The sequence below is a fragment of the Pseudoalteromonas sp. APAL1 genome, from assembly GCF_021532475.1.
Lineage (GTDB): Bacteria > Pseudomonadota > Gammaproteobacteria > Enterobacterales > Alteromonadaceae > Pseudoalteromonas > Pseudoalteromonas lipolytica_C.
Genome location: NZ_JAKGAW010000010.1, coordinates 57672 through 115342 on the forward strand (window position 1 = coordinate 57672; position 57671 = coordinate 115342).

Annotated in this window: 58 protein-coding genes (2 of these 58 cut by a window edge); 23 read left to right on the forward strand and 35 right to left on the reverse strand. The window is 40.6% G+C overall.

The annotated features are described in order from the left end of the window. Window positions 1-168, reverse strand: partial view of a signal peptidase I gene (lepB, locus tag L1264_RS07020; RefSeq protein ID WP_199526720.1) — the start only. 492 nt of this gene lie to the left of the window's left edge; the window shows 168 of its 660 coding nt (coding positions 1-168); it begins with the start codon at window positions 166-168; its stop codon lies off the left edge, out of view. 185 nt (window positions 169-353) lie between these two features. Between lepB and L1264_RS07025 the strand changes: the two genes are divergently transcribed. Beyond that, entirely contained in the window at window positions 354-812 is a 459-nt protein-coding gene (locus L1264_RS07025; RefSeq protein WP_199526721.1) for a hypothetical protein, read from the forward strand. Further along, on the forward strand, window positions 813-1019 hold the full coding sequence (locus L1264_RS07030) for a helix-turn-helix transcriptional regulator (protein ID WP_054552938.1): 207 nt from the start codon (window positions 813-815) through the stop codon (window positions 1017-1019). It begins immediately after the preceding gene. Between the two features lie 58 nt (window positions 1020-1077). Here L1264_RS07030 and L1264_RS07035 read toward each other — a convergent pair whose 3' ends face one another. From L1264_RS07035 to aceK, 4 genes are read right to left on the reverse strand one after another with little or no spacing between them, the layout of a single operon-like run. Beyond that, window positions 1078-1338 carry a DUF2999 family protein gene (locus tag L1264_RS07035; protein WP_199526722.1) on the reverse strand — a complete coding sequence of 87 codons (261 nt, stop codon included), beginning with the start codon at window positions 1336-1338 and terminating at the stop codon, window positions 1078-1080. A 53-nt stretch (window positions 1339-1391) separates the two neighbouring features. Continuing rightward, window positions 1392-2354 carry a zinc-binding dehydrogenase gene (locus L1264_RS07040; protein ID WP_135925181.1) on the reverse strand — a complete coding sequence of 321 codons (963 nt, stop codon included), beginning with the start codon at window positions 2352-2354 and terminating at the stop codon, window positions 1392-1394. 8 nt (window positions 2355-2362) lie between these two features. Then, the gene (locus tag L1264_RS07045; RefSeq protein WP_199526723.1) at window positions 2363-2755 is read right to left on the reverse strand and encodes a hypothetical protein; all 393 of its coding nucleotides are present in this window, start codon (window positions 2753-2755) and stop codon (window positions 2363-2365) included. Between the two features lie 49 nt (window positions 2756-2804). Next, on the reverse strand, window positions 2805-4634 hold the full coding sequence (aceK, locus tag L1264_RS07050) for a bifunctional isocitrate dehydrogenase kinase/phosphatase (protein WP_135925186.1): 1830 nt from the start codon (window positions 4632-4634) through the stop codon (window positions 2805-2807). 105 nt (window positions 4635-4739) lie between these two features. Between aceK and L1264_RS07055 the strand changes: the two genes are divergently transcribed. Both L1264_RS07055 and L1264_RS07060 read left to right on the forward strand, forming a co-directional pair. Next, window positions 4740-5687 carry a LysR family transcriptional regulator gene (locus L1264_RS07055; protein WP_135925188.1) on the forward strand — a complete coding sequence of 316 codons (948 nt, stop codon included), beginning with the start codon at window positions 4740-4742 and terminating at the stop codon, window positions 5685-5687. A 111-nt stretch (window positions 5688-5798) separates the two neighbouring features. After that, window positions 5799-6242 carry a hypothetical protein gene (locus L1264_RS07060; protein ID WP_135925191.1) on the forward strand — a complete coding sequence of 148 codons (444 nt, stop codon included), beginning with the start codon at window positions 5799-5801 and terminating at the stop codon, window positions 6240-6242. Here the strand turns inward: L1264_RS07060 and icd are convergent. The 6 genes from icd to L1264_RS07090 all read right to left on the reverse strand — a co-directional run bounded on the left by icd (window position 6239) and on the right by L1264_RS07090 (window position 16547). Further along, a complete protein-coding gene (icd, locus tag L1264_RS07065; RefSeq protein WP_135925193.1) occupies window positions 6239-7513 on the reverse strand; it encodes an NADP-dependent isocitrate dehydrogenase in 1275 nt (424 codons plus the stop codon). The two genes, L1264_RS07060 and icd, sit on opposite strands and share 4 nt — an antisense overlap. Before the next feature lie 107 nt (window positions 7514-7620). Beyond that, complete coding sequence (locus tag L1264_RS07070; protein WP_199526724.1) at window positions 7621-10299, reverse strand: 7TM diverse intracellular signaling domain-containing protein; 2679 nt, start codon at window positions 10297-10299, stop codon at window positions 7621-7623. 37 nt (window positions 10300-10336) lie between these two features. Beyond that, window positions 10337-12601, reverse strand: coding sequence for a TonB-dependent receptor (locus L1264_RS07075; protein WP_235403837.1), 2265 nt, complete (start codon window positions 12599-12601; stop codon window positions 10337-10339). 142 nt (window positions 12602-12743) lie between these two features. After that, a complete protein-coding gene (locus tag L1264_RS07080; RefSeq protein WP_199526726.1) occupies window positions 12744-14975 on the reverse strand; it encodes an NAD(P)-binding protein in 2232 nt (743 codons plus the stop codon). A 9-nt stretch (window positions 14976-14984) separates the two neighbouring features. Continuing rightward, a complete protein-coding gene (locus tag L1264_RS07085) occupies window positions 14985-15848 on the reverse strand; it encodes an acetoacetate decarboxylase (RefSeq protein ID WP_235403838.1) in 864 nt (287 codons plus the stop codon). 123 nt (window positions 15849-15971) lie between these two features. Next, on the reverse strand, window positions 15972-16547 hold the full coding sequence (locus L1264_RS07090) for a dienelactone hydrolase family protein (protein ID WP_168246738.1): 576 nt from the start codon (window positions 16545-16547) through the stop codon (window positions 15972-15974). A gap of 367 nt (window positions 16548-16914) precedes the next feature. On the opposite strand from L1264_RS07090, the gene L1264_RS07095 reads away from it, so the two are divergent. Continuing rightward, window positions 16915-17082 carry a hypothetical protein gene (locus tag L1264_RS07095; RefSeq protein ID WP_165381452.1) on the forward strand — a complete coding sequence of 56 codons (168 nt, stop codon included), beginning with the start codon at window positions 16915-16917 and terminating at the stop codon, window positions 17080-17082. A gap of 115 nt (window positions 17083-17197) precedes the next feature. Further along, entirely contained in the window at window positions 17198-18061 is an 864-nt protein-coding gene (locus L1264_RS07100) for a TIGR02285 family protein (protein ID WP_135925206.1), read from the forward strand. Window positions 18062-18083: 22 nt separating this feature from the next. On the opposite strand, the gene L1264_RS07105 is transcribed toward L1264_RS07100, so the two are convergent. From L1264_RS07105 to rnm, 8 genes are all read right to left on the reverse strand, one after another. Next, window positions 18084-18662, reverse strand: a complete 579-nt coding sequence (locus tag L1264_RS07105; RefSeq protein WP_135925208.1) for a YceI family protein — start codon at window positions 18660-18662, stop codon at window positions 18084-18086. Window position 18663: 1 nt separating this feature from the next. After that, window positions 18664-19218 carry a cytochrome b gene (locus L1264_RS07110; protein WP_063529650.1) on the reverse strand — a complete coding sequence of 185 codons (555 nt, stop codon included), beginning with the start codon at window positions 19216-19218 and terminating at the stop codon, window positions 18664-18666. 286 nt (window positions 19219-19504) lie between these two features. After that, window positions 19505-20356, reverse strand: a complete 852-nt coding sequence (locus L1264_RS07115; RefSeq protein ID WP_135925210.1) for a GNAT family N-acetyltransferase — start codon at window positions 20354-20356, stop codon at window positions 19505-19507. 94 nt (window positions 20357-20450) lie between these two features. Continuing rightward, window positions 20451-20951, reverse strand: a complete 501-nt coding sequence (locus tag L1264_RS07120; protein ID WP_135925212.1) for a hypothetical protein — start codon at window positions 20949-20951, stop codon at window positions 20451-20453. 174 nt (window positions 20952-21125) lie between these two features. Beyond that, window positions 21126-21488, reverse strand: coding sequence for a hypothetical protein (locus L1264_RS07125; protein WP_135925214.1), 363 nt, complete (start codon window positions 21486-21488; stop codon window positions 21126-21128). A gap of 232 nt (window positions 21489-21720) precedes the next feature. Continuing rightward, window positions 21721-22557 carry a segregation and condensation protein A gene (locus L1264_RS07130; RefSeq protein ID WP_235403839.1) on the reverse strand — a complete coding sequence of 279 codons (837 nt, stop codon included), beginning with the start codon at window positions 22555-22557 and terminating at the stop codon, window positions 21721-21723. A gap of 8 nt (window positions 22558-22565) precedes the next feature. Then, window positions 22566-23189 (reverse strand): L-threonylcarbamoyladenylate synthase, encoded by a 624-nt coding sequence (locus L1264_RS07135; protein WP_135925218.1) that lies wholly within the window; start codon window positions 23187-23189, stop codon window positions 22566-22568. 9 nt (window positions 23190-23198) lie between these two features. Continuing rightward, entirely contained in the window at window positions 23199-24038 is an 840-nt protein-coding gene (gene rnm / locus L1264_RS07140) for an RNase RNM (RefSeq protein ID WP_135925220.1), read from the reverse strand. Between the two features lie 535 nt (window positions 24039-24573). On the opposite strand from rnm, the gene L1264_RS07145 reads away from it, so the two are divergent. Genes L1264_RS07145 through trpA form a run of 6 tightly spaced genes read left to right on the forward strand, consistent with a single transcriptional unit; the run spans window position 24574 to window position 31134 of the window. Next, complete coding sequence (locus L1264_RS07145; protein WP_199526203.1) at window positions 24574-26142, forward strand: anthranilate synthase component 1; 1569 nt, start codon at window positions 24574-24576, stop codon at window positions 26140-26142. After that, window positions 26142-26747, forward strand: a complete 606-nt coding sequence (locus tag L1264_RS07150; RefSeq protein ID WP_135925225.1) for an aminodeoxychorismate/anthranilate synthase component II — start codon at window positions 26142-26144, stop codon at window positions 26745-26747. The genes L1264_RS07145 and L1264_RS07150 overlap by 1 nt, the downstream gene beginning before the upstream one ends. Window positions 26748-26756: 9 nt before the next feature. Further along, a complete protein-coding gene (gene trpD / locus L1264_RS07155; RefSeq protein ID WP_235403840.1) occupies window positions 26757-27776 on the forward strand; it encodes an anthranilate phosphoribosyltransferase in 1020 nt (339 codons plus the stop codon). Further along, window positions 27769-29133, forward strand: coding sequence for a bifunctional indole-3-glycerol-phosphate synthase TrpC/phosphoribosylanthranilate isomerase TrpF (gene trpCF, locus L1264_RS07160; protein ID WP_199526205.1), 1365 nt, complete (start codon window positions 27769-27771; stop codon window positions 29131-29133). The genes trpD and trpCF overlap by 8 nt, the downstream gene beginning before the upstream one ends. Before the next feature lie 7 nt (window positions 29134-29140). Beyond that, window positions 29141-30325 (forward strand): tryptophan synthase subunit beta, encoded by a 1185-nt coding sequence (gene trpB, locus L1264_RS07165; RefSeq protein ID WP_135925232.1) that lies wholly within the window; start codon window positions 29141-29143, stop codon window positions 30323-30325. Beyond that, a complete protein-coding gene (trpA, locus tag L1264_RS07170) occupies window positions 30322-31134 on the forward strand; it encodes a tryptophan synthase subunit alpha (protein ID WP_199526206.1) in 813 nt (270 codons plus the stop codon). Before trpB ends, trpA begins: the two co-directional genes overlap by 4 nt. 59 nt (window positions 31135-31193) lie before the next feature. Here trpA and L1264_RS07175 read toward each other — a convergent pair whose 3' ends face one another. Both L1264_RS07175 and L1264_RS07180 read right to left on the reverse strand, forming a co-directional pair. After that, window positions 31194-31766, reverse strand: coding sequence for a type 1 glutamine amidotransferase domain-containing protein (locus L1264_RS07175; RefSeq protein WP_199526207.1), 573 nt, complete (start codon window positions 31764-31766; stop codon window positions 31194-31196). A 136-nt stretch (window positions 31767-31902) separates the two neighbouring features. Then, a complete protein-coding gene (locus tag L1264_RS07180) occupies window positions 31903-32172 on the reverse strand; it encodes an HU family DNA-binding protein (RefSeq protein ID WP_130051777.1) in 270 nt (89 codons plus the stop codon). Between the two features lie 193 nt (window positions 32173-32365). Here L1264_RS07180 and L1264_RS07185 point away from each other — a divergent pair, with 193 nt between their 5' ends. Both L1264_RS07185 and L1264_RS07190 read left to right on the forward strand, forming a co-directional pair. Then, window positions 32366-32953, forward strand: a complete 588-nt coding sequence (locus L1264_RS07185; RefSeq protein WP_199526208.1) for an inner membrane-spanning protein YciB — start codon at window positions 32366-32368, stop codon at window positions 32951-32953. A 58-nt stretch (window positions 32954-33011) separates the two neighbouring features. After that, complete coding sequence (locus tag L1264_RS07190; protein WP_135925241.1) at window positions 33012-33650, forward strand: CPBP family glutamic-type intramembrane protease; 639 nt, start codon at window positions 33012-33014, stop codon at window positions 33648-33650. Between the two features lie 48 nt (window positions 33651-33698). Here L1264_RS07190 and L1264_RS07195 read toward each other — a convergent pair whose 3' ends face one another. Further along, complete coding sequence (locus tag L1264_RS07195) at window positions 33699-35123, reverse strand: sodium-dependent transporter (RefSeq protein ID WP_235403841.1); 1425 nt, start codon at window positions 35121-35123, stop codon at window positions 33699-33701. A gap of 198 nt (window positions 35124-35321) precedes the next feature. On the opposite strand from L1264_RS07195, the gene L1264_RS07200 reads away from it, so the two are divergent. The 5 genes from L1264_RS07200 to L1264_RS07220 all read left to right on the forward strand — a co-directional run bounded on the left by L1264_RS07200 (window position 35322) and on the right by L1264_RS07220 (window position 38438). Beyond that, a complete protein-coding gene (locus L1264_RS07200) occupies window positions 35322-35621 on the forward strand; it encodes a YciI family protein (protein ID WP_135925245.1) in 300 nt (99 codons plus the stop codon). A 151-nt stretch (window positions 35622-35772) separates the two neighbouring features. Next, entirely contained in the window at window positions 35773-36024 is a 252-nt protein-coding gene (locus L1264_RS07205) for a PepSY domain-containing protein (RefSeq protein WP_138557333.1), read from the forward strand. Between the two features lie 2 nt (window positions 36025-36026). After that, window positions 36027-36701, forward strand: coding sequence for a response regulator transcription factor (locus L1264_RS07210; protein WP_054552907.1), 675 nt, complete (start codon window positions 36027-36029; stop codon window positions 36699-36701). Beyond that, on the forward strand, window positions 36695-38032 hold the full coding sequence (locus tag L1264_RS07215; protein ID WP_135925250.1) for an ATP-binding protein: 1338 nt from the start codon (window positions 36695-36697) through the stop codon (window positions 38030-38032). Before L1264_RS07210 ends, L1264_RS07215 begins: the two co-directional genes overlap by 7 nt. Continuing rightward, window positions 38019-38438 carry a hypothetical protein gene (locus tag L1264_RS07220; RefSeq protein ID WP_135925252.1) on the forward strand — a complete coding sequence of 140 codons (420 nt, stop codon included), beginning with the start codon at window positions 38019-38021 and terminating at the stop codon, window positions 38436-38438. Before L1264_RS07215 ends, L1264_RS07220 begins: the two co-directional genes overlap by 14 nt. A 50-nt stretch (window positions 38439-38488) precedes the next feature. On the opposite strand, the gene L1264_RS07225 is transcribed toward L1264_RS07220, so the two are convergent. Then, window positions 38489-39526 (reverse strand): AI-2E family transporter, encoded by a 1038-nt coding sequence (locus L1264_RS07225; RefSeq protein ID WP_135925254.1) that lies wholly within the window; start codon window positions 39524-39526, stop codon window positions 38489-38491. Window positions 39527-39670: 144 nt separating this feature from the next. Here L1264_RS07225 and L1264_RS07230 point away from each other — a divergent pair, with 144 nt between their 5' ends. The 3 genes from L1264_RS07230 to L1264_RS07240 all read left to right on the forward strand — a co-directional run bounded on the left by L1264_RS07230 (window position 39671) and on the right by L1264_RS07240 (window position 41836). Further along, the gene (locus L1264_RS07230; RefSeq protein WP_135925257.1) at window positions 39671-40264 is read left to right on the forward strand and encodes a hypothetical protein; all 594 of its coding nucleotides are present in this window, start codon (window positions 39671-39673) and stop codon (window positions 40262-40264) included. Between the two features lie 64 nt (window positions 40265-40328). After that, window positions 40329-41234: a M14 family metallopeptidase gene (locus tag L1264_RS07235; RefSeq protein WP_235403842.1), complete on the forward strand. Its 906-nt coding sequence runs from the start codon at window positions 40329-40331 to the stop codon at window positions 41232-41234. A gap of 185 nt (window positions 41235-41419) precedes the next feature. Continuing rightward, entirely contained in the window at window positions 41420-41836 is a 417-nt protein-coding gene (locus tag L1264_RS07240) for a hypothetical protein (protein WP_135925261.1), read from the forward strand. A gap of 30 nt (window positions 41837-41866) precedes the next feature. On the opposite strand, the gene ccoG is transcribed toward L1264_RS07240, so the two are convergent. From ccoG to L1264_RS07285, 9 genes are all read right to left on the reverse strand, one after another. Then, a complete protein-coding gene (ccoG, locus tag L1264_RS07245) occupies window positions 41867-43249 on the reverse strand; it encodes a cytochrome c oxidase accessory protein CcoG (RefSeq protein ID WP_235403844.1) in 1383 nt (460 codons plus the stop codon). A gap of 140 nt (window positions 43250-43389) precedes the next feature. Continuing rightward, window positions 43390-44808, reverse strand: coding sequence for a sigma-54 interaction domain-containing protein (locus L1264_RS07250; protein WP_199526212.1), 1419 nt, complete (start codon window positions 44806-44808; stop codon window positions 43390-43392). Window positions 44809-44919: 111 nt separating this feature from the next. Then, window positions 44920-45477 carry a DUF1439 domain-containing protein gene (locus tag L1264_RS07255; protein ID WP_199526213.1) on the reverse strand — a complete coding sequence of 186 codons (558 nt, stop codon included), beginning with the start codon at window positions 45475-45477 and terminating at the stop codon, window positions 44920-44922. Window positions 45478-45530: 53 nt separating this feature from the next. Beyond that, entirely contained in the window at window positions 45531-48209 is a 2679-nt protein-coding gene (locus L1264_RS07260; RefSeq protein WP_199526214.1) for a DUF349 domain-containing protein, read from the reverse strand. After that, the gene (locus tag L1264_RS07265) at window positions 48199-48480 is read right to left on the reverse strand and encodes a YeaC family protein (protein WP_135925273.1); all 282 of its coding nucleotides are present in this window, start codon (window positions 48478-48480) and stop codon (window positions 48199-48201) included. Before L1264_RS07265 ends, L1264_RS07260 begins: the two co-directional genes overlap by 11 nt. A gap of 1 nt (window position 48481) precedes the next feature. Continuing rightward, entirely contained in the window at window positions 48482-48808 is a 327-nt protein-coding gene (locus tag L1264_RS07270; protein WP_135926289.1) for a hypothetical protein, read from the reverse strand. A 151-nt stretch (window positions 48809-48959) separates the two neighbouring features. Then, the gene (locus L1264_RS07275) at window positions 48960-50462 is read right to left on the reverse strand and encodes an alanine/glycine:cation symporter family protein (RefSeq protein WP_135925277.1); all 1503 of its coding nucleotides are present in this window, start codon (window positions 50460-50462) and stop codon (window positions 48960-48962) included. 250 nt (window positions 50463-50712) lie between these two features. Next, on the reverse strand, window positions 50713-51840 hold the full coding sequence (locus tag L1264_RS07280; protein ID WP_135925279.1) for a M14 family metallopeptidase: 1128 nt from the start codon (window positions 51838-51840) through the stop codon (window positions 50713-50715). Window positions 51841-52043: 203 nt separating this feature from the next. After that, window positions 52044-53486, reverse strand: coding sequence for a glyceraldehyde-3-phosphate dehydrogenase (locus L1264_RS07285; protein ID WP_135925281.1), 1443 nt, complete (start codon window positions 53484-53486; stop codon window positions 52044-52046). Window positions 53487-53660: 174 nt separating this feature from the next. Here L1264_RS07285 and L1264_RS07290 point away from each other — a divergent pair, with 174 nt between their 5' ends. Further along, window positions 53661-54467 (forward strand): DUF2989 domain-containing protein, encoded by an 807-nt coding sequence (locus L1264_RS07290; RefSeq protein WP_199526215.1) that lies wholly within the window; start codon window positions 53661-53663, stop codon window positions 54465-54467. A gap of 57 nt (window positions 54468-54524) precedes the next feature. Here L1264_RS07290 and ihfA read toward each other — a convergent pair whose 3' ends face one another. The 3 genes in view from ihfA to pheS are tightly spaced (at most 15 nt apart) and all read right to left on the reverse strand, a layout consistent with a single transcriptional unit that may run on beyond the window. Beyond that, window positions 54525-54824 carry an integration host factor subunit alpha gene (gene ihfA, locus L1264_RS07295; RefSeq protein WP_002960690.1) on the reverse strand — a complete coding sequence of 100 codons (300 nt, stop codon included), beginning with the start codon at window positions 54822-54824 and terminating at the stop codon, window positions 54525-54527. 2 nt (window positions 54825-54826) lie between these two features. After that, window positions 54827-57214 carry a phenylalanine--tRNA ligase subunit beta gene (gene pheT / locus L1264_RS07300; protein WP_235403846.1) on the reverse strand — a complete coding sequence of 796 codons (2388 nt, stop codon included), beginning with the start codon at window positions 57212-57214 and terminating at the stop codon, window positions 54827-54829. Window positions 57215-57229: 15 nt separating this feature from the next. Beyond that, window positions 57230-57671: the end of a phenylalanine--tRNA ligase subunit alpha gene (pheS, locus tag L1264_RS07305; RefSeq protein ID WP_062568835.1), read on the reverse strand. Its footprint extends 539 nt past the window's final position; only the last 442 of its 981 coding nucleotides appear in the window; its start codon lies off the right edge, out of view; its stop codon occupies window positions 57230-57232.

Genomic DNA, 57671 nt, shown 5'->3' on the forward strand with positions numbered 1-57671 from the left:
ATAAGCCATTTTATCCGTTAAAATTCGATCCCCTTCAACGATGGTCGGGTTCATTGAACCTGTTGGCACTTCATACCAATCAGCCACCGCACTTCTAAAAACACTCATCAAGCAGATAAATAAAATCAAAGAGCGGTTATTTTTCCATACTTTCAAAAGCCAGTTCATATTCGTTCCTTATTTGTTGTTTGTTTTCATAAGAGCCACTGCGGTTCGAATTAGTTCTTAACTAAATGTAACGAAATACGTCAATGATAAAAATATCATACATGATGTCAAAATTATTTGACATCACAAGTAATGAGTAGTTTACTTAACATCAAGTCAAATATTTTTTACATTGGATAATAACGATGAGCTACAAAGAAATGACAATTTGGGGCACCTTGGTGGTAACCATTGGCCTTTTAAGCTATTACCTTTTAGGGATTAATTCACTTCAAGCTGCAGGTGAGCTTAACCAAGATACCATGGTGTCTTATTTGTATAAGGTTGTTGTAGTAGCGGTGATCTTAGAGATCATTATGCAATCTCTGCTTGCGGGTATTAAACACAAAGAAGCAGACTTGGGGGATGATGAGCGCGATAAGCTTATTGAGCTAAAAAGCACCAAACTTGGTCATTGGTTTTGCTCTGCAATTATCTTAATGTGTGTATTTTTAACAACGCAAATTGAGCGTGTGTCTGGACGTATGCTGTTACCTGAGGTCTCTGATCTATATAATATTATGCACTTTCTTATTATTGGTTTTTTAGTGAGTGAAATTATTACTATTGCTAGCAAAGCGTATTTATATCGAAGAGACAGCTAAATGACAAAACAGCTCAGTAATACCATTCGAGAACTTCGATTTCATCACAATGAAATGACGCAACAAGCATTAGCAGAGGCTGTTGGTGTTTCAAGGCAAACCATTGTAGCAATTGAAAAAGGTAAATATTCCCCCTCTCTTGAGGTGGCTTTTAAGATTGCACAGTTGTTTGATAAAAAACTGGACGACGTGTTTTCGTATCAATAATACTAACAAAAAAGGTTAGCCAAATAGCTAACCTTTTTTCAATTCGAATCATTCAATTTTATAACTGCTGATTTTTGAACTGCGCTTTGGCTTGTTCAACTTCATCATCACTGATGCCAACTGATTCAGCCGCTTCTTTAATAAGGTGTGGCTGAGTCATCACTAATGCCATCAGTTGCTGGAGCTTCTCTGGTGGAATACCTAACTGTTGAACCAAACCCATTGCCATCATTGGGTTTTCCATAAACGCTTGGAACAGCTCACGCACTTTTTCGTCACTGACATTGTGCTCTTTGAGCATTGCAATAATTGGGTTCATACTAACCTTTACTTTTAACTACTAATAAAACCAATAATATGGGCAAATTGCTGTTATTCAACTAACAGAACCACTTTTCCCGAATTTTCGTTGTTATCTAAAATGCGGTGCGCCTCATTTGCCTCTTGCCAATTTAAGGTTTTATAGATATTGCAATCGAACAACCCTTTAGCCAAATCATCATAAAAGCGCAATATAAACTGCTCTTTTAAATCGCGCTTAAATTCAATTGAACGGTTACGTAACGTTGATGCATGAAATGAAATTCGCTTACTAAGTAGCCTTGCAAAGTCAACCTCAGCAAAGCGTGCATCTAAAAATGCTAACATCACAATTTGGCAATCCATGGCTGCAACAGCAGCATTTTTATTTAAATAGCTTCCTGATACAGGATCAACAATGGTATTGGCCTGTAAATTATTGGCTTTAAAATATTCTACAAAGTCGGTGGTTTTATAATTGATAGTATGGTCTGCGCCAAGCTGCTTGGCATGCTCGCACTTTTCATCGCTACCCGCGGTAATCACTACTTGAGCGCCTGCGCGCTTTGCCATTTGAATTGCCGCACCACCTACACCACTGGCTCCCGCATGGATCAGTGCCGTTTGCCCCGCTTTGAGCTGACCAAATTGAAATAAGGCAGAAAAAGCCGTTAAGTATACTTCACTGATAGCAGCGCCCTGTGCCATTGTCATTTCATCTGGTAACGGCATGACTTGCGCTGCATCAACGGCAACATACTCGCTGTAAGCACCGCCCGCACACAAGGCAAAAACGCGTTTATTAAGCCAGTCACCGGATACTGCACTACCTTGCTCAACAATGGTACCGGCGCATTCTAAACCTAATATTTCACTGTCACCTTTGGGTGCTGGATATTTGCCCTGTCGCTGTAAACAATCTGCGCGATTAACGCCGATCGCCGCTACAGCAATAAGAACTTCGTTATCTTTTAGAGTTGGTTTATCTGTTTGCGCAAAATGTAACTGTGAGTCTTCATGCTTAATATAACGCATATCACCTTCTATTTAATTCGTTGCCAGACCTCAGCTTCGACTAATTTGCCATTTTCATACAAGGTGTGGTGCCACAAGTCACCTTCTATTTTGTAATCAAATGCCATAGTCTTGCCAAGTAATGAAGGTACATTACCATAGGAAAAAGTTTCGATAAATTGCTGGTCTTGCAAAACATATTTGCCGCCACCAGCATAATGAAAGTTGCCTTGCTTTTGAGTGATATAACTAAAATGACTGGGCGTAATCAGTTTAACTGAGGTTATTTCTGGCGCTTTTGCCGTCACATAGCCGTCATTGGTCGCATATTTACCTTCAACAAATTGCCAACTACCCAGTAACGGATTGGCGCTTACCATGGACGAAATAAATAAACTCGATAAAAACAGTGTGTTTTTCATAGTGCGTTCCTTAGCTTTTTAAACAGCATACGCTAACACTATGTTCCTATTAAACAGTTGTAGAGTGAGATTTTTTCATTTGAGCTCTCATCGAAGAAAAACGCCAAGACTGTTTATAAGGATATACATCAAGCAATTGCCCATCGTTTATAGCCGCTTGGAGTTGCTGCCACATAGTAGCTGTAAATATATCTTGATGGGCTGCATTAAAGTGCTCAAACGCCCGCTTATTGGCGCTAAAAAAGATTTTAAACTGGCTCGGAAATATGTCGTTTTCGGCAATATCGAAGTAGCTCTCGCTACTGAGTTCATCCAATGAATCCTCGGTTTTTGGCAGCTCTCTAAATTGACACTCTGTCAAAGGGCAAATTTCATCGTAGTCATAGAACACCACTCTTCCCCAACGGGTTACACCAAAGTTTTTCATCAGCATATCACCGGGAAAGATATTAGCCCCCGCGAGCTCTTTTATTGCCTTACCGTAATCAACCATAACTTGCTGCAGTTTTCGCTCATCACAGTCGTTGATGTACAAATTAAGCGGTGTCATTTTGCGCTCTACATACACATGGCGCAAAATAAGTGCATTTCCCGAAATCACTAGGCTATCAGCAATTTGCTGCTGCATTGTTTCTATAAGCTCTTCACTAAATCGGCTTAAATCAAATGCTAAATAACGAAATTCATGGGTATCAACTAGCCGGCCTACTCGGTCGGCTTGTTTAACAAAGTCGTATTTAGCCATCACCTGCTGTTTGGTAGCCGTTTTTGGTGCGCTAAATTTATCTTTAATGACCTTGTACACATAATCTGAGCCTGGGGTGGTAAATACCAGCATCACCATGCCCGGCGTCCCCGGCGCAAGTGTGTATTTATCATCAACGGGGCTATTACGCGTAGTATCAACTTTGTAACGATAAAACTCGGTTTTCGCGTGTTTGATAAAGCCTATGGCATTAAACAACTCAAAGCGTTGCTTATGAGGCATTAAAACACTGAGGTAATCAACGTATCGGGCGGGTTGGTCAGTATCGACCATAAAATATGTACGCGCAAAGCCAAACAACAAGCTTAGTTGATCAGCTCCCATCATCACAGCATCAATGTGCAGACCTTTTTCACTGTTTAATAGCGCAATCGCAAATGGCATGTTATCGCCATTTTTCGCAATACAGCGACCTATGATGTAACAGGCTTTATTTCTAAAAAACAATGAATTAGCGTATTCAATATAGCCATCGTTAAGAGCAAGCAGCTCATAAACTTGTGGGCATTGCTGTTTTGCTCCAGCAATCAAGGTGCGCTGTAACATGGCAACATCATCAGCAAAGTTAGCGTATTGTGAGCGAAACACATGACGTTTGATCAAGCTGCTGATGGCAGTTTCAAAGCCATTTTGCAGGGAAATACGGCTAACCAATGAATCAAAGGGCCTTGGCCCCAATTGATAGCGCGCTTTTAGTACAAACAAGTGCACATTGCGGATTTTTCGAGAGTCCCAGATTGCACCGAAGGTTGAATTAAAAAACGTATGAGCAATGGGCTGATTTTCGTGGCTTTGCACCATCTCTGCGTATATTTGTTTGGCTAATAGCCAAAGCGCTGGGTCGTCCACTTCACTATAAGCAATAATTTTTACCGCTTGGCTTACCTTTTTGACTTGCCCCTCGTAAACCTGCAATCGCGATTTCATAGCCCCTTGAACTTGATGCCACTGGCGCTGTTCAAAGCGACTTTGCGCACCGAGGGTAATATTTAAAAACTCTGCAAACATAGCCTCAAAGCCAGCATACACCGCACGGGCAAGCTTAGTCGCTACGACCTGATTTAACTGTTCGCTGTGTGATTTAACAGCCAAATTTGAACTCTGCTGTGGCATTATTTTTATCGCTTATGCTGATTATTTTAGTTGCCTTGTTTACACACAATAGCAAGCGCGCTTTAATTTAGGTAATTAATAAAGATAATAAATAAGATTGATCAAATGAATATTAGGCACGTCGACCTCAACCTATTGGTGTATTTAAATGTCCTCATTGATGAACAAAGTGTGTCTAAAGCCGCCAATAAACTGGCTTTGACTCAACCTGCAATGAGTAACGCCCTTAAGCGTTTACGTGATTTGTTTGATGATCCATTATTAGTGAGAGCCGCTGGCACAATGACGCCAACCGCAAAAGCGCTCAGCCTTAAACCCGAAATAGAATCACTGTTAAAAATGGCCGAAGAAATTACTCAGCCAAGTGAGGTCTTCGACCCGAGCACCGCAAATATTACGTTTCGCATCATGGCAAACGACTACTTAGAATCAACGCTTATTGCGCCGTTTATTACCCAGCAGCTAGCAAAAAATCCGGGGCTTAATTTTGATATTTTGAGCCCAAGCGATGTTAACCTTCAGGATATGGAAAAAGGCACCATCGACCTTGCTATTAACCGCTTTAACGGCCTGCCCCGCTCATTCCATCAAGCCAGTGTGTGGCGCGACAATTACTGCTGCTTAACACACCCAGACAACCCTTATTTACAACAGCAAAACCTCCAAGGCTACCTTGCACAAGAGCACATTTGGGTGAATCGGGCTGGTTGGGGCGTAGAAGCGGCCGTGACGAATAAATCAGGCAGCCAAAAACTCGGCTGGGTCGATGAGGCCTTATGGCAACTAGAACAAACCCGCAATATTCGTGTATTCACCCGCCATTACATGGTGGCAAGCTTGCTGTGCCAATCACCAAAACTTATCGCCACACTCCCTCGCCGCCAAGCCATGTTATTAGCAAAACACACTGATTTGGTGATAAGTCCAGTGCCATTTCAAATAGTTCCTATTGAAGTGAAAATGTTATGGAGCCCTTTGTTACATCACGCAAACCCGCACCAGTGGCTGCGCAGAGAGCTACTTGCCTTTGCCGGTACGGTGGCTGATCGCTAAAAACAACATAATATTGATAAAATCAATATCAGTTATTGAAAACAACAATTTCATAAATAATGAGTGAAGGGCTAGAGTGAAGTTAAGCACATAAACAAAGAGAAAATGATTATGGAAACTTCAGCGCAATTCACTCAACAGGACGGCCTTTACATCAATGGTCAATTACACTCATTCATCGAGCAGCAGCTTTGTAAAAAAAGCGATTTAGCTTGCGAAGAAATTTACCAAACACTGGCAACAATGGTTGATGAGTTTGGCTGCCAATGCCGTAAAACCAAACATCAAGATGATGATGTTTTACAAGCAGACACACTGTTAAAAGCATATAGCACAGTACGTACTCACCCGCATTGTCATGTAGATGCGCAAACTACAACCGCAGTACTCGATGAATACTGTTGCCAAGTACCGGCAATTTTAGTGGTAGCGTTAATGGACACATTAACAGGCATAACAAGTAACGAACCAGGTGCAGAGCACATTTACCAACGTGCAGCACAGTTAACAGGTAAACCATGTGTCTACGCAGTTAAAAGCGCCAATGCCGCTTAATATGGTTCATTATTTGAGTTACTTATTCGCGCGATGATGCTTTTTGCAAAATCACTGCAACTAAGCATCGTCGCATCGGCTACTAGGTTAGCCAAATCAAACGTCATTTCACTTGCGCTAAGCGTCTGCTCTAGAGCTTTTTCTATTTTATTCGCCGCTTCGTGCCAGCCCATAAAACGTAGCATCATGACCGCACTTAAAATACTGCTTGTTGGATTTGCACTGTCTTCCCCGGCAATGCGATTAAATGTGCCATGAGTCGGTTCAAAAAAGGCCACTTCATTATTTAAGTTTGCCGCAGGCATAATACCCACGCCACCGACTTGTGCGGTTAGCATATCAGCTAAGTAATCGCCGTTTTGATTGGTTGTTACCACCACATCAAATTGCTCTGGGGTGAGCAGCGCTTGTTGTAGCATGTTATCGGCAATCACTTCTTTGATGATTAAATCATCTTGCTCGTCACGTTTGATCACTAACCAACGACCATTTTCATGCGCTATAGCGTTAAACTCTTGCTCAGCTAGGGCAAATGCCCAACGTTTAAATGCGCCATCGGTAAATTTAAGTACATTGCCTTTGTGCACCACCGTCAGTGATTCACTGCGCTCTTTAAGGGCAAAGTTGAGCGCGTAACGCATCAAGCGTTCTGCCGCCTCTTTCGAGCTATTTTTAATGCCAATGCCGCATTGATTATCAAAACGAAGTCGGGTAACACCCATTTCTTGACACAAAAAATCAAGCATACGCTCGTTATCAATACTGCCAGCCTGCCACTCAATGCCCGAGTAAACGTCTTCAGAGCTGTCGCGTATTACAGTGATATTGGTTTTTTCTGGTTCTTTTAAAGGTGATGGTAAGTGTGGATAACTACGAATGGGCCGCATGTTAACGAATAAATCCATCTCATGACGAAGAGCCACATTTAAAGAACGAAAACCACCACCAAGAGGAGTAGTTAACGGCCCTTTGATAGCAATTTTATATTGCCTGACAGCATGTAAGGTTTCTTGCGGGAACCAATCACCATCGTAAAGCGCAGCAGCTTTTTCGCCATTGAACACTTCCATCCAATGTATTTGTTTATCACCTTGATAAGCATGACTCACCGCAGCGTCGACAATATTACGCATTACAGGAGAAATATCTTGGCCAACACCATCGCCTTCAATATAAGCAATAACCGGATTGTCAGGAATATGCCATCGCCCTTTACTATCGATAGTAATTTGTGCGCCCTTTGCTGGCACCGAAATGTGTTGATACTGCATCAAACTTTCCAAGCAATATGTTTTAACATTATTAGTATCAAGAAATAGCTAATTTGTCTGTGCTCATAGCGAAATAACGAGCATTCAACTAATTGATGTATCAATTATTAGTGAATGACATTGGCTATTTCATCTTCCATAGCGCAGAACAACGAGGCGATAAGTTGTGTATCAATCGTGACGGTGTCGTTTTTCAGCGCAGTATCTACGGCAACGGCCTTAACATAAAGCTTTTCACATTCGAACATATTGGCTGCGCCTTTTAACATATGCACATTTCTACTTAAACCATCGATATCCATGTTTTTGTACTGTTCACGCATTTCTACATACTGGCTTTCAAGGCCTTTAATATAGTCATCTTTGAGGGCCTGAAATTCTTTTTCGGGCAACTTGATGTCTGCCAATTCATCACAATCTAAATAGCTGGCAATTTTGTGGCTAAAGCCATTTCTGTCGATTGGTTTGGCTATTAAATCATTAAAGCCTTGTTTCATATAACGGGTGACTTCATGTTTCATAGTATTGGCTGTTAGGGCAATGATAGGTGCAGTAACACCTGTTGCCTGCATCATTTTTAATGCTTCTTGACCGTCCATAATCGGCATTTGAATATCCAGTAGAATAAGGTCAAAGCTGTCTTCTAGGGTCGCTTGCACAGCGTCTTTGCCATTTTCGACAGTGGTCACTGTTAAGCCCATTCGCTCTAATATTCTTGCAATTAAACGTCGGTTGTCTGGGTGGTCTTCGGCAAGTAATACTCTGCCCTTTAAGTTCTCTGGTGCATCAAGCTTACTAAACGGTGAGGTTTCAACGAGCCTAACTTCACTCATATCATTAAGCCAGCGAGTATTATCGGTAGTGTAAACTGACATAGAAAAAATAAACTCACTGCCAGAACCGACATTGCTTTTAACAAAGATATCCCCATCAAGCTTCTTAGCAAGACTTTTTGAAATATTTAAACCAAGCCCGGTACCGCCATACTGGCGAGAAATACTTGAATCAGCCTGATAAAAAGCACTGAATAAAGCTTGCTGCTCTTTATCTGTCATGCCGATACCTGTGTCTTTTACACTGATCGAAAGCACGTCATTTTCACAACTAACCGTAAGTGTTATTCGGCCGACTTGTGTGAATTTAAGTGCATTGGTAGTTAAATTTAACAGGATTTGTCGTAAACGACTTGGATCAGTAATAATATAATCTGGAAGTGGAAACTGATAATCCACACTGAATTTTAAGCCTTTATCGCGTATTTGCTTACCGATCAACGACTCAATATTGGCAATGGTGGCAAACAAATCTGTTTCGACTAAATCAATCTCTAGCTTGTTTGCCTCAATTTTTGACATATCGAGTATATCGTTTATTAACCCAAGAACATGGCGACTATTTTGTAAAATAACGCCAATACCATGATTACGCTCATGAGGCTTGATATCACCAAGCATAATGCCGTCTGCATAGCCAATTATTGAGGTCATTGGGGTACGAATTTCGTGGCTGATATTTGCCAAAAAGCGACTTTTGGCTTCATTGGCATCTCGTAATTCATCAGCCAACTCTTCAAGCTCTAAGGTTCTTAATTGTACTTTTTCTTCTAAGTTTTTGTTTAGCTCTACGTTGTCATCATGTAATAACCTAAACTTGTCAGCAACAGCAAATGCTAGCAACATAGCGTCCATTGCCGTGCCTATCAAACCCAATAAATACAAATTAATTGAGGTGGCTGGCAACAAGCCTAAATTAGTTAAATTCCCGACCATGTTCGGTAGCATCATGGCAATATAGGCAAGCACAAAATAACGTGCCGGCTTAAAGCCAATCAGCATACAACGAATACCAATGTACAAGCCTAAACACAAAGCAACACCGGTAACTAATGTCGCCCAATAAAAACCAAAGCTTGGCCATAAAACACAAAAAGGGATGCCTAAAGTCGCAATAACCCCTACCGTTAAGGATAATTGAGCGAGCTTAGGGAACGTTTCTTTTAATTTGAGTAAATTATTGTAAAACAGAATATTGGTTAATGGTGTTAAGGCAAAACCTAGCCAATGAAGGTGCGGGTTATAGTAGCCAAACAATTGGTCTGATATATGAAAAAAATGACTCCATGCAAACACCCAAGATGCCGTAAATAACGCATAGTAAAGGTGAGTAACATCACGTGAGACTAAATAAATTAATAAGTTATAAAGTCCTAACGCAATCCCCACTCCAAAACAGAGCATCATGATCATATTTTCAAGAGTAATGGTTTCAAAATAATCTTGATAAGGTGTTAGCACCAGTTTTGCTGGGGTATAAAAGTAATCACTTTCAAAATAAGTGATTAGCGTATAGTGTTTATCTTTTTCAAGAGATAAGCGGTTACCATAGTGAAAGGCAAATTGATTTGGTTTTACACCGCCTGTAACAAACTGCTGAACCGGTGAGTTTGGATCAGTCATGTCGTAGATTCGACTTTCTATTTTTGATACAAGAGTGTTGTAGGGATAAAGTACTAAATCTTCAAATTCACTTTGATTTTCTATTTCAACGATTAGCCAATAACTGCCTCCGACTGAGCTAATACGAGATTGTGGCTTTTTATTTGCGCGCCATTTAGAGATCTCAGCCACTGACGACGGAAACATATTATCATTTGCGCTTAAAACTTGCCCAACATCATGCAGGTTTTGCTCCGCTGAGACATTCGTGTATACAAATGTCTCTTGTGCAAAGACCGAAGAACATAACAATAGAAAAAGCAGACCACAAATACACAGCTTTAACCGCATTCACTAGACTCCTTCACTACAACAAGCCTGCTGGTAATTAAAATTGAAAAGAAACGTCAAAACCATATCGTCTCCCTTCTCCTTTAAAGTCTTCAAGCATGCCTAGGAACGAGCTTAAATCGAACTTTAACTGACTGTATTCAGTATCAAATAAATTTTTGCCCCACAAAGTAAATGACCAATTATCAACATCGTATTTTAGATGCGCATTAACAATACTAAAACCTTCTTGGCGGGCATAGGGATTCATGTTCTGGTCAAAATAAAACTCAGACTGATAATCGTAAATAATGTTGGCCGATAACGGATACGACGCTAAGCTAGTGTCGTATTTTAACCCTGCTGAGACATTCCATTTAGAGGTAAAAGGCAGTTGATTATCGGTAATGCTATTACCAAGTGGGTCAACATAGTCCTCAAATTCTGCATGGGGGATATAACCCACAGCAAGTAACATGGCTAATTGCTTAGTTGCTTGATAGTTAATTTCAGTTTCAAGGCCATAGATTATTGAATCAGCAACATTTTCAAGTAATTGCACAGGCGGCATTTGTGGTGTTTCTGACGCTTGGTTCATAAACACTTGTTGGTCGTTGTAATCATAATAAAACGCCGCCCAGTTCATTCTTAATTGTTGCTTAGGCCAGTACGACTTTAAGCCAATTTCATGGGCATTCAAGCGCTCTTTACCGTAATTCGCTAAAATTGCTTGTTCTTCAGATGATAAGAATCCGCCATTGTAGCCGCCACTTTTACTGCCATTTGCAAATCGATAATAAACATTGCTTGCATCAGAATAACGGTAATTAACCGCAATTTGCCCTGTAAAACCGTTATCTGATTGCTCATCAGTAACGCGATAAAATGGCACCAGCACACCACTTAAATCGTTCACATCAACCACGGTATTTAATGTGGCGATTGAGTCATACTCTAGTGATTCATAGTCATATCTAAGACCTGCTGTAATCATCCACCTATCTGCGACAGGCACTTCAATTTGGCTAAATACAGCCAAATTTTGCATCTTGATTTCGTTATCGTAAATAAAGGTCGCGGTTAAGTTTGTCGGTAAAATACCCCGGAAATCACGCAAAATATCATTTAGATTATCTTGCTCAATCGTCTCATCGGCGAAATAAACACCACTCGTTAGCGTGTAATCTGCAAATTCATTTAACAATCTAAATTCTTGGCTAAACATTTGGGTATCTAACCCAAGTACCCCTTCGCATAAGCGAGCTGGTGAACCATCGCAATTAAAGGCATGACTTCTTTGTAGATCATTAAAGCTCGACAATGAAGTAAATGTAGTTTGCTCGTTTACATGCCAATTTACTTCAGCGATAAAGCCATAGCCATCAGATTTATGAGGTGAGTCATTATTTACGCTTACCTCAAAAAAGTCGTCACTACCATCATTAAAGCCAAAATTATCAAAACAGCGTGTTGACCCCGCGTCTGCTGGTGAACAAAGTTCACCGGTTAAAGGGTTCGCTACAACACCAATACTCCCTACAGGCTGGACAATACCGTCCCAATCTTCAATATGCGCTTGCAGGTAAAGCTCAACCTTATCCCATTCAGACGAAAAAGATACACGGGCATTTTTTTGCTCCATGCCTGCCGTTGGTGAGTCTGCAAAGGTATTTTTTGTTGAGTATTGGTAGTCTTGATAGTTAACAGCAACACGTAATGCACTAGAGTCAGTTAATTGCTGATTCCACACGCCATCGAGGCTCGTGCCATTGTTATTGGCTACTCCTAAGCTCAATGATCCATAGCTATCAAGCTCAGGTCGATTTGAGCGAATAAGGATAGCACCACCCGTTGAATTACGACCAAATAAAGTCCCTTGTGGGCCGCGTAAAATTTCGAGTTGCTCAATATCATACAAATTCACAATTTGGTTATTGGCGGAGCCAACAGCCACACCATCAAGATACATGGCAACAGGTGACGTATTTGCGGTGTTGTAGTCAAGAAGACCCACCCCACGAATACTTACTGCGGGAGGTGTCCCCTCTGCGGCGTTTTGCGTTATTTTTACATTAGGTGAGAATAAACCAATCTCAGTTGAATCTTTAATATGTTGATTCTTGAGTAATTGTCCTTTCACTTGGCTCACCGCCACGCTAACGTCTTCAATTGCTTGAGGACGCTTTTGTGCGTATACACTAATGACTTCCATGTCTTTTCTAGTCTCTGCAGCCTGCGCAACAGCGCTTGCAATGACACAGAGTACCAAGCTTGAACAAGATAGTGTCTTCAGCTTTGGATCAATAAGAAAAGGACGCTTCATTCGCATTTTGACCTTAAAAGAGGGAAACCTGTTAAATTCTTGTAATTTCCAGCTTAGTATAGACCAAAACAAAGATTAAAGTCGCATACAAATAACAAAGACTAGTTATTTGTAATCAACACCATAATTGCCATCAGCATGATCATTCTTTTTCAAACGCATGTTCACCGCTAATCGTTTTGGGTAGACCGCAAATAGAACGTGCCGTTTGCATACCAGCCATTACAGCAGCTTCAACACAGCCCGCATTAACTCCGGTTTTTATCCAATCGCCAGTGATCCGTAAATTGATAAACTGACTACCATCAGTTGCAAGGCGGTATTTACTCGAATCAACCACAGATAACACATAGCGCTCACTGGGGTCTATATTAACGCGCCAGTACTGCTGTTCTGATACTGGTAAAATACTGTGAGGATCACTATAAAAAACCTGCCAATCAAATTTGTTATCAACATACGCATCAGGCCAAAGTGCCTGCATATCTGAACTAAACAAATTATGCATGTTGCGTTTGACTTCTGCCTTCATTTGCTCTGGAAACTGATGCGCAGTTGCAGGAGGGTAACTATCACAACTAAATGCACTACAAAAATAAGCAATATTTTGTGGGCCACTGTCGCTTGGCCAATCTTCTTTATCGACTAAATTACCCATCGCAGCCCAGGTATCAAACGGCTCAACAAAACCACTTAAAATAGGCCCCTCATTGCTTGGCACTGTGTCTTTAAAACCCAGTTGCTGGTTAGTTTTATTCAACCAGACTTGGCAAGCTTGCGTAGCCACACTTTGAACTTTTGTTGCTTGCTGAGAGAGCGCATAATCAACAGCGAGTAATTCAGGGGCTACATGCTCAAGTGAAGCAACCGACACACCTAAAATAAGCGTATCAAAGTCGATACCATGACGAAGAGTGATAGATGGCAGTGCTGTATTAAAATGCTCTTGATAAACTTCTGGCCAGTTACTCCAAAAAGACTCAAGGTTTATTTGATACTCTTGCAGAAGGTGTGCTTGTTCAGAATTAATTTGTGAGTAAATTGGCTCACTTGGCCAACAAGGTAATTGTTTAACATCAATTAACGGCTCATAGTCTTCATTTTTTAGGCTCACTTGCTGACAAAGCTCTATTTCACTTACCAGCGGCTCACCTTGGTCAGTTTGCCCAGCAGATAAGTTAGTTAACTGATGGAAGAACTTAAACTTAACGCCACGCTGTTTTAATAATTCATAAATTGGCGCGAAAATAACATCGCCCATACCCGCTTGCATTTTCCACATTACACCGCCTTTATAGCAAAGGCCAATACGTAACATAGCAAGCGCAGCCACACCGGCTTCAACATTCGGCTTATTAAAATCACCATTTGGATAAGCAAACACTAAATCATAAAAACCGCGTACCGGTGCTGAATTCACACTGTAAGTTTTATTAGCTCCATTTTTTTCAAGCCACTGACGAAAATCGTAGCAATTAATGACACCAAAGCCATCTCGGTAGACTTTATCTTTTATCAGCCCTGTGAGCATAGCAATGGCTAAGTCAGCGCAGATATAAAGTCGTCTTAATTCTGCGTTTTCATCCAGTAAGTCAATTATCTGCTCTTTGAACCAACGCTTTATCTTGCGAACGATATACCAAATAACGAGGCGATCAGCTTGTTTACTTGTGTGGGTTGTTTGCTGCGAAGTAAACTGCAATAAGTGCGTCAGTAATGAGCGAGGGCTTGATACTACTTCTGCCGCTCCCGCCTCAATATCATCGATAAATTGCCTTGCCCCACTAAGCTGCGTATCAATATCCGTTTTGATCTCTTGGTACATATACTTAAGTAAAGACTGATCTCGTGATTTTTTGGTCACCAATTTTGTTTTAGTTTGGTGCTGCTGACACACTAGCTCAATGCCTTCTGTCCATTTTTTGAGCCATGCTAATGTCATGGTGATAAAATCCCACACCGAAATATCAAGGCTGCCATCAGCAGGATTTCCAGCAACTGTTGGAAACTCAATAGGCCAAGTTTGACATTCGTTATCAATGAATTCTTGCAAAGCAATAAAACTATGCGGTTTGAATGCCTGCTGCCAGGTTGCCAGCGAACAACTAGCAGGTCGGTTGAGTGAGTTATATACTCCTTCAAGGGTACGAAAACTATTTACATAAGCACCAAACCACACATGTAAACCATGCTCTTCAATACGCTGACTAAAATGGCTATTACGACCACTTGCGCCCTTGCCTCCTAAGCGCCAGCCCTGTTGATACACAGTTATTTCACGATGTTGCTGCCAGTCTGACTGCTCTGTCAGATAAACTGCTGCGGTCATTGCTGCTACACCGCCACCGACAATAGTAATTTTTTCTTTTTGCATGGTTATCCTTTACTCTGGTAAAACTTGAGTTGCGCCAAGTTGGTCAAAATCCATATTGACGTAAAACGGTAAGTGAACAGATTGTTTGCCAAGTGCTATGCCGAACATGTCATTAAGCGGAAAACTCGCCAGAGATTTAACATTAAGCTTAAAATCATTATGTAAAAGTGTTAACTGATGGACTTTTTTGATTACAGACGGTGAATGAACCACGCTCTGATAAACTGCTTTATCACCCTCTCCATCGGGAAATTGCTTAAACAAAATTTGATCCATCTGGGGATGAATGAACCGCTCTAACAATTGTTTTAGCAGTGCTAAGTCAATACCTTTAACTTGAGAGTCAAATAAATCAGCAACGCGTTTTGAAAATCGTGAAACGTTGTCGAGCAAATTTTCAGAGATACTCGCGTCCGTTTGCTCAATAGTTAGCAACTCATGCATTGCTAATTTAGAATCAGGTTTAAACACATCAAAGCATTCAAGGGATATAGCAAACCGACCAGCGTCATCTAACGCAGATGGCATTTGATATTCACATAAATATTTATTGTAACCCCACGCCTCTCTGCCATTAATTAAAGCATAAATGTTATTTACGCTGATAAACGCCGGATACCAATAGAGGTGATTAATATCTCCCTTGACCATTTTTGCTACGGGAAGCCAAATAATGATATCCGTTTCTTGCATCCACCCATGCTCTGAAAAGGGAGGTGTCAAAGAGGAGATTTTTTCTATGTCAGTAAAGGTGAGCAAGCAACTGCTACCTAATACATTAAAAGAGACTGAATCTGTAGCCAGTAAATTCAATGTGGTATCAACATAAGCCTGCATCTTTTGCTCACATGCTGAAACAAAAAAACCATACATTTGCGCATTCGTCATGCGACAGGGAGGTTTAGCAACAGGGTTCGATAAAAAGTGGCTGTAATTTGAATGGTCCGTCATAGCTATTACTTATAATATTGTTTAGTAATAACTATAGACTAGTCTTTATGCATTAGTCACGAGTTGTTCGCAATCATGGCTGAGCAAAAGTTGTTTTGTAAAATACTGAAAAGCGCGTTGATTAAAGTTATCTGATAAAGGGTTCATAAACCCATGCTCATATTGTGTAATATCACATTGAACACCTGCTTTGGCTTTTAAAGCAGACACCACCGGAGCAAGCTCAAAATGCGTTTCTTTTTTAGGAAAAATAAACCTAAATGGAATAGACGCTTCAAGCTCAAGGTGATTTCTCACTTGTGATGGGTAAAAAGCAATAACCCGTTTTATCGCTGTATTTTTCAACTCTGCTTGAGCACGCCAAACAGCTGTTGCTCCAGCACTAAACGCGATAATTGTTGTAGGCTCACGCAAGGATGACATTTTCAGATGCACTTTTTCGAGATAACCGTCATGGCCACAATGAGTCAGAAAGTGTTGATATTGAAACTGTTCATTAATAGGAAGTTGAATTTGACCCGAATATGGATCACATAGGCACGTTTTGCCACGAAGCTGCTGAGCAAGCTGGGTTAAATGCGCAGTTTTCCCGAAAATATCCGTTACTAACAGGTAATTCATGGTCATACCTATTTATTGTTGTTTTTGTGCCAATTCACACTACACTTGTTTCGAAAAAATATCCAGAAATTAATTGCTGTGTTTAAAAAATAAACCTTGCACTATGAAAAATCTTAACGTAATCTAGTCCTCTGGTTTTAAAAAAACCTCGCGGTTAACCCCTTACCTTGATCCAGTAATTCCCGCATATTCGTATAATCACTTGCAACCCGAGTTGCTAAATGACATTTAGATGAATTTATAAATCATCACTAAACTGTCACAAACTTAGTCAACACTGTATGCAAGACAACAAATGTCGGTCTGTATTTTTTAATGCCTTTTAAAGCTCTACAGACACAGACAAAAAGAAAGAGTGAGTTTTATTATGTCATATAAATACAATGGATCTTTGATCCAAATCGCACATCCAGTGCAATCAATTTCGGTTAACAAACAGCGTGTAATCTTTAGTGACACGCAGGGCTTGAAAAATGCCATTTTCCAAAAGGCGAGTGATGCCCGTCAATTTGTTAAGTGGTTAAAAGCCAATTAAAACCAACCGATTAACGCCAGCTACAATGCTGGCGTTATAGTCTACATACCTACTATCACAAACCTAAATCCCTGCTAAACTTAGATTTAACAATACTTAATTATAGGTAGTAACAATGCGTCGTTTCTGGTTGCTTTTGTTATTTTTTTGCAGTGCTGTTTCACAGGCAACTGAACAACCAAAAGTCATTGAGTGGATCATGGTTGATTTTGCTCCCTACTACATCATGAATGACAAGTATGAAGGTACAGGGCGAGATGAGAGCGTAATCAAACTGCTTGAACAAGCGATGCCTGATTACACTTTTAAGCGCTCCCTCTTTCCTGCAAGTCGCGCAGTGCATGAGCTATCAAATCCATATAATAATTACTGTATGCTATCTTTGTACCAAAGTGAGCATCGCCGTCAGCATATTGTTTTTTCTAAACATACATCAACAGTTGGGTTATCCCCTTCTATAGCAATTAGAAAAGAGTTAGTGAACACTCTAGAACTGAACACAGCAAAGCCTGTTTCATTAAAAACATTACTTGCAGATAAGCACCTTGCTCTTGGAGTGTCTATGAGTCGCTCATTTGGCAAAGACATAGATAATGTTATAAACACCAGCCATGATGCCAATATTATCTCAAGACCCGGTCGCGACACTTTAGCAAGTTTGACATACATGCTTAATAAGAAACGAATTGATATACTGCTTGGCTACCCCAGCGAGCACTACTATTTAGCTCGTTCAATGGGATTTGAAGATGAGCTCACACAATTGACACTGTCAGAGGCGCCCGATTTAAGCCTTGGTTATATTGGCTGTACGAATAACGAACAAGGTAGTGAGCATATAAAACAGTTAGATATTACGCTTGAAAAAATAGCCCATACTCAGGCTTTTCACGATGTGATGATAAGGTGGCTACCCGATAATTTGCAGCCTATTTTGGAAAAGAGATTAATTAAAAGAAATGAAAGTGCCGCCCATTAAGCGGCACTGATTTAAACTGTTGTTACTTACGAATACCTTCAATAAATAAACCAATATCAACATGTGTTGATGCTGGGCCAAGGTTGTAGTCGATACCATAGTCAGCTAGTTTTAGGCTAGTTTCGCCTTCAAAACCAACGCGGTAACCACCCCAAGGATCTTTACCTTCACCAATTTTATCAATTTCAAAAGTAATGGTTTTAGTAACACCATTTAAGGTAAATTCACCTGTAACATCCGCTTCATCACCGTCTTCATCAAATTTAATTGATGTACTTTTAAATGTTGCAGTTGGGTATTTATCAACATTTAAGAAGTCTTTACCACGTAAGTGCTTATCACGCTCGGCATGATTTGAGTCGATGCTTTTAGTATCAATCGTTACATTGATTTTAGAAGCATTAGGAGCTTTATCGTCATAGCTAAAATCACCTGAGAAGGTGTTAAAGCGACCATGTAACCAGCTGTAACCTAAGTGCTTAATTTTAAAAGTAACAAATGCGTGCGCACCATCTGTATCAATAACGTAGTCAGCTGCATTTGCGTTAGCTGTTGAGAAAAGTGCAGCACTTAGTGCTGTGCCTAATAGTAATTTTTTCATATTAATCATCCTTCAATGGTTTGATCATTCTAATTAAGGTTTTATCTTTATCGATAAAATGATGTTTTAGTGCCCCTAAAGCATGTAAAACAACCACAGCTATTAGCCCATACGCGGCATAAAAGTGAATTTTACCTGCAATATCTTCTTGGTTCGCGACCGACTCGGGTAATGCCGGTACAGCAAATAAATTAAATACTTCAATTGCACGGCCATCAGCCGTAGAGATTAAATAGCCCGATGTCACAATAACGATTAGAGCTAAATAAATCAGTTTATGTACTGAGTGAGCAACATGATTCATTGCCTTTGAGCTACCAGCAACAGGCTCAGGTTGAGTACCTAACAAGCGCCAACCAAAACGAAACAACAATAATGCCGCTAAGGTAATACCCACGCTTTTATGTAAATCCAAAGAGCCTTTGTACCATGCATCATAATAGGTTAACTCAACCATATACACGCCTAAGCCAAACAAACCAAACACCCCTAGAGCCATTAACCAGTGCACTAAGATGGCGACCCAGCCATAACTTGACTTTGAATTCTTTAACATACTCATTTCCTATGAGAATTACGAAACTAAGTACAGCTTAGCTTAGGATTTATATAATGAAAATAGCGTAAAACGAACAGCTTCTGTGCGTATATGCACATCTTAGGGGAAAGGGTAAAGTTGTAAGGGGAAAGAGAAAAAGGTGCTAGGTGCTAGGTGCTAGGTGCTAGGTGCTAGGTGCTAGGTGCTAGCAGTAGTATGAATCTTCGTTAATAAAAGCGTCTAATTCTTAACGTGATAAATTTTTAGTTTTCTCACAACCGATTAGTCGCTCACCCCAATAAACTCAGCCGATTTCAAAAGAAGTCACACCAAAAATACGATTTAATGGCAAACTCGGAGAGTCGCCGGTATACATTCTGGCGGTTTCAAATGACACCTGCATGTTGTACTTCTGTGCTAAAGCAACAGCAGCTTGATTGATTTCTGGCGTGTCAAGGAAAATAGCTTCAGATGCACTTACTTTAGATTTTAAAGCAAGGAACAAAGATTCAGCTAATTGTGGTGAGTCGGCAAATAGAGGGCCAATTTTAAAGCCATTCTGGCATTTGCGAATTACCCCGTATCCTGCCAATTCCCCATTGCTCATTACGCCCAAAGCGTCGCATTGGGGTTGGCTTAACCAGGCTTTAGTAAAGTTTGCCCTATTTACTGGGAAAAAAGCCTGTTCGTATGCGTCAATAATTTCGAATGGCACAGTGGCAAGATCAACAATATCTGAATTTTGCCGTGAATTACCACCACCGACTCCTGCAAAACGAATATTGCGATAGGCCAGGTTAAAACCAGACTTTTTATAGTTTTCTTGCTGTTCCACTACACCATCAAGGCCGATATTCAACCCTTCAAGGCGCTTTAACGCGGCATTCCAAATTTGTATTCCGTAACCTTTGCCACGGTAACCGGGTTTAACAATGTAAAAGCCGATAAAGCCAAATGCATCGTGATAATTAATGGCAGAAATTGTAGCAATAGGCTCATCGCCAAGAAAACCAACCAGAAATCCTTCAGGATCAGCAGCAAAATAACACTCTGCATCATTAAGGCCTGGATTCCAGCCTTCTGCTGCAGCCCAATCAATCATGAGCTCGACTTCCTTCTTGGTCATGGTTTTGATTGTAAAGTGTTTACTTTGCATCTGCTTTCCTTAAAATTTCCGTTTGCTAATCAGTGAATTAAATAATACTAAAATCGCACTATCTAAGTAGATTGATTCAAATCTGAATCGCAAATTATGCGCATTCACAATTAATAATAGGCTCTAGCTTATTATGGTTATAAATATACAAACCAAAAGTATCAAACATATCTCTACCAAATTCCGAGGAAATATCCACGTAATTTTCTAGACCTTGATAGCTGTATAAAATAGCAACCTTGCCTTCGAAACCAAGAGGAACAGGCTTTCCTTTACCGACAACATTTGCGTTATCGCCATTGATACCATCCCACCCATATTTTTCTGGGTCAAAAATTAATTGCACAGAACCACAATTTAAACATTCAAGGTATATCGGAGGTAGAATGTTCACATTTTCTCGTTTGCGAAAGAAACCCTTAACTTCAACTTCTTTGTGGCCTAAAACAGAATAAGCATCGTGCCCGCATTTACAATGAACAGCTTTGCTCACAAATAGCTCATCAAGTTGAAGTTGTGGTAGCTCTAAACTCTTTAATACGAAATTCGAAAAACAATTTGGTGAGTGAGCTTTCAATTCTTCTAGTGTATTCATTTTCTCCCCTAGGAGCTAATGCCCTTAAAATACTCAAATCAAGCATTTTAGGTACTTTTTATCTTGTTTATTGAAATCTATTTTTTATTAGTTCACTACTTAGTCATTTTAATGATTTCTTGCACTACTCGGTGTTTAGTATTTTCAATAAACACCTGGGTAGATAGTTAGCAATTATATTTTACTTGCTGTTATTTCAATCCTGTACACTTCAACACCCTCAGTTCCAACCTCAATCGTTGCAGGTTCGTTAAGGTTTACCATTAACTTAGGTTCCTGAAATTTATTGTAAGAGCCATTTTCAAATTTATAGAGTGCTGATGTTAGTGTCACAATTTGCTCGTTCAACGTAGGGGTTACATCAAATTTAAGAATATCATCTGCAGTGACTGTTTCAGTTTTGTCTTCTTCAGTTTTAACAACGTGCGTTTTTACAAGTTGATTATTCAAATAAAGGTTAAGGTCTAATTGCAAACTTTCTGCAGCTGAGGCACCAAATGCAGCGAGAGATAACAGTACCATTCCTAACTTTTTCATTATATTTTCCTTAATAGTAGGCTTACCCCAAAATGGGAAAAACCAACTTATCAGCTACTTAGTCTTGGCGCAATTGTTTAACACTTTGTAAGTTATGTGTTTTATTAGAATACAAAGCAGACTTTAGTGATTATCTTGATTGTTGATGACCTACTTGCCATGAAGAAGGCACAGATTTTGAAACTTAAATCTAACCACTTAAAGCTTTAAACAGAAAAATTTTAGCTTCCAGCTATTCGCTCTCTTCCACTAAACCAACATATATCTGGCTATTGGCATCTACCTGAAAGCAGCTGATCAGGTTTTCTTTCACCAGTTCTAACATGGCGATAAAGCTAACTACAACACCGCTTCTGCCCTCTTCAATAGTAAAAAGAGTACTAAAAGGCAACTGTGATTGGGCTTCTGAGAGCTTATCTAAGATTAAGCTCATACGTTCACGGGTCGATAAAGCCTCTGCGGTAATATGATGGTGTTCAAATGTTTTAGCTCGGGCCATAACGTCGCTTAGTGCAACTAACAAGTCTTTCATGTCAACGTCAGGTAACAGTAACTCACGCTCACCAAATTCTGGCATCATTGCTTCGGCTACAAAGATATCGCGGCCTTCGCGAGGAATTTCGTCAAGGTTTTCGGCAGCGTTTTTAAATTGTTCGTATTCCTGTAAACGTCTGACAAGCTCAGCTCGTGGGTCTTCTTCCTCTTCAAGCTCTTCATGTTTTGGTAGTAATAATCGTGATTTAATTTGTGCTAATAAAGCTGCCATGACAAGGTATTCACCAGCCAGTTCAAGCTGAAACTCACTCATCATTTCAACATAACTAACGTATTGCTCAGTAATGCTAAAAATAGAGAGCTCTAGCACATCTAGTTTGTGTTTTTTGATTAAATACAGAAGTAAATCAAGAGGGCCTTCAAAGGTCTCTAAAATGATCTCCAACGCATCGGGAGGAATATATAAGTCTTCAGGTTTGTCGACCACCGCTTTGCCATGCAAAAAAGCCAGTGGCAGCTTTTGCTGTACTGGCTCTTGTAAGTTATCTTGGGCATCAAGCTCTTGGCTAGTCAATGAAATCTCTACAGTTCAAATGGTTTAGTATCACCACAACCCACACGTAAAATTTCGATATCATCATCCGACAAATCAATCACTGTGGTTGCCTGTTCAGGAAGATAACCACCATGAATAATTAAATCAACTTGCTTTTCAATGCGATCGCGAATTTCATCAGGATCAGCTTCTGTAAATTGCTCACCCGGTAAAATTAAAGAACACGACATTAAAGGCTCACCTAACTCAGCCAATAAAGCACAAGTGATCGGATGTTCTATAACACGAATACCAATGGTTTTTTTCTTCTCGTTCAATAAACGCTTTGGTACTTCTTTAGTGCCTTTGAAGATAAAAGTATAAGGCCCTGGAGTGTTATTTTTAATTAATCTGAATAACTGATTATCGACGCGAGCATAGGTTGATAGCTCCGATAAGTCGCGACATACCAAAGTAAAGTTATGATGTTTTTCAACACCACGGATACGCTCAATGCGCTCTTTTGCTTGCTTATTACCAATACTACAACCAATTGCGTAGCCTGAATCGGTTGGATAAACAATCACACCACCTTGTTTAATTATATCAACCGCTTGGCTGATCAAACGTGGTTGCGGATTATCTGGATGAATATGAAAAAACTGACTCATTATACGCTCCTATTGCCCTTCCCATGCTTGCCAAACCCCTTGGCAATCTTTTGGTAAGTATAAATTTTTACCCAGCTCTAACCAACTTGTCGGAAAATGAAAATCTGAGCCTTGCGATGCAAGTAACCCGTATTCACGACTCAATTCACCTAAAAACTGGCGCTCACTCGGCGCTTGCTGTGGTTGTGCCACTTCCATAGCATCGCCACCCGCGTCTTTAAATTCAATAATTAACTTACGCAGCCACTTATTCGACATTTGATAACGCCCAGGATGTGCAAGTACAGCAACTCCACCAGCTTGATGAATAGCAGCAATTGCTGTTTGCATATCGCACCAACTACTTGGCACATAGCCTGTTTTTCCTCGCCCTAAGTATTTTTTAAATACGCCTGGGAAGTTTTTAGCTACACCACGTTCAATCAGTGCACGGGCAAAATGCGCGCGTGTGATTTGTGCGTTTTCAGCAAATGTTTTTGCTTGGTCGTAAATGCCTTCAAAACCATTTTTAGCAAGGCGGCGACCAATCTCGGTTGCTCGCTCTTCACGTTTGGCTTGTTGCGCTTGTAATAATGACAACAGTGAGTCATTTTCATCATCAACATTTAAGCCAACAATATGAATTTCGAAGCTTTCCCATTTTGTTGATACTTCAACACCAGCAATTAATTTAAGCGGTAAATTATCATCAGCTATGACTTGGCGAGCTGGTTTTATGGCACTTAACGTGTCGTGATCGGTAATTGCAAACACATCTATGTTTTTCTCAACCGCGCGGTGTAACAATTGCTCGACTGATAGCTGACCATCAGAGTATGTGGTGTGGCTATGTAAATCGTATTTTATCAAAGGGAAAGACTGCTTTACGTAAGTTCTTGAATCAATGATGTGAGTATAACAAAAATTTACTGCGAGGGCGTGATTATCTTTTTATGTTAGACATATAGCTGTGTGTACTAGTCACATAAATGGGCAATTTCGATAGGTAAATACACAACACGTATTAATATGTAAATTAATGCTTGACAGTATCGGCTCAGGTACGCTTTACTGTATGCACTTTCAGACACGTTAAATAAGAAACAACAATGAACAAAACAATTCAAATCACAATTTGGTGGTGGCACTCGTAACAAGCGGGTGACGAATTGTCGTGTCTAACGATTTCTAAACCCGCTCATGTAGCGGGTTTTTTTATATCTAAATTTTAAGGTTTTATAATGAATTACATAGCAACTCTTACACATCATTGGTGGTGGCGCCTGGCTTAGCGGGACGGTAAGGGTCTATCTAATTTATAGGCATCTTTATACGAACCCCGCCAAGCATCGCTTCGCGGGGTTTTGTTTTTTAAAGAGTTTTTGGGAATGAGGGAGAATGAGGTTTGATTTTTAGTCATATAACAACGACACCGGGTGAAGTAACCAGTATCACTCAAGTGCGCGACTACATAAGTAGCCCACTTGCGTTATACAGTTTACTCGATAAGCCTAATTCACTGCTGTTAGAGTCTGCTGAAATTGATTCTAAAGACAGTGTAAAAAGTCTAATTTTGGTTGACTCAGCGCTACGTATTGTTTGCCAAGGCAAACAGGTCACACTCACAGCACAGTCTAATAACGGCAAACAATTACTGCCTTATTTACAAAGCCATGTGCAAAATTGTTCTGCAGAGCTTGTAGAAGACACATTAACCTTAACCTACAACGAGATTGCCAGCGATATTGATGAAGCCAGTAAACTAGTTGCAGATAACGCATTTAGTGCACTACGCAGCTGCATAAATAGTATTAAAAGCACCACAGACAATCCGTTTTCTGTGTTTTTAGGTGGTGTGTTTGCCTACGATATGGTTGCTAATTTCGAAACTCTTTCTGATGTGCCTGACGGTGAAAATAGTTGCCCTGATTATGTTTTCTACCTAGCCGAAACGTTAGTTGTCATTGACCACCAAGCAAAAACAACTGAGCTAATTGGCAATGTGTTTAACGGCCCACAAGTCCATGCTAACTGCTTTGAAGTTGGTCAACAGTTAGAGCGTTTAAATACTGTTTGCGACAATGCACAAAGCTACCAAGGGCAAAAGCAAGCAGGCTCAAACCCAATCTCTGTGGATGTAAGTGACGAGCAATACTGCGAACATGTCATCAAGTTGAAAAAGAACATCGTTGATGGCGATATTTTCCAAGTTGTTCCGTCACGTACTTTTTCTCTCGCCTGCCCTGACTCACTTCATGCTTACAGCCAATTAAAACTACAAAACCCAAGCCCATATATGTTTTATATGCGCGATGAAGAATTTGTGTTATTTGGCGCATCGCCCGAGTCAGCCCTCAAATATTGTCCAGAGAGTAAACAAGTTGAGGTATACCCTATTGCTGGCACTCGCCCTCGTGGCAAGTTTGCTAACGGGCAAATTAATCCAGACCTAGACAGCCGCATTGAGCTTGAACTTCGCAACGACCAAAAAGAGCGTGCTGAGCACCTTATGCTAGTTGATTTAGCGCGAAATGATGTTGCCCGTATTAGCGTACCAGGCACACGTCACGCGAAAGAATTATTAAAAGTAGACCGCTACTCACAAGTGATGCACTTAGTTTCACGCGTTGTTGGCACTTTAAAGCCTGAACTCGATGCGCTGCATGCCTACCAAGCCTGTATGAACATGGGCACCTTGGTGGGCGCGCCTAAAGTTCGCGCCGCTGAATTAGTTCGTCAAACCGAACAAAAACGCCGCGGCAGCTATGGAGGTGCAGTGGGTTATTTAACTGGCGATGGCGCTATGGATAGCTGTATTGTTATTCGCTCTGCCTTTGTTAAAAACGGCACAGCCTATGTGCAAGCAGGTGCAGGTGTGGTGTTTGATTCAGACCCACAATCAGAAGCCAATGAAACCCGCGCTAAAGCACAAGCTGTGATCACTGCGATTCAATCGACTTACGAGGCACAATAATGACGACAACATCAGCCTATAAAATCTACTTTTTAGATAACTTTGATTCATTTAGTTATAACTTAGTCGATGAACTTTCTATGTTAGGGTGCCAGTTAGTGGTATACCGTAATAACATCAGTGCACAAAGCATCTTTGAGAAAATGTGCCAAGAGACAGTACCGGTGTTATTAGTGCTTTCACCCGGCCCTGGCGCGCCATCTGATGCGGGTTGTTTAATGGAACTCATTGAACTATGTAAAGGCCGCTTCCCTATGCTGGGTATCTGTTTAGGACAGCAAGCTCTAACACAAAGCTACGGCGGGGTTATTGGTCATGCAGGCGAAACTGTGCATGGCAAGTCATCAATTATTACGTTGACTGAGCACCCAGTATTCGCAGGTATGGGCGATAAAATGCCAGTTGCTCGTTATCATTCATTAATGGCAACTAAAGTCCCTGATGATGTTGAAGTAATTGCTTGTTATGAAAATATTCCAATGGCAATTTACCATCAACAAGATAATGCCCTTGGCTATCAGTTTCATCCTGAGTCAATTTTAACGCCAAATGGCGCATTGCTATTACAGCAAAGCATTGAATTTTTAACCGCACGCGTGCAGTAGAGGAATAACATGGAAGCAACAACTCAAACCCAGTTAAACCAATTATTAGCAAAGCAAGATTTATCGTTTTCGCAAGCAACTGCATTGTTTGATGCCATCATGAATGGCCAGCTTAATGATATTGAATTAACTGCTGCACTTATCGCCCTAAAACTAAAAGGCGAAACAAGTGATGAAATCGCCGGTGCGGCAGCATCAATGCGCGCCAATGCAGTGCCATTTAAAACCAGCAAAACCTTGCTTGCAGATAGCTGTGGTACCGGTGGCGATGGCTCAAACACCATTAATATTAGTACCACTGCTGCTATTGTAGCCGCCGCTGCGGGCATCAACATGGTCAAGCATGGTAATCGCAGTGTATCGAGTAATTCTGGCTCAGCGGATTTACTAAAAGCCTTGGGTATCAATATCGATATGAGCCCTGAGCAAGCGGCCTATTGTTTAGAAAATACGGGGTTTGCATTTTTATTTGCACCGCATTATCACAGTGGTGTACGCCATGCGATGGGCGTGCGAACAGCCCTTAAAAGCCGCACAATTTTTAATATTTTAGGGCCGCTGGCAAACCCTGCGGCCCCTGAGGTGCAATTGCTTGGTGTTTATGACCCTTCGCTGTGTTTACCAATGGCCGAAACTTTAAAAACCCTTGGCACAAAACGCGCCATGGTGGTTCATGGTGCAGGCACTGACGAAATTGCCTTGCACGGGACAACCAAAGTGGTTGAGCTAAATAACGGTGAACTGAGCGAATACACGCTAACAGCGAGCGATTTTGGTCTTGCAAACTATTCACTTGAACAACTTGCAGGCCAAGGGCCAGAATATAACGCAAAAGCAAGCTTAGCGATTTTACAAGGTCAAGGTGAAATGGCGCATAACGCAGCCATTATAGCCAACGTTGCCGCCCTTCTTTATTTAACCGATAAAGCAAGTGATTTAAAAGCAGCCGCAGATCAAGTAAGCGAATTATTAGCATCAGGTAAAGCGATAGACACATTGAACGCAATTATTGAGGTAAGTCATGGCTAACGTGTTAGACAAAATTGTTGCCGACAAACGCATTGAATTAGAACAAAGAAAAGCACAGCGCCCGCTTGAGTCATTCATTGGCGATGTTGTGCCAACCAAGCGAGACTTTGAAGCGGCGTTAGCAGCAACAGGCACACAATTTATTTTAGAGTGTAAAAAGGCCTCACCGTCAAAAGGGCTTATTCGCGAACCATTCAATTTAGACGAAATTACATCGGTTTATAAAAAATACGCAACTTGTATGAGCGTATTAACTGACGAAAAATATTTCCAAGGTAGCTATCAGTACCTCGAATACGTGCGCAGCCAAGTGGAGCAGCCGCTTATTTGTAAAGACTTCTTTATTGATGAGTACCAAGTTTACTTAGCACGTTTATCTGGTGGTGATGCCATTTTATTAATGCTCTCAGTCCTTGATGACGAGCAATATTTAGCGCTTCACAAAGTGGCTGACTCTTTAAACATGTCGGTACTAACAGAAGTCAGTAATGAGCAAGAAGTAAGTCGTGCACTTGCACTTAATGCCAGCCTAATTGGTATTAATAACCGCGACCTTCGTGATTTAAGTACTGATCTTGCAACAACAGAGCGCTTACGTCAGCTTATCCCAAATGACAAAGTGGTTATTTCAGAGTCGGGCATTTATACCCATAAAGATGTAAAACGCCTTGCGCCACTGTGCGATGGCTTTTTAATTGGCAGCTCACTAATGGCTGAGCGCGACTTAGAAGCCGCATGTCGTAAAGTCATTTTAGGTGAAAACAAAGTGTGCGGTTTAACTCGTTCACAAGATGCGATGGCAGCCTATGCTAGTGGTGCTGTGTATGGTGGCTTAATTTTTTATCCTAAGTCACCGCGCTATGTCGATATCGACTGCGCCAAGCAAGTTACGCAAAGTGCCCCACTCGCGTATGTAGGTGTGTTTGTCAATGCGCCTCTTGAACAAGTGATCGATTATGCTCAAAGCTTGAAACTAGCTGCAGTGCAATTACATGGTGACGAGAATAGCGAGTATATTCAAAGTCTCAGAAAGCAATTACCGCTTGGCTGTGAAATTTGGAAAGCCCAAGCCGTTAAAGGCGAATTACCTAAACCGCTTGAAGGGGTTGACCGCCATTTATACGATACTTACAGCAAAAACCAAAAAGGCGGCACAGGCGAAGCATTTGATTGGTCTGTATTAGAGACAGCAACAGTACCTTTTATGTTAGCCGGTGGTTTGAATCCAGAGAATATTCATGCAGCGCTTTATCGCGGTGCTAATGGCCTTGACCTAAATTCTGGCGTTGAAACGTCAGCGGGCAAAAAGTGCCAAACAAAATTACAAAATGCGTTTTCGCATATCAGAAATTATTGAGGTTAGAATGCAAAATCCAGCTTATTTCGGTGAATTCGGTGGTATGTTTGTACCACAGCTGCTTGTGCCAGCACTCAAGCAACTAGAAGCAGAGTTTAATAAATCACAAAACGATCCAGCTTTTCAGGCTGAGTTTGAAAAACTATTAAATGAATACGCAGGTCGTCCTACGCCATTAACTCTGACACGTAACTTAGTTAAAAATCCTAAGGTAAAACTGTATTTAAAGCGTGAAGATTTACTCCATGGTGGTGCGCACAAAACCAACCAAGTACTTGGTCAGGCATTGCTCACCAAGCGTATGGGTAAAAAAGAAGTCATTGCAGAAACAGGTGCCGGCCAACACGGTGTTGCAACGGCCCTTGCGTGTGCCCTACTTGGCTTAAAATGCCGTGTTTACATGGGTGCAAAAGACGTTGAACGTCAGCAACCAAACGTATTTCGTATGAAACTAATGGGTGCAGAGGTTATTCCTGTCACAGCGGGCTCTGGTACTTTAAAAGACGCAGTAAACGAAGCATTGCGTGACTGGTCAGCAAATTATAAAGATGCTCACTATTTACTAGGCACTGCAGCAGGCCCTCACCCATTCCCAACCATGGTGCGTGAGTTCCAAAAAATGATTGGTGAAGAAGCAAAACAACAAGTGCTTAAAGCTGAAGGGCGCTTACCGGATGCGGTGCTGGCTTGTGTAGGTGGTGGTTCTAACGCCATTGGTATGTTCACAGACTTTATTGATGAGCCAAGCGTAAAACTAATTGGTGTAGAACCCGCTGGTAAAGGCTTAGATACCCATCAACACGGTGCTACGCTATGTAAAGGCACAAAAGGCATTTTACACGGTACCTATACTTATATTATGCAAAATGACGATGGCCAAATTGAAGAGTCTTATTCTGTATCAGCAGGTCTTGATTACCCAGCTGTAGGCCCACAACATGCTCATTTACATGAAACTGGCCGTGCAGAGTACGTTGGTATTAGCGATACTGAAGCGCTTGAAGCGTTCCAACTACTGGCTAAAAACGAAGGGATTATTCCAGCGCTTGAATCAAGCCATGCCCTTGCATACGCCCTTAAATATGCCGAACAACAAACCGAAGACACTATTTTAGTAGTAAACCTAAGTGGCCGAGGCGATAAAGATTTGGCTCACGTACACAGTGTTTTATCAGAAGGAGGCGCGCTATGAGCCAGACTAACCGTTACGGACAAATGTTCGCCACATTAAATGAAACGAATCAAGGTGCCTTTGTACCGTTTGTTACTATTGGTGATCCTAATAAAGCACTCAGTGTTGAAATCATTAAAAGCTTAATTGATGGCGGTGCTGATGCCCTTGAGCTTGGTATTCCGTTTTCAGATCCGATTGCAGATGGCCCGGTGATCCAAGCTGCCAACATTCGTGCGCTTGATGAAAACATTAATACCCAAGATTGCTTTGATATCATCAAACAAGTGCGCCAGTACAATGCCGATATTCCAATTGGCCTGTTATTGTATTCAAACCTTGTGTTTAAGCGTGGCCTTGAAAAGTTCTATCAAGATGCTAAAGAAGCAGGCGTTGATTCAATTTTAGTGGCTGACGTACCGCTGCATGAGTCAAAGCTATTTCGCCAAACAGCAATGAAAAATGGTATTGATCCAATTTTTATTGCGACACCTAATGCAGATGATGACACTCTTCGAGAATGTGCTTCATATGGTCGTGGTTATACATACCTTCTTTCACGCGCAGGTGTAACAGGCACAGAAACCAAGGCACAAATGCCAGCAGATTCATTAGTCAAAAAACTAAAAGATTACCATGCTGCACCGGCATTACTTGGTTTTGGTGTATCAACACCAGAAGATGTTAAATCAGCACTCGATTCAGGGGCTGCTGGTGCGATTTCAGGCTCTGCGGTTGTTAAAATCATCGAGGCGAACCTTGATGACCAAGCAGCAATGCTAACTGGTTTAAAAGAGTTTGTAGCCAGTATGAAAGCCGCTACAAAGTAAGTTGTTTTATTACTTAAAAAGGGCCTTAAAGGCCCTTTTATGTATCTACTCATTAATTATTAATGGTGGCGGTGCACACCCTCTTTAATCTCTTCGATAAACTTACGATTAAAAGCCTCTAAGTCGGCTGGGCTTCGGCTTGTGACTATGCCATCATCAACACACACCTCTTGATCAACCCAATTAGCTCCTGCATTGATTAAATCCGTTTTAATACTTGGGTATGACGTTACTTTGCGGTCACGTAGTTTGTTAATTTCGGCTAGTAACCATGGGCCGTGGCAAATCGCAGCGATAGGCTTGTTTTTGCCTGCACTGAAAAAGCCATCAACAAAGGCTTTAGCTTCACTGTTTTGGCGTAAAGTATCTGGATTAAATAAACCGCCCGGTAATAATAGAGCATCATATTCACTTGAATCTGTCTCACTGACGATGCGGTCAACGCTTACACGTTTTCCCCATTGATTTTCATCCCAACCAGTAATGTCATCTCTTTCAAGCGAAACAACTTCGACTTCAGCTCCTGCTTCAAGCAACGCACTGCGCGGTGATAGCAGCTCACTCTGCTCAAAACCATTTGTTGCTAATATCGCTACTTTCTTACCGTTTAGTTGGGTATTTAGATTTGACATGCTATCTCCTTATTTGTGAAAACTCACACTAATACAGCAGACACCATGCCAAACATAACCAACTGAAAATATTGAATTTATTAAAAATTCAAAGCGACACACCCTGTAAAAGCTACAAGACCTTTGCAAATCCTGCTTATAGGGCGTCTTTTAGGGCTTTTGCAGGTTTAAAAACAGGTTTGTTGGCGCCTTCAATTTCAATTTCTTCACCAGTTTGCGGGTTGCGCCCTTTTCGGGCAGGGTAATAACTCAAGGCAAACGTACCAAAGCCATTAATTTGCACTTGGTCACCCTCAGAAAGAGACTTTTCGATAGCATTTAACATGCTAGTCAGAGCAGCTTGTGTGTCTTTTTTTGTTAATTCGCTGTGGGCAGCCATTTGAGATACTAGTGCGGCTTTATTCATAAAAATGCTCCAAAATACGCCGCTTAATCATCTGAGGTTAAGCGGAAAAAGATAAGGTAAAACAACCTAAACGCAGGTTTAGGCCAGATTGGCTCGGGAGGCTAAGCTTTCAGGGCTACTAAGTCAACCTTGTATCTTGCGCAATAACTTGATACAACCCAGTATCATTTTAAATTAGAGCATTTATAAACCTATGCATGCGATTATTGAATACATCCCGCTGATTTTGTTTTTTGCGGTTTTCAAGTTAGTTGATATTTATTGGGCAACAGCCTTGCTGATGCTAACCACCTTAATTCAAGTTGCTTATTATTATTTTAAAGATGGCAAAGTACCAACCCGTCACTGGGTGTTTTTTGCTATAGCGGTGGTATTAGGTACGCTGACCTTAGTATTCCACGACGAGCAGTTTGTAAAATGGAAAGCCACCATTGTTTATGCCATTTTCAGTGTCACTTTGTTAGTAAGCCGCTATGTGCTTGGCAAAAATCTTGTGAAAAAAGCACTTAGCTCAGTTTTAGAAAATGCCTCTGAGAGTAAACAAGAAATTGATGTACCAGAAGCACTATGGAATAAACTTAACCTGTTTTGGGTTGCAGTGACCGCAGGTATCTCTGCGCTAAATATCTACATTGCCTATAACTTCTCGCTCGATTTTTGGGTTAACTTTAAAGTGTTTGGTTTAATGGGTATTACCTTTGTTTGCGTGTTAGCAACGATCATTGCCCTTTTCAAATACTTACCTGAAGATGACGAAAAGAAAGATCCTAAGCAATCTTAATGTCATAAATCTGTCGTCTTAGCTTGTTAGCGTAAATAAAAAACACGCTGAGACGACATTGAACGCTAACCAATACCGCTGGTTTGAATTTACCCTCATATTTGTTTGTTTACCGCTATTAGGCTTTTTTCTGCGTGCCTATCTCGCGAACTGGCTTATTCCTGCACTTATTATTTTAATGACTGTTTGCGGCATGTTGCTGTTATCAGACCCCCATTTTAAGCGTTTTCGTTTAACTAGCCTTGGGCAATTTAGTGCGGTAAAACGTCGCTTATTTAGTTTTTTCTTTTTAGGAGCGCTATTCTCAGGGATGTTTTACGGCATCATGAATCAAGAAAACTGGTTTTCACTGCCAAGAAATTCATTTAACGATTGGCTAATGTTGCTATTGCTCTACCCCATTTTATCGGTGATGCCGCAAGAGCTTATTTTTAGAACCTACTTTTTTCACCGCTATAAACGGATTATGCCAAGTAAAACCGTGCGTATCATCGTCAGTGCATCGGTGTTTGCGTTGGCTCACATTGTCTATGCGAATGTACTCGCCGTACTTCTAGCATTTTTAGGTGGACTGCTGTTCTCTTACACCTATGCGCAAAGCCGTTCTACCTTCGTGTGTGTTATAGAGCACAGCTTATGGGGGTTATGGATGTTTACGCTTGGCTTGGGTGATGTGCTTGATGCCGGAGCATTCTAGGGCTATAAAAAAGCCGCGCAAGTGCGCGGCTAAGTATTGAGCTGGTTTTTAAAATCCGAAAATACTAAATGCAAAAAACTTTGTTGCGACCGTATTTACAAAGATAAGTAATAAAATTGCCGGAATAAACGTTGATAGCGAAAAGTTCACATACTTCTCTGTAAAACTACCGATATAGCCTTCAGAGCCTTGGCTTAACTCTTCAGAAAGGTTCGCTTTTTTCCAACGATACATTACGAATAAACACACCATTAAACCATTAAGAGGTAAAATCGTGTCGTAAAACACATCATAAACAATATCGAATAAGCTCTTATCTGCCCCGCCGTAACTAACAAAATTTGTTAATGATTCAACCATACCAAACGACATTGTACACAGCACAGTTAAAACACCGGTTGATAGAGTTAAAATAGCTAACGCTTTTTTACGGCTAATGCCTTTGCGATCACTTAATGAAGCTGTCGGTACCTCAACAATCGATACAAGCGATGTAATTGCAGCAAAAAAGACTAATAAGAAGAATACAAACGCTACAACTGATGCACCCACGTAACCAATATCAGCTTGAAGCGCTAATAAAATTTTCGGTAAGTATACAAAAATCATCGACACTGATGAGTCAGATAACGTACTTGGATCTGTATTCGGGTTAAAACTAAAAATAGCCGGTAACACCATAAGACCCGCAATAAAGGCAACAAGAGAGTCTGTTACAGCAACCATTTTAGCACTGCCAACAATATCGTCTTTCTTAGAGATATAAGATGCATAGGTCATTAAAATACCCATACCCAGTGACAATGAGAAAAACGCTTGAGCTAATGCACCATTTAAAACGCTCGCATCCATTTTACTGAAATCAGGAACGATGTAGTACTTCACACCTGCCATGACATTATCCAGTGTTAAAACGTAAACAACCAGCGCAGTGAGTAGTACAAATAAAGCTGGCATCATAAACTTAGCCGCTTTCTCGATACCTTCTTTTACACCACCAACCAGAATCAAGTTAACAATGATTGCAACCACGGCCATATAGCCAAACACTGTGTAGCTATTGATAAAAGTGCCAAAATTATCAGGCTGTGCTAAGGCATCTAGATTACCGAATGCAGTTTGCGATAAATAACCGAAAATCCATACGGTGATCACCATGTAAAAAACGGCAATCATAAACGGCGTTAATACCGCTAAAAAGCCAGCAAAGTTCCATTTTGGATCATTACCCGCTAAGATTTTGTATGAACCAAGCGGATCTTTCTGTGCTTTTCGGCCCATCGCCATTTCGGCCATCATCACAGGCAAACAGATAAAAATCACAAACAGTGCATAAACTAAAAGAAAAGCACCACCACCGTTTTTTGTAGCTGAAACAGGAAAACCTACTAAGTTTCCGATACCTACAGCAGAACCGGCTGCCGCTAAAATAAAACCGAGGCGGGAGCTAAAGTGCTCGCGTTTTTCGCTCATTTAAAAACCTTATTATTATTTTCTCAACCCAGCGACTCTACCAGTGTTACACCGCGTATTTCAAGCTTTATAAGTGAAAGCTATAAGCAAAGCTGTAAAGATTATTTAGCGACTGAACACATATGTATGACACAATAATCTCTCGTCTATTGCTAACAATATGCTACTATTTTCTAAAAATAACATTGAGAACTCACTATGCTGTATATGATTTATTCAACTGATGTTGAAAATAGTTTAGAAGCCCGCAAATCTGCACGCCCAGCTCACTTAGCTCGCCTTCAAGAGTTAGACGATCAAAATCGTTTATTCACAGCAGGCCCTCTTCCTGCAATTGATAGCGAAGACCCAGCTGAGGCTGGTTTTACAGGCTCATTGGTGGTCGCGCAATTTGATTCATTAGAAGCAGCACGCGAATGGGCAGCAAACGACCCTTATATTGCTGCAGGTGTTTATGACAACTCAGTAGTAAAACCATTTAAAAAGGTGTTTGGTTAAAGCCTGAACTCAACTGAATCAATAATTCAGTGTTTGTTCACGGCTTATTAACTAAGATCTGGCTATCAAATTACAGAATTTAACGTAATTACTTGAATTTTAGTTAATTGGTTAATTAAACTAAATGGGTCTGGTTTAGGAGTTCCCCGTCATGCGCATATTATTAGCCTTCAGTTTTAGTCTTTTATTTGCATTATCAAGCTTTCATGCTGATGCCAATAAAAACCAAGCACCTGAGGTGACTAAAAAACAAGCTGTGATGATTGCCAAAAAATCTGAAGATGGTCGAACCCTAAAAATCACAGAGCAAGACAAAGTATTTACCGTAAGAATTTTAAAAACGAACGGCCATGTGGTTGACGTCCATGTGAACAAAAAGACTGGCGAAGTGAAAAAGGATTAAGAATGCGAATTTTAGTTATTGAAGATGATTTACACTTAGCAGATAACCTTCGTAATGCTCTAGAAAAAGAGCGTTATAGCGTTGACCTTTGTCACGATGGTGAAGCTGGTTTATTCCACATTACTGAGTACCCGCTTGATATGGCGGTGGTAGACTTAGGCCTTCCAAAAGTAGACGGCATCGAATTAATTACCAAAGCTCGCGCTCAAGGCATTACCATCCCTATTTTGATTTTAACGGCGCGTGACCGTTGGCAAGATAAAGTAGAAGGCCTCGATGCAGGTGCTGATGATTACCTTACAAAACCGTTTCATGTTGAAGAGCTAATTGCCCGCTGTAATGCCCTTATCCGTAGAAGTGCAGGTAAAGCAAATCCAGAAATGACAGCTGGTCCTATCAAAATTCATACTCGCTCACAGCAAGTGTGGGTTAACGATAAAGAACTTAGCTTAACTGCATACGAATACAAAGTGTTAGAATACCTCATGGTTAACCCTCAAAAGGTAATTTCTAAATCTGAGCTAACAGAGCACATTTACGATCAAGACTTCGACCTTGATTCAAACGTAATCGAAGTATTCGTATTGCGTTTACGTAAAAAGCTTGACCCTGATGGCACCCTTAACCCAGTTGAAACATTACGCGGCCGTGGTTATAGGCTTAAAAGTCAGTGGTAGCATCGCAAATACCGCTTAAAGTAAGGCAAGGATTTATCCTTGTCTTTGTTTTATTAGTAGCCTTACCAATTCTGTTTTTCTCAATTGGTAAGGCTTATTACGCCTCTTTGGTCGAAGCGACCGAAAAAACCCTTGAAGCTCACTTATATTCATTAATCTCTGAAGTCGATTTCACTGAACGCGGCATTGTTATGCCAAGTACCATCTTAACTCCAGAGCTAAATAGATTAAACTCAGATACCTATGCGATGATTTATCGCGGCGACTTACCTGTTTGGTATTCTGAATCAGCCACCAACATCAACTTTATTCCTGATAACTTTGAAGCTCCAGCAGGCTCTGCTGATTTTCGCCGTGTTGAATACAACAATACCGTGTACTGGCAGTTAACACTTACCGTTATCTTAGAAAACATTGATCAATCAGAGCATGCACGTTTTATCTTATTAAAACGTAATGATGCTCTACTTAGGCTGATGGATGGCTTTAAACAAACACTGGTTAATTGGATGTATGTGATGGGTGTGGCCATTGCTGCACTGATGGCAATTGGTTTTGTGTGGAGCGCAAGACCACTGCAGCGTCTCGATAAAGAAATTAAAGCCATTGAATCGGGCGATAACCAGCAAATAAAAGGTCTTTACCCGGTTGAGTTGCAAACTATTAAAGCCGATTTAAACTTATTGCTTGAATCGCAGCAGCGCCAAAAAGAGCGTTACCGCGCATCATTAAGCGATCTTGCTCATGCATTAAAAACGCCATTGGCAGTGCTTAAGTCAAGCCCATTGGCCAATGATGCTGATGCACAAGAGCAATTGGATCGTATTAATGTGATGATCGAACATCAATTAAAACGTGCCGCTACGGGTGCCTCTGATACATGGAAAAAGCAAACCCATATTAAGCCGGTTATCGAGTCAATTTTAAGTGCAATGAGTAAAGTGTATCGCGATAAAGATATTATTTTCACTTCTGAGGTCAGTGAAAAAGATTATTTTTTAGGTGATAAAACAGATTTAATGGAACTGCTTGGTAATTTAATCGATAATGCTTGTAAAGCTTGCCGTTCGCAGGTCGATATAAAGGTTAAGCAAAATAAGCAATTAACTCTCAGCATTTGTGATGATGGACCAGGTGTCCCAGAGCAAAAACGTGAATCGCTACTAACCCGCGGCACCCGACTCGATACATATGAGAGTGGGCATGGTGTTGGTATGGCCATCGTATCAGATTTAGTAAACTCATATAATGGCACATTGACTATCCGAGATGCAGAAAAACTGGGTGGTGCTGAGTTTATATTAGAGTTTAATTATCATGATAAAAAATAAACAATTCACTATAACACTCACTTTGTGCGCTGCTCTTGTAACACTGGCATCACAGGCTTCACAAGCACCACATGATTGCCAGTTAACAAGCAACAATACCGAAGAAACTAAGCGTTATATTCAATGTCTTGACCAAGTGATTAGCGATTTGCAACGCGATCAAAAAATGTGGGTAAATAAACTCACTATGGATATTGAAAAAATCAAAGAAGACACGGGAAATAGTCAATTACTGCCTATCTTTAAAAGAAGCTTAGTGAATCAAGAGCGCTATCTAGAAGACAGCTGTCGTTGGCGATACTTAAATGAAATGCCAAACGCAACCAAAGCAGCCATTACCTATAAGCTTTGTGAAATAAATATCCTTGGTAATCACTTAAATATTCTAAAACAACCTCTTAAATAAAAGGCGCGTTAGCGCCTTATTATTTAAATTTTGCTTAATCAAGCAAATTGCTATTGATCTATTGTTAACTCTTCACCGTTACCAAGTAAAGTTGCAAGCCACCGCCCTTCTTGGCTGGTTTCTAGAGCAATTTTTACTATCATGGTCAGTGGAACTGACAGCAACATACCTACTGTTCCCATCAACCAGCCCCAAAAAATTAACGATAAAAAAACCACCAGCGTTGATAAACCTAAGCCTTTGCCCATGAACTTTGGCTCGACGATATTACCCATCACTGTATTAATCACTAAATAGCCACCTGCAATGATCCCTGCAACTAGCGGCCCTTGCGTTATCAAAGCAAGTAATACAGGAGGTACCGCTGCAATGATAGAGCCAATATTAGGAATGTAGTTAAGCATAAAAGCAACAACACCCCACAATACAAAATAATCAACGTCCAGTGCCCAAAGCATAAACCCAGCTAAAAGACCTGTCGCCAAGCTAACCATGGTTTTTATTGCGAGGTAAGAGTTTATTGACCCTAGAAAGCGATCAATTTGTTGCATTTTCATTTCTGGGTCATCGAGTGCTAAATGAATTTTTTTATTCAGCATCGGCCCTTCAAACAGCATAAACACCACGGTTAATATAATTAGGAACAGGTTGGCCATTACTCCCCCTAATCCCGTTAGCATATTTGTTGCAACATCGATCATTTTGCCCGGATCGAATAAAGAAATAATCTGCTCTTTATCAATCAAAATATTATAACTTGCAGCAACATTAACCACCCAAACAAACTCTTCTTTTAGTTGTGTTTTATACTCGGGTAGTTTTTCAGAGAAATCGGTCATCGATTGCCCAACTAAACCGGCAAGGCTAATCCCAACGCCAACAATAATGAGCATTACTAACACCACTGCAACGCCCTTGGGAATTTTATACCCGGCAAAAAAACGTATAAGGGGATTACATATAATGGCAATAAAGGCAGCCAAAACAAAAGGAATAACAATCACACTTGCAGCTTTTATACCTGCTAAAACAATCACTAAAGCCGCAAATATAACTAAACTCTTATTAACACCAGTCAGGCTCGACAAAATAAAATCCTTGTAAACTTTTTCCCATCAGTGTATGTCAAATAAGTAGTAAAAGAAAATCGAAAAACATCTGGCACAATAAATGCTCATAATTCATACAATTTGTGATATTATTGGCCAGTCGTATTGTAAAAGGAGCTAAGGATGGCGCATTTAACAGAACAAGAACTCTCATTTTTTAACCAACTCTTTGAAAATGCAGATGATGGCAGTGATGAAGTCACAAACACCAAAATGTCTGTAAAACTAAACTTACCCGATAAACTCAACGGATTATTAAAGAACGCTAAATTGACCTTACTTGCTGAAGTGGGTGTTTATCAATTATGGTTCCCGCTGGAGTTTGTTAATGATGAAAATGGCCAGGTTATTCCTCTACTCAGTGCTCCTGAGGTTATAGATACGAAAGGCATTGAGCGGAGTTGGCGAGCACCTCATCTAAACCTGCAAACTGACCACTACATTATTCTGTCACTATCAAGTACGGGAGTTTTGTTAAAACCAAAACAAAATAAGCCAGACTTTTCAAAAGAGCTGTTATTAGCATTTGAGCTGCCAAAAAAAGAGCGTATTGTTCTGTCAGCTAAACCTGTTCGCGTTACCAGCAATGGTATTGCAGCAAAGATTATTACGGTACACGAGGGCGAAATTGCTCTTCGTCAATACCTTTTCGAGACTCATAAAAAGCAACATGCCCAGCTATACGAACATGCCAATATAAGCACTGACCTTATCTAGTTGCAGGTAATGCTAAGCTTCGATAAGCTTGGCATTTTGCACCTCAACACAACAAGGTATTTTTATGAGTTACCCAATCGGAACGCCTGGTAAGCCATGGACCGACGCCGACAAAAAAGCGTGGCTTGAATTACAATCAGTAAAACGCAGTTACCGTGAAGATGTTGTCTCACAACTTGATGCTCTGTCTACACTCTTTGAAATTGAGCAGTATGGTGCACTGAGCTATGACAGCGATAAGTATCCTCTTTACATTTTAAAAAGCAAACAATGGCAAGCAGACAAACCAACTGTTTTAGTCACAGGTGGTGTACATGGTTACGAAACAAGCGGTGTGCATGGTGCATTAGCGTTTGCTAAAGACAAGGCCAAAGACTATTTTGCAGAATTTAATATCTTAGTGGCACCGTGTATCAGCCCTTGGGGTTATGAAACAATTAACCGCTGGAACCCAAATGCCACGGATCCAAATCGCTCATTCTATGCAGATAGTCCAGCTGAAGAGTCTGCCGCAATCATGCAATATTTAGCCGACAACGCTATTGCACCCTATGTGCATATTGACCTTCATGAAACAACTGATACTGACAATAGTGAATTTCGCCCTGCTCTGGCAGCACGTGATGCAACGACTCACGATAACTGGAACATTCCAGATGGCTTTTATCTTGTTGCTGATAGCGAACGTCCGCATGATGCATTTCAAACAGCGATTATAAAATCTGTTGAGAAAGTAACCCACATCGCACCAAGTGATGAGAATAACCAGTTGATTGGTGTACCGCAAACTCAATTTGGTGTTATTAATTACCAAGCCAAAAAGCTGGGGTTATGTATGGGCTTAACCGATGCAGAATATGTCACAACAACAGAGGTTTACCCTGACAGCCCACAAGCAAATGATAAAATCTGTATTGATGCACAAGTAGCCTCAATTACTGGTGCTTTGAACTACATTGTTAACAAATAGTTAGCTATACTTTAAATTCAGAGCGACTTATTTATTCGCTCTGAATACAATTACACAAATAAAAACCCCAGCCAAATCCAATTAAAGAAAAAAATATGTTTTTTCTTTTTTACATACTAAATAACTAGACACATACATACAATTGTATAAAATTCGCGCTCTTTTTAATTCAAAAGGGAAGCAAATTGGAATTTAAGAATCACTATGGCAGTGTCAGTATCATCACTGATGGTCCAATTATTATTGGACAATTTTCTGGTAATATTAACGCACGTTTAGTCAATGACTTTGCAGTCGATTTAAAAAAGCATATTACTGCTTTAGCTGGAAAGCCGTGGGCATATATTAGTCATTCTACCCAATTACTTGCTACCACCCCTGATGCAGAACGTGGTTTTACCCAATTATTTCGTGCCCTGCAAGGCACAAACTGTGTAGCAACCGCTTATATGTTTAGCTCATCCATTGTGCTTAACCAAATGAAACGCATCATTGCGCAAGCGCAATCTCCGATTCAAATAATGGACTGTTTATTTGATGATTTAGACAGCGCTAAAGCTTATGTGCAAAAGCAGCTCGAATTTGCAAAGATGGCTTGTTAACTACAAGCCATTTTCACTTTTAGGTCAGGGTCAATCTCGGTAAAACTTAGTTTCTTTGGTAATTGCGATATCAGCATCTTCTAATGCTTGAATGTGAAAACTGATAGGCGTTACCTTTGATTTCAATTCATAGCCATCAGCAACCACAGTAACAGGCACACGCTTCATCTGACCCGCCTCAACTGTAATATTTTCGGGCACCTGTAAGCTTCCTTCTTCAATACCACTGATACCGATTGAATAGCTCAAACTATGCTGTGTTTTGTTGATAATTGATAAGGTATATGGGTTTTCTACTAAGCCTTCAAAATTAACACGATACAGGGCATTACGATCACGAATGACAGAGGCTTCAATAGGTGTACGCATTGCCATCCATACAACCATACCAACAACAAACAACGCCGTTAAACCACCATAGCCAAGCAGTTTTAGTCTAAATGGGTTGGTCGTTTTGCCTTCCATTTGTTTTTCAGAGGCGTACTTGATCAGGCCTTTTTGATAATTGAATTTTTCCATAGTGCTATCACACGCATCGATACATAAGCCGCAGTTTATGCATTCATACTGTAAGCCATTACGAATATCGATACCGGCCGGGCATACTTCCACACATAGGTTACAGTCTACGCAGTCACCTAAACCTAACTCTTTAGGATCGGCTTTACGTTTACGCGCACCACGAGACTCCCCTCGCGCTTGATCGTAGGTAACCACTAACGTGTCTTTATCAAACATCACTGATTGAAAACGTGAATAAGGGCATGCGACAGTACACATTTTTTCGCGTAGAAAGCCCGCATTACCATAGGTACAAAAAGCGAACAGGAATACCCAAAAGCTGACGATCCCAGACATTTCTAGGGTAAATAAACTCATGTAAAGAGACTTAGCAGGGATGAAATAAGCCATAAATGACATAGATGTAAGCAAAGAGAGCAGCAGCCAAACTGTATGCTTAGTGATTTTCTTTTGCCATTTACTTACTGACCAATCAGCTTTATCAAGTTTAATGCGCTGGTTTCGGTTACCTTCGACTTTATGCTCGACCCAAGTAAACATCAGCATCCAAATTGTTTGTGGGCAAGTGTAACCACACCAGACACGTCCTAACCAATTAGTGACGAAGAACAAAGCAAACGCGCCAGTCATAAATAGCATGGCTAAGATCATAAAATCTTGTGGTAACAGCGTTAATCCAAACAGGGTAAATTTTTGGCTCGCTACATCGAGTAATACAGCTTGGCGACCATCATATGGGATCCATGGTATGGCGATAAACGTCAGCATCAGAACCCAGCCTAAGTAACGACGGATACGTTGAAAATGCCCTTTTTGCTCTCGAATATAAATTGGCCCTTCTTGGTTGTAGGGCTTGATGATTAAGTCTTGTTCTTTAATATCAAATTTCATTTTGCTACTTACTTTTGTGTCGGTAATAGCCTGACAGAGCAACTATCAGGCCAACACAAATTAAAATGTAAACCACTGATATTAAATGATTAATTTAATTTTACCGCACCAAAAATCGCGATATATCACGAAAGCGCGCGTTATTTCGCGAAACTGCGTTGTATACCTAACTTTTTCATTTTTGATCTAAGGGTACTCTCAGGAAGACCCAGCAAAGTTGCAGCGCCATTTTCACCTGATATTTGCCCGTTGCATCTCTTAAGTACCTCACAAATATGCTGCTTTTGTACAGCATCAAGGGAAACAACTTGCTCATTCGTTTGCTCGTTATTCAACGGCGCAGAGAGCTGTAATACAGTTTGCTTAGACAAAATAGCTTCACGCTCTAGGATATTTTGTAGTTCACGAATATTGCCTGGCCAATCATAATTAGCCAGTTTAGTGAGTGTAGTTTTGCTAAGCCCCTTTAACTGTTTACCTAAGCGCTTGTTAAGCTGTGTAATTATGTTTGCAGCAAGGAGCGGGATATCTTCTTTTCGCTCACGAAGCGCAGGCACACGAATAGGAAAGACATTTAAGCGATAGTACAAGTCCATTCTAAAGCTACCCTGCTCGACCATTTGCCACAAATTACGATTTGTTGCAGCCAGTACTCGAATATCGACTTTTAAGGTTTGACTGCCACCCACGCGCTCAAACTCTTGTTCTTGCAGCACGCGAAGTAATTTACTTTGTGCTTCTAATGGCAATTCTGCCACTTCATCTAAAAATAATGTGCCTTTATCGGCCAGTTCAAAACGCCCTTTTCTGCGTTCATTAGCACCGGTAAACGCCCCTTTCTCATGACCGAATAATTCAGATTCAATTAAGTTGGCTGAAAACGCCGCGCAGTTTACTTTTATGAAAGGTTGCTCAGCACGATTACTCAAACGGTGAAGGTTTCGTGCCACCAGCTCTTTACCTGTGCCGTTTTCACCTAAAATCAAAACCGTACTATTGGTTTGGCTTACCAGGGTAATTTGCTCGAGCATACTTTGAAACGAATGACTTTGGCCGACCAAACCTGAGTCTTGCCAATCTTCGTTTAACTCTGAAATAAGATAAGCATTCTCAGCTTGTAGCTGTTCAGATAAGTGCTGGACTTGCGCTAAGGCATCACGCAATGCGACTTCTGTTTGCTGCTGTTTTGATACATCGCGAAAAATCGCGACTGCTCCAATTAAGGCCCCATTTTTATAAACGGGTGTAGAAGTATACTCAACAGCAAAATAGCTACCATCTTTACGCCAGAATACTTCATCGTTTACGTGGCGATGTTTACCATCGAACATAGTGCAATATATCTGACATTCATCTGCGGGATATGGTGAGCCGTCTTTACGAGTATGGTGATGATATTGATGTATTTTTTTACCAAGCAGTTCTTCAGCTTTCCAGCCAGTCATGCGCTCAGCAGCAGGGTTTACAAAGACCGCATTGCCCGATAAGTCAAAGCCATAAATCCCTTCGCCAACTGCATTGAGCAATAGCGTGGGGTCGTTTAAAAATTCCTTGATCATAGCAGTCACTCAACTCGCGAAATATCACGAGTAATTATGACAAGGTTAAACTTGCTTAACAAGCAATTACAAAAAAAGCGGCTTAATGCCGCTTTAGATATTTTAATACTCTTATAAGGTAGGCACTAAGATAATTTCGCCCTGAGATACTTTCATATCTAATGGCAATTTGCTCAGTAATGCTAACTTAGGATCGTTCATATTTAACTTATAGACAGGGTTAACGGCTAAAAATCCGTTGATCACTTGCATTGCCTGATCATCTAATAAGTTTAAGCTTCCCTTAAAACCTGCTGTATCGATTGTAGTATCAACCAGTTTTACATTACGTAAAAAGACCGCTTTTTTCTCGCTGTCATAAAATGGGCTACCTTCAATTTGCAGCTTCAAGCGTACTGGATATTTAAGCGCAAAGGCTTTAATAATAGCGCTTGAATCGGCTCCTAACACTACCACATCACGCTTATCTGGGCCTACATTTACACTTAGGTCATTTACCGCAAAATCAACAGGTAAGCCCATTAATTTAATTTGCTCACTCAATTTTGGTAATTGATCAGCAAGGGCTGCTTCAATTTCTGAATTGGTAAACGAGTACACAGACATACCTTGATTTGTACTTTTACATGCACCTAAAAATAAGCAGGTAAGTAATAATAAAATTCTCATTGTTTCCCTCAAAAAACACGGAAAAAAACCGCTATAAAAAGCGGTTTTATTCGTTAAATTGCAAATATTGCTTTAAGCCTTGCTAGTGTGTCAGCAGAAACTGAACCCTCACTGACTGCAAGTAATTGCTTTAAGTAATAATAAACATCGGCTTTTTCACCACGGTGTTTATCATCTAACATCGCAACTTGTTCTGTCATACGTAACTGACTATCAGCAGACTCAACACCTGCAAGAATCTCGATACGTGTTAAGAGCTGCTCAGCAGTTAAGCTAGTCGTTAATGAAGCTTGGAATTGCGACGGAAGCTCACTGCTGTTCTCAAGAGCTGCAAACAAAGCCGTTAACTTAGACTGCTCTGCTTGCTTACTAATAACCTTCGTTTTTTCGCTAATTGCTGACTCTAACTGAGCCACTCGAGCAGACAACGCTTTTGAGTACTCAAGTCCTGCCAATTTCACCGTTAAATCTTTAAGCTGTGCAAGATGCACTACACTCTCAAGGGCAGTTTCAAGTTCAGTTAACTGCTCAGCTACAACTTCATCATTTTGCTGTTGTACTTGTTTTTGCTGTTCAAACTCAGCACTACGCTTGGCAAATGTGTCGTCGTTAACACGTCTGAATTGTTGCCATAAGGTGTTTTCAGCTTTCATTCCCGCAAAGCCAATTGTTTGCCAAGTTTGTTGCAATGCTTTGAGCTCTTGACACGCAGCAGCCAAATCATCACTTTGAGATAATAGTGTTGCTTGTTCTACAAGTGCGGCTTTTTGCTCAGCATTTGCTTTATGAAACGCAACTAATTGGCCTTGTACTTGTGATTGCGCAGCTTTGAATTGCGCTTGTAGTTCACGGTATGTTTTAGGGTCGACGTTACCTGCAGAACGCCACGCTTTAACAACACGGTTAAACTTACTTTCAAACTGTTTCCAATCAAATTCACCAGATTCAGTATCAAGTTCATTGAGTTGCTGCATTTGCGCAATAATATCAACACGCTGTGCTTTAGCTTGCTCACGTTGCTGCTCTTGCTCTGCAAAATACTCGCGACATGGGGCAAACAATAGTTCAATCTGTTGATCGAATAACTCACCTTGCTGTTTCTCTGCATCCGTATCTAAACGACCTAATTCATTCCAACGACGACGTAACTGTTTAACTTGTTCAGCACGTTGTTTAGGGTCTGTACACTCGATTGCAGCAAGTTCATTGACTTCAGCAAGTAATGCATCACGCTTTGGCGCTGATGCATATTTTTGCCAATCTTTTGCTTCTGCTAATTGGGCTTCTAAATCGGCTTTTAGGCTATTTAATGGCTGTTTATAGTAATCTGTAAGTGTGTCGTATAACTCTTCAAAGCCTTTAAACACACCAAACGCCACATTGAAACGGCCTTGTTCAATCAAACGCTTCACATCACGGGCTTTGCGTTTTGCTGTTTGTTGATTCTTTTCAAACTTATTTGTCAGCGGTGCCATTGCTTGCTGCCAGCTGTTTACTGCTTCAGCTAAATTTGCTTTAAAGCGACCTTGTAAACGACTCGGAATACTTGCTAGTTTTTTGCGAGCCACTTTTTGCTGTTGTTCAAACTGCTGTTTTAAGCCATCAAACTCATTTTCGTCTTCAGTCGTGGTAATCGCTTTTAAGGCATCAAACGCAGCTTTAAACTCTGCAATAGCGGTAACAAGTTGTGGTAATTGCTCAACTTGCTTAAATAGATTTGACAAGTGCTGTTTAACATCACGGACATTTTGATTATCAACTAAGTTTGCAGCCAAAGTATCTTTTGCTTCTGCAACTTTAGCCTCAAGCCAATCTTGCTGAATTTGCTCTGGCGTTTCTAAACCTAATTGCAATGCGTTTTCAATTTCTTCGCCAATAGCTTCAAGGGTTGCAAGGGCTAGTACCTGACGCTGTTGCTCAGCTAATGCTTGCTGCATTGCTTCATGCTCTTTGCTTAGTGTTGCAATGTGAGCTTCAAGCTTTTGGGTAATCGTAGAGTATTTTTTATCAAGGACGCTTACTTGCTCATCACTGAGCCATTTTAACTCGATTGCTTGCCACTGTTGTAATAGCTCAGCATGTTGCAGCGATACTAGCTGAAAATCATTTTTATCACGAAGCGCATTCAATTTCGCCAATATAACGCGAGTATCAGCTTCGACTTTTGCAGGCATTTCTACTGCTAAACGCTCATTCTCAAGATGAGCCGCAAGTTGTGTATGCGCTTCACCTTTTGCATGTTTTAGTAGTGGCTTGGCAAGTTGGTGGTTAATGACAAGCTCAACAAGTTGCAATTGTAGCTCTTCGCGGCCTTCTTTAAAGGCTTTATCAATTAGGCTTGGGTTTGCTAAACGTTTTAATAATTTAACACGAACTTGAATTTCTTTTTCTGCAAATGCTAGCTTTTCAAGGGTTTTCACTGGCGCATAACGCTCAATAAACTCGTTTTTAATACTCGCGTCAAGTTTGCTATCAGTATTCAAAACCGCTTGATTAATGTGCTGCTCTGCAATTTCTTTAAGTGCTTGGTCTTGCTTGTATACTTGCCACCATAAAACAAGATCGTTCACTTTATTCAAGGCTTTTTTACGGATCTCAGCGGAGCTATCTTCAAGGGCAATACTATTTAAGATGCTAAGATCACGTTCTGTATCAAGGCGTTCAACTGCTGCTAAACGAACCTGACTTTTAGGGTGTTTCCATTTTGGAGTAAACAGGTGTTTAAAGATCATTTTCACTAAACCTAGCTATTTCATTTTCTGATGCGAATTCTTTTTGCAATTGAGCTTTACTCTTTTGCACCATTTCACCATTTGCGCCAATGGTAAACTGCTCATTGGTTTGCGAAACTTTAGCTTGGTAAAGCATCACGAGTTGAACTGTTTGTTGTTTTTGCTCTTCTGATAATGGAGTGCCATCAGGCCATTTACCTGTAGACGCACCATACTGAAGACGTTCAAATACTTCCGGGGTGATATTTTTAACAATATGATCAATATTCATGCTACTTTTTCTTTTTTAAAACAACTAAATAGATACGGCACACTATATACCATACAAAACCTACTGCCATTGCTGTCGAATAGGCATACCACTCAATAGACTCTGTTTCTGGATGCATAAAGTAATAACAGAAAAAGCCACCTAAAAATAATATCAGTGCGAGGAAAGACTGATTCATAAACTTTTGCTGTCTACGAATACGCGTTTCTTTTTGCATTTGCTGCAACTGCTCATTGCTTAGATCGGTGACTTGGCATTCACAATGCGGGCATTGTTTATGTTTGTCAGATATTGATTTTGCACATTGCGGGCAACTAATAATCGCCATATCTTTCTCCATACTACGCATAAAAAAGGCGCCTTTAGGCGCCCTTTATTGTACTTGTTTTATGAGTCGATGTCTTATTTGAATTTCATTCATTTGTGAAGATTCGAAAACCTGTACAACTAAATTCACGACAAATACTCAAAAAGCTGATTTATTGTTTCTGTTTCGCCTTTTCAGCTAGACGCTTTTCCCAAAAAGTCGCATTTTTAATGCCTAATTTAACTGGGTCAAAGGTGATTTCACCACCCGCTTTCTTTTGGTCTTCATAATCTCGTAAACAATTAAGAGCAGGTTTGGCAACAAAGAAAATAGCTAAAATACCCACGATGTTGATCCACGCCATTAAGCCAACACCAATATCACCGATATTCCAGATATAGCCTGAGCTATTTACCATACCGTAAGCCACCATAAACATAATGACGAACTTCACAACAACCAGTGGAATATTACCTTTAAAATAACGGTTTAAATAAGCAACGTTAGTTTCAGCAATATAGTAATAAGCAAGAATGGTTGTAAATGCAAAGAAGAATAAAGCAATACCAACAAACGCTTCACCAAAACCGCCAAATACACTAAACAGTGCCATCTGAGTAAAGGCTGCTGAGCCTACTTCAGTTGCAGCATCAACATTTTGTACAATAAATTGACCCGCAGGTAACTCACCCACAATATTGTATTGTTTAGTGATTAGAATCATTAGCGCTGTTGCTGTACAAACGAAAATAGTATCAACATAAACAGAGAATGCTTGCACTAAGCCTTGTTGAGCTGGGTGGTCTACTTCAGCTGCAGATGCTGCATGCGGACCCGTACCTTGGCCTGCTTCGTTTGAATAGATACCACGTTTAACACCCCAACCAATCGCAGCACCAAAACCTGCTTGCGCAGTGAATGCATCAGATAAGATCATTGAGAAAATGCCTGGCACTTTATCTAAGTTTAAGAACACCACGATTAAAGCTAACACGATGTAACCTAGCGCCATAAATGGCACCACAATTTGTGTGAAGTTTGCGATACGTTTTATGCCACCGAAGATGATAAACGCAAGTACAATTAAAATGATTGCAAGAGCAACTAGCTTAAAGCTACCTACTTCACCAAAACTGGTGCTAACCAATGTGCCTTCACCGAAGACTTGTGTGAATGCATTACCCACTGCGTTTGCTTGTACGCCAGGTAAGAAAACACCACAAGCAATAATAGCGGATAGAGCAAATAACACTGCAAGCCACTTTTGTTGTAAACATCTGTCGAAGTAATAAGCAGGGCCACCTCGATACTGACCATCTTCTTCTGACTTATAAATTTGACCTAGCGTTGATTCTGCATATGCAGTACTTGCGCCTAAAAATGCGACAATCCACATCCAAAAAATCGCACCTGGACCACCAAAGCCGATCGCAGCAGCAACCCCGGCAATATTACCAACACCAACACGGCCCGATAATGAAACAGCCAGAGCTTGGAATGATGAAATTCCTGTATCTGAGTTATTAGAACTTAGCAATAACTTACACATTTCTTTGAAATGTCGAACTTGCGCGAAACGGGTTAAAACGGAATAAAACAGGCCTGCACCTAGACATAAGTAAATGAGTGCACTACTCCAAATTACGTCATTGACGGCGCTTACAAAAGCTTCCATGGATATCCTCTATAATTATATTTTTTATTGATAGTTACGATGCTCTGCGTTAGCGAATGAGAATGCGCGACATAATGATCTGAGAATTAATCAAAAATAATCTTCTCTCAGCTAGATGTACTGAATATTAACTTAAACAACCTAACTTTGTTAACAGTTAATTTTCAATATGACAAATGTGCTTTGTATTAGTCAACCAAAAAAAACGGGCATCAATCTGATTGATACCCGCAAAATTTGCTTAATGTTGTTATCTTAATTTATCAACAACGTTAACAATAGCCGCTAACGTATCTTGACCAAACTGATATGAACGACGGTCAGACCAGCCGTAATCAGGGTCTGGTAAATCATCGTTATCTTTAAATGGCATTTCTACCGTATACGCTAATGCATTAAACTCATGCGCTACAGCTGAAGAACCTACCGTTAGGTTAGCCTGACCTGGCTCATCTTTTGGATAACCGTGTTCGTCTTGGAACTCAGGCGTTACAGTTAAAAGCGCAGCTTTAAAGCTATCTTCTAACTCTTTTAAACGATCATCGTAACCCGGAATACCTTCGCTACCCGCAACAAAGTTATAAGGAATCGCTTCGTCGCCATGAATATCTAAGTGCATATCAAGGCCCGTTTCACGCATTTTGTTAAGCACTAAAAATACTTCAGGGCTATTTTCCATGCTTGGTGTTTGCCATTCACGGTTCAAGTTAACGCCTTTAGCGTTAGTACGTAAGTGACCGCGCACACTGCCATCAGGGTTCATGTTTGGCACAATATAGAATACTGCTTTAGATAATAGTGCCGCTGCATGTGGGTCTTCGTCATCAAGTAATTTATGAAGTAAACCTTCAACATACCACTCAGCCATTGTTTCACCTGGGTGCTGACGTGCGGTGATCCAGATTTTTTTCTTTTCACTGCTAGGAATACCGACACGTAATACACTCATGTCACGACCATCAAGTGTTTCACCTAAAGTTTCTAGTTCACACGCATGCTGGCTTTGTGCCCATGCTAATAAATCAAGGTGACGGTCATAGCTATATGGTGCGAAATAAGCAAAATACATGCTGCTGCACTCAGGCTCAACTTCAAATGATAATGTACCGTTTGCATATTCAGATGGAACACGGAACCAAGTTTGACGATCGTATGATGCAACCGCATGATAACCATCCCAGCCATCAGGATACGCTGAGTTTTCTAGGTTATTAATGTGTAATTTATGGTTTTGAAACGCGGTTGTTTCAAGACGAAAGTGAAACCACTGGAAAAAATCAGACTGATTGTCTTTATTAATTTCTAATTGAATATTCAGTGGATCAACGGCTTCAATAACCTTGATATTACCACTATCAAAATTGCTGGTGATTTTCATTCTATAAACCTATTGGTTAAAAATAATTCTTAGCTATTCGTTTGTAAGTTAAGAATTAAGTCAACGCCCTATCGTTAGAACGTTTCGTTAGTAATATGGTGTAGACCCTTAACAGCCTACCACATGCTGAAAATTTGCAAAAACTTTCACGACTAAAAAAAGCCAGCATAATGCTGGCTTCTAGATTCTTTATAGCTTAGGTATTAGCGAGGTAAACTTGGGAAAGTTACTTCAGCCATATCACGCATACAACGTACTACCTGACAGCTATAACCAAACTCATTATCGTACCAAACATAAAGAACAACACGGTTGTCATCTACGATAGTCGCTTGTGAGTCAACAACACCAGCGTAACGGCTACCCACTAAGTCAGTAGATACGATTTCTGTAGACGCTGTGTAATCGATTTGGTCACGAAGGTCTGAGTAAAGTGCTGTTTCACGTAAGAACGCATTTAGCTCTTCGACTGTAGTGCCTTTTTCAAGGTTTAAGTTCAAGATTGCCATTGATACGTTTGGTGTAGGAACACGGATAGCGTTACCTGTAAGTTTACCTTCAAGCTCAGGTAAAGCTTTAGAAACCGCTTTTGCAGCACCCGTAGACGTGATAACCATGTTAAGTGCAGCAGCACGACCACGGCGCTCAGCTTTGTGGTAGTTATCAATTAAGTTTTGGTCATTGGTATACGAGTGAACAGTTTCAACGTGACCATTCTTGATACCGAACTTATCGTTAAGCGCTTTTAACGTTGGGGTAATAGCATTGGTTGTACAGCTTGCTGCACAGACAATTTTATCTTCAGGTTTGATATCTTGGTTGTTTACACCGTAAACGATGTTCTTGATGTTGCCTTTAGCTGGTGCAGTTAATAATACTTTTGCTGCGCCTTTTGCTTCTAAGTGCTGACCAAGGCCTGCTTCGTCTTTCCAGATACCTGTGTTATCAACAACAAGTGCATTCTCGATGCCGTAAGCTGTGTAATCAACTTCGCTTGGTGAGTTAGCGTAGATAACTTGAATGTAGCTACCGTTAGCTTTAATTGCATTACGCTCTTTATCAATTGTGATTGAGCCATTGAATGGACCGTGGATAGAGTCACGACGAAGTAAGCTTGCACGCTTTTCTAGGTCGCCGTCTTTACCGCCACGCACAACGATTGCACGTAAACGTAGGTCTGCATAAGGACCTGACTTTTCGATTAATAGACGCGCTAATAAACGACCAATACGACCAAAACCGTACAACACAACATCACGTGGTTCTTTACGCTCTGAGTTTGCGATTTCTGCAAGTTCGTCAGTTAAGTACTCTTCAACTGAACGACCTTTTGCAGCATCGTTAAACAAATAACCATACGCTAGTTTACCAATATCGATACGTGCAGAATTTAAATCCATTTTGCTAATTGCTTCTAAGAAAGGGAAGCTTTCACGTAAACGTAGTTTTGTACCTTCAAACTGAGCAACTGTTTTGTGCGCTTTGATGATATCGATTGTACTGGCATTAACGAGAGGACGGCCATATACAGCGATTTCGATACCACGATTACGGTAAAGTCTACCAATGATTGGTTGCATACTTTCTGCGTAATCTTGACGTTCTTGCCAGCTGCTTGTGTATTCTAACTCGTGAGATGAGGTCATTTTTTTTACCTAATTAAACAATTTTGAACGGATAGCCTTTGAAAATGTGTTGTGATTTGAGAGCAACACATCTTAGGCACGGCTATTCTAATTTAAACTCAAATGATTCTCCACTGTTACAGAACAATTCATTGCGCTAGAATAAAGTCGTAATTATTAAGTCGAGGTTAAGGAATGTTATTAAGAGCAAGCGTGTTGCTTGGTTTATTGGCGTTAACGGGATGTGAAGATCCGCTTACACTGGCAAAGGTATGCGAAGAGACTCCTGGCTTTTGCAGTGATTTAAATAAAGACAGTCACTGTAAAGAGCAACGTGCCGAGGTCATCATTCAGCGATATGTTGAATATAAGTCACCAACAGACGAAAACAAATACCAGTTATTAAAAGATTTCGAGAAATACGATCAGTGTGTATCGCTCGCTGCCAAAATTGAGCATATAAAACTAAAAGAAAAAACCACTTCTCGTGTTGAAGGTCATTTAACCAGTATTAAAGAGATGACACGTATCTTCCAAGATACAAAAAACACAAATCATCCAGGTTTGTTGTATTACCATTGGTCACGTAATAACGACCAATCAGCGTTAACGAAACTTCTCACCCTTGAAGAAAAACAAGATAAGCGCGTAACTGAAGATGCAGAAATGCAGTTTTTCTTAGCAAGCTACTACGTTAAGTTTGATGATGAAAAAACCATTGACTTGCTTTACAAAACGCTAGAACTGAATAAAGCAGGTGAAACACCCAACCCTGAGATCTACCCTACACTTGTAAGCTTATTCTACAAACATGAAAAGTATAAGCATGCCTACACCTTTGCACGTGTAGCACAATTATCTGGGTATGAAGATGTCGATATTTTACCTATCGAGCATCAACTCGCTGCCGCAGGTAAAAGCCTGGACAGCTTAGATGATTTAGCGCAAAAAACCTACGATAGCATCCAAGCGGGTAGCTTCGTATCACCACGCGGGTTTTAATAAATTCGCTAGTGCAGTGCTTAGACAAATAAAAAAGGCAGCTAACGCTGCCTTTTCTTATTTTGCTTTGCTTGTGCCAACTTCTACACGAGTTTTTAGCTTTTGACCTGGTCTAAAAGTCACTACTCGGCGTGCCGAAATAGGGATGTCTTCACCTGTTTTCGGATTGCGACCTGGACGTTCTTTCTTATCTCGAAGATCAAAGTTACCAAATCCAGAGAGCTTTACTTGCTCGCCTTTTTCTAGCGCTGAGCGGATTTCTTCAAAAAACGCTTCAACTAAATCTTTGGCATCTTTTTTATTGATCCCGAGTTTTTCAAATAGGTGTTCAGCTATGTCGGCTTTAGTAAGCGCCATATCTAGTCCCTCAACGATGCGTTAAATTGTTCGGCCAATGCGGCCACCACATTATCAACTACTTGATTGATATCTTTCTCTTCGAGCGTTCTATCAACCGCTTGCAGTGTTAGAGCAATCGCCAAACTCTTATAATTTGGCTCAATACCTTTGCCCTTATACACATCGAATAAGTTTAGGTCAACCAATTGATTTCCGCCAACTTTTTCTATTACATTTAAAATATCACCAGATTTTACGTGATCTTTCACTAAAATCGCGATATCACGGCGGTTTGACGGGAATTTCGAGACCGTTACCGCTTCTGGTAATTTTCTTTTTTCAAGGGCTGACATTTCGATTTCAAATACAAAGGCTGTGTTATTGATATCTAGTAACTTTTGCACTTGTGGGTGCACAGCACCAAAAAACCCTACTTTTTTACCATCAACATAAATAACTGCTGATTGACCTGGGTGTAAGCCATCAGACTGCTCTGCTTTTATCTCAAAGCGTGCAATATCGTTGCTAATTGCTAAAAGTGCTTCAACATCGCCTTTTAAGTCATAAAAATCAACGCTACGCTTTTCTTGAACCCAATGTTCGCCGTGTGCAAGTCCAGAGATTACACCACCAATGACAGCAATTTGGTTTACGCCGTTTTCAGCATTCTCGTCACGTAAGAATTTTAAGCCATGCTCAAATAAACGTACACGTGGTTGTTGACGGTTTTGGTTGTACACTAACGATGCTAATAGACCCGGCATTAAGCTCACACGCATTGCTGACATTTCAACTGAAATTGGGTGAGGTAATACAAGCGCATCACTTTGTGGATGTAAAATTGCTTGTGCTTTTGGATCAACGAAGCTGTAGGTAATTGCTTCTTGGTAACCACGTGTTACAAGCGTATTGCGGAATTTAGTTACCGCAACATGTGACTCGTCATGGTTAGTCATTTTTAATTTAGCTGTTGGTGCAACGTTTGGAATGCTGTTATAGCCGTAAACACGTGCAACTTCTTCAATTAAGTCTTCTTCGATACGAATATCAAAACGATAGCTAGGTACGTCAGCGCTCCATACACCATCAACAATTTTCACATCTAGACCCAAGCGCGTTAGGATGTCAGTGACTTTTGCATCATCAATATGATGACCAATTACACGGTCTAAACGTTCACGACGTAAACGTACTTCTGTCACTTTTGGTAATTTATCAGTTGCTACTGCTTCAACAACAGGGCCTGCTTCACCGCCAACAATCTCTAGAAGTAATGCTGTAGCACGTTCCATCGCATCTTTTTGTAGCGCAAAATCTACACCACGCTCGTAGCGGTGTGATGCATCCGTGTGCAAGCCGTAGCTACGTGCTTGACCAGCAATCGCTACCGGGTTAAAGAAGGCACTTTCTAATAAAATATCTGACGTTGACTCAGTCACACCTGACTTTTCACCACCAAAAATACCCGCAATAGCAAGTGCTTTATTGTGATCAGCAATAACAAGTGTAGATTCGTTTAGTTTCGCCGTATTGCCATCAAGAAGAACGATTTCTTCGCCAGCATTAGCGCTGCGAACTTTAATACCACCTTCAATCGCATTTAAATCAAATGCGTGCATTGGGTGACCAAGCTCTAATAACACGTAGTTTGTAACATCAACTACTGGGTCAATTGAACGAATTCCACTGCGACGAAGTTTTTCTACCATCCAAAGCGGTGTTTCTGCATCAAGGTTAATACCTTTGATTACACGACCTAGATAACGAGGACAGGCATCATCATTAACAAGTTCAATGGATACTTTATCTTCAATCGTCGCCGCAACAGGGGCAATCTCAAGATTGTTAACATCAATACTGTTCAGTACACCTACCTCGCGCGCTAGACCTTTAATACCTAAACAGTCACCACGGTTTGGTGTTAGGTCAACATCAATAATGTTGTCGTCTAGGCTTAAGTACTCGCGTAAGTCAGTGCCGATTGGTGCATCACTTGGTAGTTCCATGATGCCATCACCTTCTTCGCTGATACCTAACTCAACGAATGCGCACAGCATACCGTGAGATGGTTGCCCACGAAGCTTGGCTTTTTTGATTTTGAAGTCACCCGGTAATACAGCGCCAACTGTCGCAACAGCTACTTTTAAACCTTGACGACAATTAGGTGCACCACAAACGATATCAAGTAGCTCATCACCACCTACGTTTACTTTAGTTACACGTAATTTATCAGCATCAGGGTGTTGACCACACTCAACCACTTCACCAACTACAACGCCTGTAAACTCTGCTGCTGCAGGCTCAACACCGTCAACTTCAAGACCAGCCATTGATAACTGTTCCGAAAGAGCCTGTGTGTCGATTGCTGGGTTAACCCACTCTCTTAACCACTTTTCACTAAATTTCATTTTATATCTTCACTCTTAACGGAACTGGTTTAGGAATTTTAAATCGTTTTCGAAAAATGCACGTAAGTCGTTTACGCCGTAACGCAACATAGTCAAGCGCTCAACACCCATACCAAATGCGAAGCCTGTGTATTTTTCTGGATCAATACCCACTGATTTAAGAACGTTAGGGTGAACCATGCCACAGCCTAATACCTCTAACCACTTGCCGTTTTTACCCATAACATCAACCTCAGCTGATGGCTCAGTAAACGGGAAATATGAAGGACGGAAACGGATTTCCATATCTTCTTCAAAGAAGTTACGTAAGAAATCGTGCAAAATACCTTTTAACTCAGTGAAGCTTACATCTGTATCAACCATTAAGCCTTCCACTTGGTGGAACATTGGCGTGTGAGTTTGGTCATAATCGTTACGATAAACACGACCTGGAGAAATGATGCGCAATGGTGGCTGC

Excerpts from the sequence above, each read along its gene's own strand:
- trpCF (WP_199526205.1), top strand. The coding sequence starts at position 27,769 with ATGGCTAACGTGTTAGACAAAATTGTTGCCGACAAACGCATTGAATTA.
- icd (WP_135925193.1), bottom strand. The coding sequence starts at position 7,513 with ATGCAGTATCAACACATTTCGGTGCCAGCAAAGGGCGCACAAATTACT.
- L1264_RS07090 (WP_168246738.1), bottom strand. The coding sequence starts at position 16,547 with ATGAATTACCTGTTAGTAACGGATATTTTCGGGAAAACTGCGCATTTA.
- L1264_RS07270 (WP_135926289.1), bottom strand. The coding sequence starts at position 48,808 with ATGGCGATTATTAGTTGCCCGCAATGTGCAAAATCAATATCTGACAAA.
- L1264_RS07075 (WP_235403837.1), bottom strand. The coding sequence starts at position 12,601 with ATGAAGCGTCCTTTTCTTATTGATCCAAAGCTGAAGACACTATCTTGT.
- L1264_RS07280 (WP_135925279.1), bottom strand. The coding sequence starts at position 51,840 with ATGAAAATCACCAGCAATTTTGATAGTGGTAATATCAAGGTTATTGAA.
- L1264_RS07250 (WP_199526212.1), bottom strand. The coding sequence starts at position 44,808 with ATGATCAAGGAATTTTTAAACGACCCCACGCTATTGCTCAATGCAGTT.
- L1264_RS07180 (WP_130051777.1), bottom strand. The coding sequence starts at position 32,172 with ATGAATAAAGCCGCACTAGTATCTCAAATGGCTGCCCACAGCGAATTA.
- L1264_RS07035 (WP_199526722.1), bottom strand. The coding sequence starts at position 1,338 with ATGAACCCAATTATTGCAATGCTCAAAGAGCACAATGTCAGTGACGAA.
- ihfA (WP_002960690.1), bottom strand. The coding sequence starts at position 54,824 with ATGGCGCTTACTAAAGCCGACATAGCTGAACACCTATTTGAAAAACTC.
- ccoG (WP_235403844.1), bottom strand. The coding sequence starts at position 43,249 with ATGAAATTTGATATTAAAGAACAAGACTTAATCATCAAGCCCTACAAC.
- L1264_RS07060 (WP_135925191.1), top strand. The coding sequence starts at position 5,799 with ATGGAAACTTCAGCGCAATTCACTCAACAGGACGGCCTTTACATCAAT.
- L1264_RS07265 (WP_135925273.1), bottom strand. The coding sequence starts at position 48,480 with ATGAATATTGATCATATTGTTAAAAATATCACCCCGGAAGTATTTGAA.
- L1264_RS07120 (WP_135925212.1), bottom strand. The coding sequence starts at position 20,951 with ATGAATACACTAGAAGAATTGAAAGCTCACTCACCAAATTGTTTTTCG.
- L1264_RS07195 (WP_235403841.1), bottom strand. The coding sequence starts at position 35,123 with ATGAGCGAAAAACGCGAGCACTTTAGCTCCCGCCTCGGTTTTATTTTA.
- L1264_RS07260 (WP_199526214.1), bottom strand. The coding sequence starts at position 48,209 with ATGATCTTTAAACACCTGTTTACTCCAAAATGGAAACACCCTAAAAGT.
- L1264_RS07100 (WP_135925206.1), top strand. The coding sequence starts at position 17,198 with ATGCGTCGTTTCTGGTTGCTTTTGTTATTTTTTTGCAGTGCTGTTTCA.
- L1264_RS07055 (WP_135925188.1), top strand. The coding sequence starts at position 4,740 with ATGAATATTAGGCACGTCGACCTCAACCTATTGGTGTATTTAAATGTC.
- L1264_RS07200 (WP_135925245.1), top strand. The coding sequence starts at position 35,322 with ATGCTGTATATGATTTATTCAACTGATGTTGAAAATAGTTTAGAAGCC.
- L1264_RS07125 (WP_135925214.1), bottom strand. The coding sequence starts at position 21,488 with ATGAAAAAGTTAGGAATGGTACTGTTATCTCTCGCTGCATTTGGTGCC.
- L1264_RS07275 (WP_135925277.1), bottom strand. The coding sequence starts at position 50,462 with ATGGAAGCTTTTGTAAGCGCCGTCAATGACGTAATTTGGAGTAGTGCA.
- L1264_RS07230 (WP_135925257.1), top strand. The coding sequence starts at position 39,671 with ATGGCGCATTTAACAGAACAAGAACTCTCATTTTTTAACCAACTCTTT.
- L1264_RS07290 (WP_199526215.1), top strand. The coding sequence starts at position 53,661 with ATGTTATTAAGAGCAAGCGTGTTGCTTGGTTTATTGGCGTTAACGGGA.
- L1264_RS07175 (WP_199526207.1), bottom strand. The coding sequence starts at position 31,766 with ATGTCAAATCTAAATACCCAACTAAACGGTAAGAAAGTAGCGATATTA.
- L1264_RS07095 (WP_165381452.1), top strand. The coding sequence starts at position 16,915 with ATGTCATATAAATACAATGGATCTTTGATCCAAATCGCACATCCAGTG.
- L1264_RS07045 (WP_199526723.1), bottom strand. The coding sequence starts at position 2,755 with ATGAAAAACACACTGTTTTTATCGAGTTTATTTATTTCGTCCATGGTA.
- aceK (WP_135925186.1), bottom strand. The coding sequence starts at position 4,634 with ATGCCACAGCAGAGTTCAAATTTGGCTGTTAAATCACACAGCGAACAG.
- L1264_RS07150 (WP_135925225.1), top strand. The coding sequence starts at position 26,142 with ATGACGACAACATCAGCCTATAAAATCTACTTTTTAGATAACTTTGAT.
- L1264_RS07085 (WP_235403838.1), bottom strand. The coding sequence starts at position 15,848 with ATGTATGGTTTTTTTGTTTCAGCATGTGAGCAAAAGATGCAGGCTTAT.
- L1264_RS07205 (WP_138557333.1), top strand. The coding sequence starts at position 35,773 with ATGCGCATATTATTAGCCTTCAGTTTTAGTCTTTTATTTGCATTATCA.
- L1264_RS07255 (WP_199526213.1), bottom strand. The coding sequence starts at position 45,477 with ATGAGAATTTTATTATTACTTACCTGCTTATTTTTAGGTGCATGTAAA.
- trpB (WP_135925232.1), top strand. The coding sequence starts at position 29,141 with ATGCAAAATCCAGCTTATTTCGGTGAATTCGGTGGTATGTTTGTACCA.
- L1264_RS07135 (WP_135925218.1), bottom strand. The coding sequence starts at position 23,189 with ATGAGTCAGTTTTTTCATATTCATCCAGATAATCCGCAACCACGTTTG.
- trpD (WP_235403840.1), top strand. The coding sequence starts at position 26,757 with ATGGAAGCAACAACTCAAACCCAGTTAAACCAATTATTAGCAAAGCAA.
- L1264_RS07210 (WP_054552907.1), top strand. The coding sequence starts at position 36,027 with ATGCGAATTTTAGTTATTGAAGATGATTTACACTTAGCAGATAACCTT.
- L1264_RS07105 (WP_135925208.1), bottom strand. The coding sequence starts at position 18,662 with ATGAAAAAATTACTATTAGGCACAGCACTAAGTGCTGCACTTTTCTCA.
- L1264_RS07040 (WP_135925181.1), bottom strand. The coding sequence starts at position 2,354 with ATGCGTTATATTAAGCATGAAGACTCACAGTTACATTTTGCGCAAACA.
- L1264_RS07285 (WP_135925281.1), bottom strand. The coding sequence starts at position 53,486 with ATGACCTCATCTCACGAGTTAGAATACACAAGCAGCTGGCAAGAACGT.
- L1264_RS07070 (WP_199526724.1), bottom strand. The coding sequence starts at position 10,299 with ATGCGGTTAAAGCTGTGTATTTGTGGTCTGCTTTTTCTATTGTTATGT.
- L1264_RS07220 (WP_135925252.1), top strand. The coding sequence starts at position 38,019 with ATGATAAAAAATAAACAATTCACTATAACACTCACTTTGTGCGCTGCT.
- L1264_RS07030 (WP_054552938.1), top strand. The coding sequence starts at position 813 with ATGACAAAACAGCTCAGTAATACCATTCGAGAACTTCGATTTCATCAC.
- L1264_RS07185 (WP_199526208.1), top strand. The coding sequence starts at position 32,366 with ATGCATGCGATTATTGAATACATCCCGCTGATTTTGTTTTTTGCGGTT.
- L1264_RS07115 (WP_135925210.1), bottom strand. The coding sequence starts at position 20,356 with ATGCAAAGTAAACACTTTACAATCAAAACCATGACCAAGAAGGAAGTC.
- L1264_RS07110 (WP_063529650.1), bottom strand. The coding sequence starts at position 19,218 with ATGTTAAAGAATTCAAAGTCAAGTTATGGCTGGGTCGCCATCTTAGTG.
- trpA (WP_199526206.1), top strand. The coding sequence starts at position 30,322 with ATGAGCCAGACTAACCGTTACGGACAAATGTTCGCCACATTAAATGAA.
- pheT (WP_235403846.1), bottom strand. The coding sequence starts at position 57,214 with ATGAAATTTAGTGAAAAGTGGTTAAGAGAGTGGGTTAACCCAGCAATC.
- L1264_RS07025 (WP_199526721.1), top strand. The coding sequence starts at position 354 with ATGAGCTACAAAGAAATGACAATTTGGGGCACCTTGGTGGTAACCATT.
- L1264_RS07080 (WP_199526726.1), bottom strand. The coding sequence starts at position 14,975 with ATGCAAAAAGAAAAAATTACTATTGTCGGTGGCGGTGTAGCAGCAATG.
- L1264_RS07235 (WP_235403842.1), top strand. The coding sequence starts at position 40,329 with ATGAGTTACCCAATCGGAACGCCTGGTAAGCCATGGACCGACGCCGAC.